At 69.6% G+C, this 56,659-nt stretch carries 57 protein-coding genes, 1 tRNA gene and 1 pseudogene (2 of these 59 only partly in view); 45 read left to right on the plus strand and 14 right to left on the minus strand.

The window, feature by feature from the left end; all coding sequences use genetic code 11:
* Both ACIGEP_RS01625 and ACIGEP_RS01630 read right to left on the minus strand, forming a co-directional pair.
* A protein-coding gene (locus tag ACIGEP_RS01625; protein ID WP_396659892.1) for a hypothetical protein crosses the window boundary here: on the minus strand, positions 1 to 274 show its 5' end (the start). 302 nt of this gene lie to the left of the window's left edge; only the first 274 of its 576 coding nucleotides appear in the window; its start codon is at positions 272 to 274; its stop codon lies beyond the left edge, outside the window.
* Between the two features lie 79 nt (positions 275 to 353).
* Positions 354 to 977: a hypothetical protein gene (locus tag ACIGEP_RS01630; protein WP_396659893.1), complete on the minus strand. Its 624-nt coding sequence runs from the start codon at positions 975 to 977 to the stop codon at positions 354 to 356.
* Positions 978 to 1,317: 340 nt separating this feature from the next.
* Here ACIGEP_RS01630 and ACIGEP_RS01635 point away from each other — a divergent pair, with 340 nt between their 5' ends.
* The 5 genes from ACIGEP_RS01635 (at position 1,318) to ACIGEP_RS01655 (ending at position 7,834) form a co-directional block, all read left to right on the plus strand.
* Entirely contained in the window at positions 1,318 to 2,961 is a 1,644-nt protein-coding gene (locus ACIGEP_RS01635; protein ID WP_396659894.1) for a LuxR C-terminal-related transcriptional regulator, read from the plus strand.
* A gap of 346 nt (positions 2,962 to 3,307) precedes the next feature.
* A complete protein-coding gene (locus ACIGEP_RS01640; RefSeq protein ID WP_396659895.1) occupies positions 3,308 to 4,825 on the plus strand; it encodes an ATP-binding protein in 1,518 nt (505 codons plus the stop codon).
* Between the two features lie 64 nt (positions 4,826 to 4,889).
* Complete coding sequence (locus ACIGEP_RS01645; RefSeq protein WP_396659896.1) at positions 4,890 to 5,354, plus strand: hypothetical protein; 465 nt, start codon at positions 4,890 to 4,892, stop codon at positions 5,352 to 5,354.
* A gap of 53 nt (positions 5,355 to 5,407) precedes the next feature.
* Complete coding sequence (locus ACIGEP_RS01650) at positions 5,408 to 5,950, plus strand: hypothetical protein (protein WP_396659897.1); 543 nt, start codon at positions 5,408 to 5,410, stop codon at positions 5,948 to 5,950.
* 108 nt (positions 5,951 to 6,058) lie between these two features.
* Entirely contained in the window at positions 6,059 to 7,834 is a 1,776-nt protein-coding gene (locus ACIGEP_RS01655) for a type IV secretory system conjugative DNA transfer family protein (RefSeq protein WP_396659898.1), read from the plus strand.
* 142 nt (positions 7,835 to 7,976) lie between these two features.
* Here the strand turns inward: ACIGEP_RS01655 and ACIGEP_RS01660 are convergent, their stop codons facing one another.
* Both ACIGEP_RS01660 and ACIGEP_RS01665 read right to left on the minus strand, forming a co-directional pair.
* Positions 7,977 to 8,243 carry a hypothetical protein gene (locus tag ACIGEP_RS01660; protein WP_396659899.1) on the minus strand — a complete coding sequence of 89 codons (267 nt, stop codon included), beginning with the start codon at positions 8,241 to 8,243 and terminating at the stop codon, positions 7,977 to 7,979.
* 246 nt (positions 8,244 to 8,489) lie between these two features.
* On the minus strand, positions 8,490 to 9,164 hold the full coding sequence (locus tag ACIGEP_RS01665) for a TetR/AcrR family transcriptional regulator (RefSeq protein WP_396659900.1): 675 nt from the start codon (positions 9,162 to 9,164) through the stop codon (positions 8,490 to 8,492).
* A 197-nt stretch (positions 9,165 to 9,361) separates the two neighbouring features.
* Between ACIGEP_RS01665 and ACIGEP_RS01670 the strand changes: the two genes are divergently transcribed.
* The 9 genes and pseudogenes from ACIGEP_RS01670 to ACIGEP_RS01710 all read left to right on the plus strand — a co-directional run.
* Entirely contained in the window at positions 9,362 to 10,720 is a 1,359-nt protein-coding gene (locus ACIGEP_RS01670; protein WP_396659901.1) for a glycosyltransferase, read from the plus strand.
* Positions 10,717 to 11,430 carry an LPXTG cell wall anchor domain-containing protein gene (locus tag ACIGEP_RS01675; RefSeq protein WP_396659902.1) on the plus strand — a complete coding sequence of 238 codons (714 nt, stop codon included), beginning with the start codon at positions 10,717 to 10,719 and terminating at the stop codon, positions 11,428 to 11,430. Before ACIGEP_RS01670 ends, ACIGEP_RS01675 begins: the two co-directional genes overlap by 4 nt.
* 102 nt (positions 11,431 to 11,532) lie before the next feature.
* Positions 11,533 to 12,096, plus strand: a complete 564-nt coding sequence (locus ACIGEP_RS01680) for a hypothetical protein (protein ID WP_396659903.1) — start codon at positions 11,533 to 11,535, stop codon at positions 12,094 to 12,096.
* 95 nt (positions 12,097 to 12,191) lie between these two features.
* Entirely contained in the window at positions 12,192 to 15,296 is a 3,105-nt protein-coding gene (locus tag ACIGEP_RS01685; RefSeq protein ID WP_396659904.1) for an RCC1 domain-containing protein, read from the plus strand.
* Between the two features lie 3 nt (positions 15,297 to 15,299).
* On the plus strand, positions 15,300 to 15,812 hold the full coding sequence (locus tag ACIGEP_RS01690; protein WP_396659905.1) for a signal peptidase I: 513 nt from the start codon (positions 15,300 to 15,302) through the stop codon (positions 15,810 to 15,812).
* 311 nt (positions 15,813 to 16,123) lie between these two features.
* Positions 16,124 to 16,645, plus strand: coding sequence for a single-stranded DNA-binding protein (locus ACIGEP_RS01695; RefSeq protein WP_396659906.1), 522 nt, complete (start codon positions 16,124 to 16,126; stop codon positions 16,643 to 16,645).
* A 126-nt stretch (positions 16,646 to 16,771) separates the two neighbouring features.
* A complete protein-coding gene (locus tag ACIGEP_RS01700; RefSeq protein WP_396659907.1) occupies positions 16,772 to 17,443 on the plus strand; it encodes a hypothetical protein in 672 nt (223 codons plus the stop codon).
* Complete coding sequence (locus tag ACIGEP_RS01705) at positions 17,443 to 17,646, plus strand: hypothetical protein (protein ID WP_396659908.1); 204 nt, start codon at positions 17,443 to 17,445, stop codon at positions 17,644 to 17,646. The genes ACIGEP_RS01700 and ACIGEP_RS01705 overlap by 1 nt, the downstream gene beginning before the upstream one ends.
* A 337-nt stretch (positions 17,647 to 17,983) precedes the next feature.
* Positions 17,984 to 18,985: pseudogene (locus tag ACIGEP_RS01710) on the plus strand (recombinase family protein); the annotation flags it as partial.
* On the opposite strand, the gene ACIGEP_RS01715 reads toward ACIGEP_RS01710, so the two are convergent.
* The 3 genes from ACIGEP_RS01715 to ACIGEP_RS01725 form a co-directional block, all read right to left on the minus strand.
* Positions 18,899 to 19,102, minus strand: coding sequence for a hypothetical protein (locus ACIGEP_RS01715; protein WP_396659909.1), 204 nt, complete (start codon positions 19,100 to 19,102; stop codon positions 18,899 to 18,901). The pseudogene ACIGEP_RS01710 and the gene ACIGEP_RS01715 overlap by 87 nt on opposite strands.
* A 24-nt stretch (positions 19,103 to 19,126) precedes the next feature.
* Positions 19,127 to 19,327: a hypothetical protein gene (locus tag ACIGEP_RS01720; RefSeq protein WP_396659910.1), complete on the minus strand. Its 201-nt coding sequence runs from the start codon at positions 19,325 to 19,327 to the stop codon at positions 19,127 to 19,129.
* A 279-nt stretch (positions 19,328 to 19,606) separates the two neighbouring features.
* A tRNA-Arg gene (locus ACIGEP_RS01725) sits at positions 19,607 to 19,682 on the minus strand.
* Positions 19,683 to 19,753: 71 nt separating this feature from the next.
* Here ACIGEP_RS01725 and ACIGEP_RS01730 point away from each other — a divergent pair.
* The gene (locus tag ACIGEP_RS01730) at positions 19,754 to 20,479 is read left to right on the plus strand and encodes an NUDIX hydrolase (protein ID WP_396659911.1); all 726 of its coding nucleotides are present in this window, start codon (positions 19,754 to 19,756) and stop codon (positions 20,477 to 20,479) included.
* Here the strand turns inward: ACIGEP_RS01730 and ACIGEP_RS01735 are convergent.
* Positions 20,467 to 21,531, minus strand: a complete 1,065-nt coding sequence (locus tag ACIGEP_RS01735) for a DUF2510 domain-containing protein (RefSeq protein WP_396659912.1) — start codon at positions 21,529 to 21,531, stop codon at positions 20,467 to 20,469. The genes ACIGEP_RS01730 and ACIGEP_RS01735 overlap by 13 nt on opposite strands.
* 126 nt (positions 21,532 to 21,657) lie before the next feature.
* On the opposite strand from ACIGEP_RS01735, the gene ACIGEP_RS01740 reads away from it, so the two are divergent.
* Entirely contained in the window at positions 21,658 to 22,302 is a 645-nt protein-coding gene (locus ACIGEP_RS01740) for an NAD(P)-dependent oxidoreductase (protein ID WP_396659913.1), read from the plus strand.
* Positions 22,303 to 22,305: 3 nt separating this feature from the next.
* On the opposite strand, the gene ACIGEP_RS01745 is transcribed toward ACIGEP_RS01740, so the two are convergent.
* Positions 22,306 to 23,100 carry an SGNH/GDSL hydrolase family protein gene (locus ACIGEP_RS01745; protein WP_396659914.1) on the minus strand — a complete coding sequence of 265 codons (795 nt, stop codon included), beginning with the start codon at positions 23,098 to 23,100 and terminating at the stop codon, positions 22,306 to 22,308.
* 66 nt (positions 23,101 to 23,166) lie between these two features.
* Here ACIGEP_RS01745 and ACIGEP_RS01750 point away from each other — a divergent pair, with 66 nt between their 5' ends.
* The 11 genes from ACIGEP_RS01750 to prfA all read left to right on the plus strand — a co-directional run bounded on the left by ACIGEP_RS01750 (position 23,167) and on the right by prfA (position 35,799).
* On the plus strand, positions 23,167 to 23,991 hold the full coding sequence (locus ACIGEP_RS01750) for a transglutaminase family protein (RefSeq protein WP_396659915.1): 825 nt from the start codon (positions 23,167 to 23,169) through the stop codon (positions 23,989 to 23,991).
* Between the two features lie 34 nt (positions 23,992 to 24,025).
* Positions 24,026 to 24,355 carry a hypothetical protein gene (locus tag ACIGEP_RS01755; RefSeq protein WP_396659916.1) on the plus strand — a complete coding sequence of 110 codons (330 nt, stop codon included), beginning with the start codon at positions 24,026 to 24,028 and terminating at the stop codon, positions 24,353 to 24,355.
* Positions 24,356 to 24,378: 23 nt separating this feature from the next.
* Entirely contained in the window at positions 24,379 to 25,197 is an 819-nt protein-coding gene (locus ACIGEP_RS01760; RefSeq protein ID WP_396659917.1) for an ATP-binding protein, read from the plus strand.
* A gap of 30 nt (positions 25,198 to 25,227) precedes the next feature.
* Entirely contained in the window at positions 25,228 to 26,895 is a 1,668-nt protein-coding gene (argS, locus tag ACIGEP_RS01765) for an arginine--tRNA ligase (protein ID WP_396659918.1), read from the plus strand.
* A 1-nt stretch (position 26,896) separates the two neighbouring features.
* Positions 26,897 to 27,673 (plus strand): DUF2993 domain-containing protein, encoded by a 777-nt coding sequence (locus ACIGEP_RS01770; protein ID WP_396659919.1) that lies wholly within the window; start codon positions 26,897 to 26,899, stop codon positions 27,671 to 27,673.
* 107 nt (positions 27,674 to 27,780) lie between these two features.
* Positions 27,781 to 29,208 (plus strand): diaminopimelate decarboxylase, encoded by a 1,428-nt coding sequence (gene lysA / locus ACIGEP_RS01775; protein WP_396659920.1) that lies wholly within the window; start codon positions 27,781 to 27,783, stop codon positions 29,206 to 29,208.
* Positions 29,205 to 30,542 (plus strand): homoserine dehydrogenase, encoded by a 1,338-nt coding sequence (locus tag ACIGEP_RS01780; protein WP_396659921.1) that lies wholly within the window; start codon positions 29,205 to 29,207, stop codon positions 30,540 to 30,542. Before lysA ends, ACIGEP_RS01780 begins: the two co-directional genes overlap by 4 nt.
* Position 30,543: 1 nt before the next feature.
* Positions 30,544 to 31,626 (plus strand): threonine synthase, encoded by a 1,083-nt coding sequence (gene thrC / locus ACIGEP_RS01785; RefSeq protein WP_396659922.1) that lies wholly within the window; start codon positions 30,544 to 30,546, stop codon positions 31,624 to 31,626.
* The gene (thrB, locus tag ACIGEP_RS01790; RefSeq protein ID WP_396659923.1) at positions 31,623 to 32,555 is read left to right on the plus strand and encodes a homoserine kinase; all 933 of its coding nucleotides are present in this window, start codon (positions 31,623 to 31,625) and stop codon (positions 32,553 to 32,555) included. The genes thrC and thrB overlap by 4 nt, the downstream gene beginning before the upstream one ends.
* Before the next feature lie 163 nt (positions 32,556 to 32,718).
* Positions 32,719 to 34,710 carry a transcription termination factor Rho gene (gene rho / locus ACIGEP_RS01795; protein ID WP_396659925.1) on the plus strand — a complete coding sequence of 664 codons (1,992 nt, stop codon included), beginning with the start codon at positions 32,719 to 32,721 and terminating at the stop codon, positions 34,708 to 34,710.
* A 9-nt stretch (positions 34,711 to 34,719) separates the two neighbouring features.
* Entirely contained in the window at positions 34,720 to 35,799 is a 1,080-nt protein-coding gene (gene prfA, locus ACIGEP_RS01800) for a peptide chain release factor 1 (RefSeq protein WP_396659926.1), read from the plus strand.
* Positions 35,800 to 35,803: 4 nt separating this feature from the next.
* On the opposite strand, the gene epsC is transcribed toward prfA, so the two are convergent.
* Both epsC and cysK read right to left on the minus strand, forming a co-directional pair.
* Entirely contained in the window at positions 35,804 to 36,409 is a 606-nt protein-coding gene (gene epsC, locus ACIGEP_RS01805; protein ID WP_396659927.1) for a serine O-acetyltransferase EpsC, read from the minus strand.
* A gap of 26 nt (positions 36,410 to 36,435) precedes the next feature.
* On the minus strand, positions 36,436 to 37,371 hold the full coding sequence (cysK, locus tag ACIGEP_RS01810) for a cysteine synthase A (RefSeq protein ID WP_396659928.1): 936 nt from the start codon (positions 37,369 to 37,371) through the stop codon (positions 36,436 to 36,438).
* 130 nt (positions 37,372 to 37,501) lie between these two features.
* Between cysK and prmC the strand changes: the two genes are divergently transcribed.
* The 13 genes from prmC (at position 37,502) to ACIGEP_RS01875 (ending at position 48,572) form a co-directional block, all read left to right on the plus strand.
* Positions 37,502 to 38,392, plus strand: coding sequence for a peptide chain release factor N(5)-glutamine methyltransferase (gene prmC, locus ACIGEP_RS01815; protein WP_396659929.1), 891 nt, complete (start codon positions 37,502 to 37,504; stop codon positions 38,390 to 38,392).
* 68 nt (positions 38,393 to 38,460) lie between these two features.
* Positions 38,461 to 39,156, plus strand: a complete 696-nt coding sequence (locus tag ACIGEP_RS01820) for an L-threonylcarbamoyladenylate synthase (protein WP_396659930.1) — start codon at positions 38,461 to 38,463, stop codon at positions 39,154 to 39,156.
* Entirely contained in the window at positions 39,153 to 40,313 is a 1,161-nt protein-coding gene (locus ACIGEP_RS01825) for an MraY family glycosyltransferase (protein ID WP_396659931.1), read from the plus strand. The genes ACIGEP_RS01820 and ACIGEP_RS01825 overlap by 4 nt, the downstream gene beginning before the upstream one ends.
* A complete protein-coding gene (locus ACIGEP_RS01830) occupies positions 40,310 to 40,804 on the plus strand; it encodes a hypothetical protein (RefSeq protein ID WP_396659932.1) in 495 nt (164 codons plus the stop codon). The genes ACIGEP_RS01825 and ACIGEP_RS01830 overlap by 4 nt, the downstream gene beginning before the upstream one ends.
* A gap of 129 nt (positions 40,805 to 40,933) precedes the next feature.
* Entirely contained in the window at positions 40,934 to 41,722 is a 789-nt protein-coding gene (gene atpB / locus ACIGEP_RS01835) for a F0F1 ATP synthase subunit A (protein ID WP_396660991.1), read from the plus strand.
* Between the two features lie 46 nt (positions 41,723 to 41,768).
* Entirely contained in the window at positions 41,769 to 42,002 is a 234-nt protein-coding gene (gene atpE, locus ACIGEP_RS01840; RefSeq protein ID WP_064001481.1) for an ATP synthase F0 subunit C, read from the plus strand.
* A gap of 28 nt (positions 42,003 to 42,030) precedes the next feature.
* The gene (locus tag ACIGEP_RS01845; RefSeq protein WP_396659933.1) at positions 42,031 to 42,585 is read left to right on the plus strand and encodes a F0F1 ATP synthase subunit B; all 555 of its coding nucleotides are present in this window, start codon (positions 42,031 to 42,033) and stop codon (positions 42,583 to 42,585) included.
* Entirely contained in the window at positions 42,585 to 43,373 is a 789-nt protein-coding gene (locus ACIGEP_RS01850; protein ID WP_217531175.1) for a F0F1 ATP synthase subunit delta, read from the plus strand. Before ACIGEP_RS01845 ends, ACIGEP_RS01850 begins: the two co-directional genes overlap by 1 nt.
* A gap of 74 nt (positions 43,374 to 43,447) precedes the next feature.
* The gene (gene atpA, locus ACIGEP_RS01855; RefSeq protein WP_217531176.1) at positions 43,448 to 45,088 is read left to right on the plus strand and encodes a F0F1 ATP synthase subunit alpha; all 1,641 of its coding nucleotides are present in this window, start codon (positions 43,448 to 43,450) and stop codon (positions 45,086 to 45,088) included.
* 23 nt (positions 45,089 to 45,111) lie between these two features.
* Positions 45,112 to 46,008 (plus strand): F0F1 ATP synthase subunit gamma, encoded by an 897-nt coding sequence (locus ACIGEP_RS01860; RefSeq protein WP_217531177.1) that lies wholly within the window; start codon positions 45,112 to 45,114, stop codon positions 46,006 to 46,008.
* A 22-nt stretch (positions 46,009 to 46,030) separates the two neighbouring features.
* On the plus strand, positions 46,031 to 47,479 hold the full coding sequence (gene atpD, locus ACIGEP_RS01865) for a F0F1 ATP synthase subunit beta (RefSeq protein WP_217531178.1): 1,449 nt from the start codon (positions 46,031 to 46,033) through the stop codon (positions 47,477 to 47,479).
* 1 nt (position 47,480) lies between these two features.
* Positions 47,481 to 47,741, plus strand: a complete 261-nt coding sequence (locus ACIGEP_RS01870; RefSeq protein ID WP_396659934.1) for a F0F1 ATP synthase subunit epsilon — start codon at positions 47,481 to 47,483, stop codon at positions 47,739 to 47,741.
* Positions 47,742 to 47,807: 66 nt separating this feature from the next.
* Positions 47,808 to 48,572 carry a YaaA family protein gene (locus tag ACIGEP_RS01875; RefSeq protein ID WP_396659935.1) on the plus strand — a complete coding sequence of 255 codons (765 nt, stop codon included), beginning with the start codon at positions 47,808 to 47,810 and terminating at the stop codon, positions 48,570 to 48,572.
* Here the strand turns inward: ACIGEP_RS01875 and ACIGEP_RS01880 are convergent.
* Complete coding sequence (locus ACIGEP_RS01880) at positions 48,562 to 49,083, minus strand: DUF4870 domain-containing protein (RefSeq protein WP_396659936.1); 522 nt, start codon at positions 49,081 to 49,083, stop codon at positions 48,562 to 48,564. The genes ACIGEP_RS01875 and ACIGEP_RS01880 overlap by 11 nt on opposite strands.
* A 178-nt stretch (positions 49,084 to 49,261) precedes the next feature.
* Here ACIGEP_RS01880 and ACIGEP_RS01885 point away from each other — a divergent pair, with 178 nt between their 5' ends.
* Positions 49,262 to 50,080: a PP2C family protein-serine/threonine phosphatase gene (locus ACIGEP_RS01885; RefSeq protein WP_396659937.1), complete on the plus strand. Its 819-nt coding sequence runs from the start codon at positions 49,262 to 49,264 to the stop codon at positions 50,078 to 50,080.
* 66 nt (positions 50,081 to 50,146) lie between these two features.
* Positions 50,147 to 52,870, plus strand: a complete 2,724-nt coding sequence (locus tag ACIGEP_RS01890; protein ID WP_396659938.1) for an FtsK/SpoIIIE domain-containing protein — start codon at positions 50,147 to 50,149, stop codon at positions 52,868 to 52,870.
* 8 nt (positions 52,871 to 52,878) lie between these two features.
* On the opposite strand, the gene ACIGEP_RS01895 is transcribed toward ACIGEP_RS01890, so the two are convergent.
* Positions 52,879 to 53,868: an asparaginase gene (locus ACIGEP_RS01895; RefSeq protein ID WP_396659939.1), complete on the minus strand. Its 990-nt coding sequence runs from the start codon at positions 53,866 to 53,868 to the stop codon at positions 52,879 to 52,881.
* Between the two features lie 61 nt (positions 53,869 to 53,929).
* Here ACIGEP_RS01895 and ACIGEP_RS01900 point away from each other — a divergent pair, with 61 nt between their 5' ends.
* Positions 53,930 to 54,424, plus strand: coding sequence for an OsmC family protein (locus tag ACIGEP_RS01900; protein ID WP_396659940.1), 495 nt, complete (start codon positions 53,930 to 53,932; stop codon positions 54,422 to 54,424).
* On the opposite strand, the gene ACIGEP_RS01905 is transcribed toward ACIGEP_RS01900, so the two are convergent.
* Complete coding sequence (locus ACIGEP_RS01905; RefSeq protein WP_396659941.1) at positions 54,393 to 55,172, minus strand: lysophospholipid acyltransferase family protein; 780 nt, start codon at positions 55,170 to 55,172, stop codon at positions 54,393 to 54,395. The two genes, ACIGEP_RS01900 and ACIGEP_RS01905, sit on opposite strands and share 32 nt — an antisense overlap.
* Before the next feature lie 145 nt (positions 55,173 to 55,317).
* On the opposite strand from ACIGEP_RS01905, the gene ACIGEP_RS01910 reads away from it, so the two are divergent.
* Positions 55,318 to 56,280: an FKBP-type peptidyl-prolyl cis-trans isomerase gene (locus tag ACIGEP_RS01910; RefSeq protein ID WP_396659942.1), complete on the plus strand. Its 963-nt coding sequence runs from the start codon at positions 55,318 to 55,320 to the stop codon at positions 56,278 to 56,280.
* A 42-nt stretch (positions 56,281 to 56,322) separates the two neighbouring features.
* Positions 56,323 to 56,659: the 5' portion of a 1-deoxy-D-xylulose-5-phosphate reductoisomerase gene (locus ACIGEP_RS01915; RefSeq protein WP_396659943.1), read on the plus strand. It continues 746 nt past the right edge of the window; the window shows 337 of its 1,083 coding nt (coding positions 1–337); it begins with the start codon at positions 56,323 to 56,325; the stop codon falls past the right edge of the window.

The raw sequence follows: 56,659 nt of genomic DNA on the forward strand, positions 1-56,659 counted from the left end.
CCTCGGCGGGGTCGGCGGTCTGCCCGGGAAGCATACCGGACACCGTGAGAGGTGTCTTAATGGTTTCGCCGATGGTGAGGGAGCCTGTGCTGACGCTGTTGCCGGTCACGGTCTCCTCGTCGGTGAAGAACGCTCCGGTCGCCCAGAACCCGCCTGCACCCAGGGTGAGGGCAGCGAGAACAGCGGCGGAGGCGAGGAGGGTTCGCTTGCCCGGTCGGCGACTCCGCGGTGCAGCGATGTCATCGAGGGGCGGTGGGGTGAGGGTGTCGGTCATGGTGTGGCCTTTCTGGTCGCCCGGTCGGGTCGCCGTCATGTGTGATGGAGCGGGAGGTGGTGCGTGGGGTGTTCACGTGTCACCGCTGGGTTGCGGTGACCGTGCTGTCGTAGGAAAGGGTCTGAGACTGGGCGGAGTTGTCGGCGGCGTCCGGGAGCGCGACGAGATAGTCCACGGTCAGCGAGTTGCCGGGTTCCAGAAGGATCGGGCCGCCGCCCGGCGAATCAGCGAACACGGATTTATCCGACTCCGTACCTTGAACGGTGACAGTGGCCTGAAGGGTGTTCTCGAGCGTTCCCCCACCATCGGGCAGGGTGGTGCCGATGACCACGTCGATGGGGAACGCGGCGATGTTGGTCACGTGATACCGCAACCCATCCGCGCTCTGGCCGGGCAGGAGCTCGGTTGGGTTTGAGGCTTGTACCGAGTCGATGTGGATGAGCGAACAGCCGGTGCCGGACTCCTGTGCTGCCGCGGGCGACGTTGGGCTCGTGGCGAACACCACAATCGCGATCAGCCCCGCAGCGGCGACGGTGCCTGCAACGGCACGGCGGCGGCATAGCAGGACGATGACCCCGGCGATCAACGAAGCTGCCGCGATGAATGCCAGCGACCCCAGAATGGAACCATCGACGCCGGTGGCGGCGAGCGGTCCGGCGCCGTCGCTGCCGATGGTGCTCGTGCATACATCCTCCACATTCATCAGGCGCCTGCTATCGATTGTTGCGCGGCGGCACTATGCCGGGACCGCGATCGCCGCGTCGGTCGTCGCAGAGGGCCGTCCGGCGTGCAGGTCACCCATGAGCCTTGAGAAGTAGACATGCAGATTGCCCCTAGTGGCGCGGCCCGGGTGGCCGCATGGAGACGCTAGCGACCGTTGCGCTGGACATGCATGGGTAGTTTGTACTCAACTTCCGGCCACCGACCGGACACCGGAACACGCTCCATCGCGATGCCGGCATGACCTCGGAGACCATTCCAACCGGTGCGGGTGGTGAGTGCGACGGTGGTGGGGGAAAATGGTGGGACGGAAGGGACAGTGAATGGGTGGGGCTGGTCACAGCGGAGATGTGATCCTGGAGCGTGCATTCGGGTCGGACCGGAGGGAGACAGCACGCGAGGCGATCGCGGCCGCCCTCGCCGCCGGAGACGGAAGGTTGCTGCTGCCGGCGATTGCGGCCGAGGCGACCTCCCTGGAGGTGTTTGACCCGAACGAGTCCGAGCTTGTCACCGCGATCGCTGACATCGAGACGCTCCCTGCGTCGGCGGAACGCTCCGCCGCGGTCAGCTTCGTCGGATTATGGACCGGCACGATCACGGAGAACGGCATCCGCACCGCGACCGGCGCGACGAGACAACTGCTCGCCACAGCTCCCGCCGTCGCCGCCGCACTTGCCACCTCGGCGGCACTGATTCTCCTCGACACAGCCCGGTGGGAGGCGGCGCACGAGTTCACGAACCTCGCCCTCGCGGGCCTCAACCTCAGCGCCGCTCATCCACCCGCCCCCAAAGCGCCAGACGAGGACGCTACTATCGCGTGGGCGTGGTACACGCTGATGGCGGTAAGAGTTTTGACGCAGTGGAACACCCACGCCGGGCACGACGCTTACGACGTCGTCGACCGCGCGCTCACGGCAATGCGGGAGCAGAATCAGTTGCGTGATCATCACGCCGCAGCACTGGTTGCTCTCGGGCACGTCCAAGCCGGACGCGGACAGTTTCTCGATGCCGCCGCCACGCTGCGGCGGGCCATCCCTCTCCTGCCCGCACACCCCGCGTCGCCGCGCATCGGTGGGCAATCCCTCCTCGCCCTCGTGCTGTTCCGGTCTGGGCAGTGGGACGAGGCCCGCGACGTCGTCGACGCCGTCGCTGCCGCCGCGCGCACCACGAACACCCTCTGGGCCACCGACACCGCACTCGCCCTCGACACGCTCCGCGCGACCGCCGATGGATCCCCCCGCCACCTCGACCTCATCAAGCGCACCAACGCGATCCAGCAACTGCGATGGACGCAACACATCGACGCGATCCTGCTGCACGCCAAACTCCTCTCCGCCCTCCAACGAAATGACGGCGTGACTCTGCGCACCGTCCTCCACAACACAGCCGACCCCGGCTACCGCCTCCTCTACACACCCACCGAATGGCACTGGTGGACCACCGTCGCGCACCACCTCGCCCCCGGCGCCACCACAAGCCGTCGCAAGGAACCAACGGCTGTCCTTGCGGGCAAGGACGAGCCAGGGAAGTCACTCAGCACAGCATGGGACGCGGATCTCGACGGCGATCCCCAAGGGGTTTGGGATGCTGTGTCGCAGCTGCTGACGTCCCTCGGCCCGCACGACCCGGTACTCGCCGCGTGGAGCACGATGGAAGCGGGCTCACTGCTGCAACGTAACGGGGACGCTGACCGTGCGTCCGATCTTCTCCAAGACGCGCACGAGAGGTTCACCGCTCTCGGCGCCCACGCCTTTACCAGACTCGCACCCCTGAAGGCACACCGCGGCGGCACCTACAGCCCCCTCCTCACGCCACAGGAAAACCGCATCGCGGCCCTCCTCGCCAACGGCGCCACCAGCACAGAGATCGCCACCACCCTGCACCTCTCCCGCCGCACCGTGGACAACCACGCCGCCACCATCCTCCGCAAACTCAACCTGACCCGCCGCCGCGAACTACGCCCATAACGCGGCAGCAGCCGTCCGCGAGTGCCGGACCGGCCAGCACCGGCAAGTTGCCATCGTGCACATGTCGGCCTCGAGTAGCAAACGAACGAGTCGGCTGCTCACCAGAGAAGGTGGGCCGCAGCGGCCTGCAACTGGTGGTGTCAAAGAGCTTACTGAGGACGAATTCGAAGCCGACGGCGCACGCCTCGGCGACTTCCTCTGGTGCGCGGCGGGCGGTGAGCCCGCGCGGAGAGTTGGCTCATCGACACTCGTGAGCACACCGACACCTCACACGTGGGTAGGAGCAATGGTCAGCAACACAAGGCAGACGTACCTCCCTGTATCGACGAAGGAGAGGGACGTCACCGTGGCTTCGAACCCCAAGAAGTTGTTCTCGACGGTGCTGGTCGAGGACGGCACTGAGAAACGCGCCCATAAAGCGCGTGAACGGGCCGCCCGTCAGGTCGTCGCCCGCGAGCATGCCGAACAGCGGCGACAGGCCCGGGAGCGGGCGGACGCGGAGCGTGCCGAGGCGCGCTCGACCCTCTACCTCCCGCCCGGCGGGGAGCCGGGGAGGGCGGCGTTGCGGTCGTACCGTCCGTTCCGGGTGCCGGCGCATCAGGACACGTCGGCGGCGCTGCGGGGCGCGTATCCGTTCCTCGCCGAAGGCGGCCTCGGCAGTCAGGGCGTGTTCGTCGGGCAGGACATGTACTCCGGCGGCAGTTTCGTCTACGACCCGTGGCGGCTGTACCAGCGGGGCATCATCACCGCCCCGAACCTGGTCCTCGCCGGTATCGTCGGCTCCGGGAAGTCATCGCTCGCCAAGTCGCTCTACACACGGTCGATCCCGTTCGGACGGCGCGTCTACGTCCCCGGCGACCCGAAAGGCGAGCACACACCCGTCGCGGAAGCCGTCGGCGGGAAGGCAATCGTCCTCGGCCACGGGCTCCGCAACCGCCTCAACCCGCTCGACGAGGGTTACCGGCCCGCCGGCCTCTCCGGCGCCGAATGGGCGTCGACCGTCGCCGCGCGCCGCCGCGACCTCATCGGGGCGCTTGCCGAGACAGTGCTGGAACGGGCGCTGTCGCCGTTGGAGCACACGGTCATCGACATCGCCCTGCAAGACGTCGTGTCAACAGCAACGGTGCCGATCCTGCCGATGGTCGTCGACCGCATCCTCAGCCCCGATCCCGGAGGGGACGAGCGGCTCGCGGAGGACGGACGCATGGTCGGGCATGCTCTCCGGCGGCTGGTCGCGGGAGATCTCGCCGGCCTGTTCGACGGGCCCAGCACGGTGTCGTTCGACCCGTCGCTGCCGATGATCACCCTCGATCTGTCCCGGGTGGTGGAGAACTCCACGCTCATCTCGGTGCTGATGACGTGCTCGTCCGCGTGGATGGAATCCGCTCTCCTGGACCCGAACGGTGGGCAACGGTGGGTTGTCTACGACGAGGCGTGGCGGCTCATGTCGCACCCCGCGTTGTTGAAGCGGATGGACGCGCATTGGCGGCTGGCCCGCCACTACGGGATCGCGAACCTGCTGATCTTCCATAAGCTCACCGACCTCGACAACGTCGGCGACTCCGGCTCCGCCATGCGCAGCCTCGCAGGCAGTCTGCTCGCGAATGCGGAGTCGCGGATCATCTACCGGCAGGAGTCGGATCAGATCGGGACGACCGCGAAGACGCTGGGCCTGACCGGCACCGAGCAGAAACTGTTGCCGACGCTGGGAACGGGGCAGGGGCTGTGGCGGATCAAGGAGTCCAGCTACGTCGTCCAACACCAACTGCACCCCGAGGAACTGCGGGCCTTCGACACGACCCAGCGCATGGGCCAGATCCCGCGGAAGCATGCCGTCATGGCCCCGGGAGGGGGTCTGTCATGAGGGTACGCCTCGTGCCCGTTCCGCACCAGAGATCTGGCCGGTTCTCGCCCGGGGAAGTCCGACCGTGGTGCTGAGCGAGGAGGAGCTGACGCGGAACATGATGGCGCTCGACGACGGGCTGCACCGCATCGAGAAGCAGTTCGAAGATCACGTGGTGTTCTTCTCCGAGGACCCGCTGACCTTCGGCGGCGAGCACTTCGTCCTATACCCGGTGGGAGGCTCCTCTCCCCGGTTCGCGATCGAGGAACACTACCCACCCGGGGTCGGCTGGTCTGACGAAGACCGGGTACCGGGATCGTGGACGTGGGTGGCCGAGGCGTACCTTCCACAACCGGACGGCTCCTACATGTGGGTGTCGCACGGCGAAGGCGAGATCGCATCACAGGACTATCGGGAGCTGCTGACGATCGCGGAAACATGGGCACGAGCCCTGCACGATGTGCTCGCGCGTGAAGCAGCCCTCACGCCGGATCCGCCCGTCGCGGAGCACACCGGGCGGGAAGATCCGGGACGTACCTGGCCGGCATGAGCCGCAGAACAACACCATCCCCGTCCGTCACGGATCTCCCGGGAGGCGACGCGGTGAGCGGGCAGCAGGGTCGTCCCCGGCGACCGCGCCGCGGAGGCGCCGGTCGGACCTCGCCGGGGCGGGTGGTGCCGGCGGTGCTGCCGCAGATCGTTCTCGAGGCGGTCAGCGCGGACACGCTGATCGCGACCGTGAACGGCGACACGGTTACCGCCGCCCCGATCAACCGGACCGAGGTGCACAAGACCGTCGCCGAGCTCGTCGCTCTTCTCGGGACCCCGACGCGGGTGGAGGTGAGGGAGATCGACGGCACCGTCCACGCCGACATCCTCACGCCACCCCCACCCGGTCCCGACGATCCGGCGACCGGCGAGCCCGGGAGGGCGCGGCCTGCGGCGTCGGAGCTGGTGGAGTTCGCCGGGGACGGGTACGTGCCCGGCGAGGATGTCGCGGTCGCGGTGATCCTCCGGCACACCTGCGCCGACCACACCGGTCACGCACGCGCCCTCCTCGACCGGACCGAGCTCCCGGACGTTCCTGGGGAGCTGATCTTGCTCGGCCGGATCTCCGAGACCTTCACGATCCACCGCACCGACTGAGCCCGGCGCTGGCTCACTCTGACAGTGGCTGACCGCGGGGGCGCGGTGTCGCACCTGTTCTCCTGCCCCGCACCATCTAGTCGGTGCGGGGCAGGAAGGTGTCCTGTCATGTCTGGTCCTGTGCAGGCGAAACCCGCCAATGACCTGTTCATCAACCTCGCCCTCGGCGCGATGATCGCCGCCGCCTGCTTCGCCGGCCTCCTGCGCGCGGCCGGGTCGGTGACGGCGCTCCTTACCGGGCTCCCGCAGCCCACCGGCGGGGTCAGTTCCGGTATCGCCGTCCTCGCCACGCCTCTCGACCCCGGGGCCGCGTTGGGGGCGGCGGGGCTGAACCCGTTCCTGTACTGGCTGGTCGTCGCTGTGTTCCTCGCCGCCGTGACGGCGGCGGGAGTCTTTATCGTCCGCGCGGCCTTGGTTCGCAGGGGCCGGGTCGATCCGCATCGGCTCGTCGGGACCGCCACCGGCGCTGAGGCCGCCGCGGTCGCGTCCCCGAAAGCATTGGTGAAGAAGGCTGCGACGCTGCGGCCGTCCCTCGCCGGCGAGAAGGCTGAGCCTGGAGACGTCGGGTATCTGCTGGGGACGTCGAAGGGCGGGCAGATATGGGCGACGGTCGAGGACTCGATCCTCCTGATCGGCCCGCCCCGCTCCGGCAAGGGGCTGCATGTGGTGATCAACACGATCTTGGATGCGCCGGGCGCGGTGATCACGACCTCCACCCGGCCCGACAACCTCACCGCGACACTCACAGCCCGGCAGGAGAAGGGGAAGGTGGCGGTGTTCGATCCGCAGCATCTCGCACCGGGGCTGCCGGCGGGGATGCGGTGGTCGCCGGTTCGGGGGTGCCAGGACCCGCTGACGGCGATGATCCGCGCGAAAGGACTGGCGACCGCGACCGGGTTCGGCGGGGTGCAGGACGCCGGGTTCTGGGAAGGCAAGACCACCGCCGCGATCCAAGCGCTCCTCCACGCCGCGGCCCTCGATGGTCGGGACGCGAAGACCCTCTACCAGTGGACGCTCAACCCGACGCTCGCCGCAGACGCCGTCCGGATCCTCTCCTCCCACCCCGACGCCGCCGAAGGCTGGGCAGACAGCCTGGACGCGATGGTGCAAGCCGACCCGCGCACCAGGGACTCGATCTGGCAGGGCGTCTCCCTCGCCTTCGCGGCGCTGGCCGATCCCCGCGTCCTCGACGCGGTCTCACCGGCAACGGGTGAGGAATTCGATCCGGAGATGTTCCTACGCGGAAATGGCACCCTCTACCTCCTCGCTACCGGTGCGGGGGCGGGAGCATCGTCGGCGTTGGTGGCGGCGTTCATCGAAGACCTCGTCGAGACCGCCCGGAAAATCGCCGCCCGCTCGCCTGGGGCGCGGATGGACCCGCCGCTGCTGCTCGCCCTAGACGAGATCGGCAACCTCGCACCCCTCCCGTCGCTTCCGACATTGATGGCCGAAGGCGGCGGCACCGGCATCACCCCGCTGCCCGTGCTGCAATCCCTCGCGCAGGCGCGGGAGAAGTGGGGTGAAAATCAGGCGAACGCGATCTGGGACGCCTCCATCGTGAAGATCATCCTCGGCGGCGCCTCCAACAGCCGCGACCTCCAGGACCTGTCCACCCTGATCGGGGATCGGGACGAGACCACCGACTCCGTCACCACCGACGCGCACGGGGCGCACTCGAGTCAGCGATCGATCAGGCGGGTGCCGATCCTCCCGCCCGACGTGCTGCGCACTCTTCCCTTCGGCACCGCTGTCGTCCTGCTGCGCACCACCCGGCCCATCATCACCCGACTCCGCCCCTGGCCATCGCGCCGCAACGCGGCCACGCTCCACGCGCAGCGCAAAGAAATCGAGTCACTCCTCCGACCCGACACCACATCGAACTAACCCGGCGTCACGCAGCGTTCGTGTCGCTGCGGCCGTGGTTTGGGTAGCGCCGACACAAGGAAAGAGAAACTCTCGCGGCGGTGCACGCCGGGTCGGGCGCGGGTGTCGAGAGGATGCCCGGCGGAATCGACCGGATTTCAGATCAGGGACCGGCGCCGTGGAGACCGTCGGGGGTACCGCCGGCGAGGATCGTCACTATCTGTTCGCATTGGCTGAGCGGGAGGCGGACCCCGTACACCTCGTTGAGAAGATCCTGGACGACGCCAGCCAGCTCGGCGTGTTCCGTGGCGTGCGGGAGCATATCGAAGAGTACCCGCGCCGCATCCAACGCCCGCGCGCTCACCCGGTCAGTTTCGTCGAGAGCGTCGAAGAAGGCTCGCGCGGACGGTGTCAGCCTCTGCTCCCTCACCCGGGCTCGCGCATCCCGTCGACGATGCGGCTCTGGCGCGACCACAACCCACCCTCCTTTCAACCGCCGCCCACACCCCGCTCATGATCCGCTCTGACGCTGAGAACCACCCCAGCATCGGCACGATTCGCATCCCCGCGCAGACGCCTCCGGCGGCCCCGCCCCGCCCAGGCGGTCGCTGCGAACATCCCGCCAGCGCGGCATCCATCAAGAAGTGGCGACGACAGGGTGACACCTCGCAGAGTGTCAGGGCGGGGTGAGTCGATCTAAGCGATCATCCCCGGTCAGCGCCACCGCACAGGCGTGACCGAGGTGGTGGAGTTCGCCGGTGAGCCAGGCGCCGTAACGGGCGGGTGACCACCCGCACGCGCCCGTGAAATGCAGATACGAATCGGCCCCGGTGACATGTCCGAGCAGGTCAGCCGCCACATCGATCTCGTCAGGGCTGATGCGGTCCCGGCTGGCGAACCATCCCGCGGCCAGGCGCATATCGCGGTGCCGGCGCTGCTCGAGGTCCTCGTAAGCAGTGCGGGCGGCAGGGTCACTGTCGGCGGCGGCCATCATCACGCGGGTGAGTGCGGCCGTGCGGGCGTTCGCGTCAACGAGGAACTCGACATACCGGTCGAGAGCGGTGTCGGTGTCAGGCTCGGCCATGATCTGGGCGACATGGGGACGTTCAGTGAGGGGATGCGTTCCCTCATCCCCGGCGAAACTGACCTCGAACGCCGCGATCAACAGAGCATGCTTGGGGCCTTGCAACTGCACCGTCGGCACGGACACACCCGCGTGGGCGGCGATGGCTCTGAAAGACGTGGCGCCATACCCATCGCGAACGAACAGGGACGCCGCGGCGGTGATGATCCTCGTCCGAGTGGAGGCGGCTTCCGCAGCCCGCAACGGGGAGTGATAGGTGCGCGGCATCCTCACACCGTAGCTTCCCCACCCGCAAGCCCCGACAGAACAGCTGTCACCGCATCCACATCCTCTGGTCGGCCCGCGCGGCTCTGCCCGATTGGGGCGCGATGGAGGCGAGGGACGTGAGCGGCAACGTGTATTCGTGTCGGTGAGGTCATCAGGTTGTCCATGTTCCTTCTTGCTTGCACGGTATATTATTGATTATGCTCGCGACCATGCCAAATAGTGGGGTGCCGTCACGACGGTCGGCGGTGTTGTGCGCGATGCCGGCGATCGGGCATGTGGAGCCGATGCTGGTGGTGGCCCGGGAGTTGCTGCGGCGGGGCTGGCGGGTGCGGATGCTCACCGGCGCCCGCTACGCGCACCGCGTCCGCGCCGCGGGGGTGGAGTTCATCGCGCTGCCCGCGGAGGCGGACACGCTGGACAGTGTGGGGGCGCAGTCGCGTAACCGTGGCCTGGACACCATCAACGCCGGTGTGGAGGAAGCATTCGTGCGCCCCGCAGCCCCCGCCGGCCGCGCCCTCCTGCAGGTGCTCGCAGACGCGCCCGCGGACGTGGTGTTCCACGACATGACCTTCCTCGGGGTGCAGGTGCTGTTCGCCCAGCCGGCGGAGAAGCGGCCGGTGACGGTGCTATGCGGGGTGAGCGCGGCGGGGTTCTCCAGCCGCGACACCGCCCCCTACGGCCTCGGCACCACCCCCGCCCGGTTTGTCCCGGTCGGGCGGGTACGGAACGCGGTGCTCGATCGGGTGTCCCGGTGGGTGCTGGCGCCCGCGCATCGCAGCGTCGATGCTCTGCTGGCGGAGTTGGGGGCGCCGGGGTTGTCGGGGGCGTTCTTCATGGACATCCTCTCCCGCAGCGACCTCCTCGCCCAGTTCACCGTCGAAGGCTTCGAATACCCCCGACCCGATGGCCCCGACCACCTGCGCTTCTACGGCCCCATGGCCGCCCCCGGAGGCGTCGACATCCCGCTGCCGCCGTGGTGGGATGAGCTGGATCCGGAGGTGCCGCTGGTGCATGTCACCCAGGGCACGGTCGCCAACACCGACTTCACCGAAGTCATCGGCCCCGCCCTCACTGCCCTCGAAAAGGAACGTGTGCAGGTGGTCGTCACCGGCGGCGGCCGCCCCGTTGGGGACTTGCCGTCTTTGCCGGACAATGCGTTCGCTGCGGACTACCTCCCCTACGATCAGCTGCTCCCGCGCACGAGCGTGTTTGTCACCAACGGCGGATACGGCGGGCTGCATCACGCGATGCGGTACGGGGTGCCGATTGTGGTCGCCGGCGACAGTGAGGACAAAGTTGAAACCTCCGCCCGGGTGCACTGGTCCGGCTCGGGGATCAGCCTGCGCACCGGCCACCCCACGCCCGCGAAGATCCGCCGCGCCGTGCGCCACATCCTCACCCACCCCACCTACGCGGACACCGCCGCACGCCTGGGCCGCGACATCACCGCCGCCCCCGGCGCCCCCGGCCTCGTCGACGACGTCGAAACACTCCTCCGTGCTCGCACCCAGCGCACCGCATCCGACAACTCAGTCCGACAAGGGGACGAGCAGTGAGCGTCCCGGCGTGCACCACCACCGTCACCAGCGACGGCGGCTACACCCTCCCCGCCACCGGGATTGATGCCAGCACCTGGGCGCCGGTGGCGGTGATCGCCGCGGTGCTCCTTGCCGCCGGGGTCACGGTGCTGATCGTCCGGGTGCGCCGTACCCGCACCCCCGCGCTCGTCGTGCTGCTGGCAGCCCTCATCCTGTCCGGCGCACTCCCCGCCCCCGCCGCGCACGCCACCGACCTCGCAGACACTGCGCCCGCGTGCGCGCTGATCCGAATCGGCGAGGTCACCGCTCAATCCACCGCCCCGCTGGTCCCCGGGCAGAACACGACCGGCCTGCGGTACACCGTCATCAACATCACTGACATGCCCCTCGACGTCACTGTCACCACCACCGTGACCTCCGACCCCGGCACCATCGCCGACGACCTCCACACCATCCTCACACTAGGCGGCGACCACACCTCCATCGGCACCCTCGACCACAGCCCCGCCCCCCCAAGCCTCCGGCTTCTCCCCGGCGCCACGGCGACCGTGGAGTACACCCTGACCCTGGCGGACACCGTCGACAACACCGGACAGGGCCGCACCGTCCACTACGACAGCACCCTCACCGCTACCCAGGCTCCCGGCGAACCTTCCGCTTCCGCGGAGGAATTGGAACCGGGACAGCTCATCCTGCACCCCGCCATCATCACCCCCGTCCGGCGCTAACCGCCCCGCCCCACCGGCACCTCAAACGGTGCCGCCCGTGATCCTGCACCACCCTCCGTCACCGTGCACCACCTCACCTCACCACACGAAAGGTCCACCCTCATGAACACCACCCTCACCGCCCCCGACGCCCCCGCGGCACCCGCCCGACGTAAGCCAACCCGGGCTCTCGTCGCCGTCTCCGCCGGTGCTACCGCGATCGCCCTCGGCGTCGGCGGGTTCCTCGCCACCACTGCCGCGTTCACCGACCAGAAAACCGTCACCGGTAACACCGTCAGCACCGCCGAACTCACCATCGGCGACACCGCCTCCGTGCCTGTCCCGGTCAACGCCACCAACCTCATCCCCGGCGGATTTCTCCCCGTCGAGGACGTCCTGGTGTTCACCAACGCCGGCACCGTGGATTTCCAGTACACCATCAGCCTCTCCAACATCACCGGTGACACCGCCCTCCAAGGCTGGACAGACATCGCGATCACCGCCGATGGGAAAACGGCCACCGGTACGCTCGCCGACCCGCCCCACCTCAAGGTGAGCTCGCTCACCCCCACGGACCCCGCCGTCGAGGTAGACGTCACCGTCGGGCTGAGCACCGATGCGGACAACACCGTCAAAGACAAGACGGCAACCTTCGATCTCGTCGTCAACGCCACCCAGAACCCCTAACAACGCCGGGGTGGGCGGTTCCAGTCGTTCAGACCCGCCACCGCCCACTCCACCCTTCACCCCGCCGCTACACCACTGTCCTGGAGCCCGTCCGCATGCGCCTCACCCGCTTCGTCCTCACCGGCCTCACCTTCACGGTCGTAGCCATCCTGGGCGTGCTCCCCACCACCACCGCAGCCTTCACCGATGCGACCACCGTCACCGAGAACACTGTGCGCACCGGGAACCTCGCCGCCGCCACCTTCACCACCACCACCCAGACCTCTCCCACCAGCACCACGCTCGAGTGGACGCCCACGGACACCACCGCGTCCTCCCTCCAACCCGCCTACATCGTGCAACGCTCCACCACCCCCGACGGAGCGAACCCGATCAACGTCTACACGGGTACAGATACAACGGTCGTGGACATCGGCAACGTCGCTCCCCAACGCCCTGCCACTCCCATCACAGCCATCACTAGCGGCCAAGACCACTCGCTTAGCGTCTCGGAGGATGGGAGCGTGTATGCCTGGGGTAGCAACGGAAGCGGGCAACTCGGCGACGGGACCACTGCGCGGTCGCTGGTCCCGGTGCATCTAGCGGCCCAGCTCTTCGGAGGACAGAAGGTCACCGCCGTCGCCTCTGGCGATCATCACTCCGTCGCGTTGGCAGAGAACGGGAGGGTCTTCACCTGGGGCAACAACAACTTCGGGCAGCTCGGCAACGGCACCACCGTCGCCTCTCGGGTACCGGTCGAGATCGATGCGAACCGATTCGGCGGGCGGAGGATATCCGCCGTCGCCGCTGGCGACTACTTCACCGTGGTGGTGGCGGACGATGGCTCGGTGTTCAGCTGGGGGTCCAATGGGGCAGGGCAGCTCGGCAACGGTAAGACGGGCTCGGCGCCGTACCCGGTTCTCGTCGGCGCGCAACATTTCGGCGGGCAGAAGGTCGCGGCCCTCTCCGCGGGCAGCGACCATACGGTAGCGGTCACCACCGACGGCTCCGTCTACGCGTGGGGGTCCAACGGCTCCGGGCAACTCGGCATCGGCGCAGCCCCGCGTTCCCACACACCAGCGCAGGTTGGCAGGGAGCGCTTCGGAGGGCAAGGGGTCAAGACGATCGTCGCGGGGGACTACCACACCGCGGCGATCGCAACCGACGGGTCGGTCTACACGTGGGGATGGAACGGATCCGGACAGCTCGGAGACGGCACACTCAACACCTCGTCGACCCCTGTGCATCTCTCCTCGGAGCAGTTCGGCGGGCGGGCGATCACGTCCATCGCCGCTGGATTCGCCCAAACGGCAGCAGTCGCGGAAGATGGGTCCGTCTACGACTGGGGATTCAACTCGCGAGGCCAGCTCGGGAATGGGACGACCGTCCGCTCGCTGGCGCCGGTGCATCTCGAATCGAATTCGTTCGGAGCGCAGAAAATCCGCGCCGTCACCGCTAAAGACCAGCACACCCTCGCGATCGCTGACGATGGCACCCTTTACGCCTGGGGCAACAACGAGAACGGACAGCTCGGTAACCAGAGCACGTCCACCATAAACAGCGCACCGATCCACGTGACAATCTCCGGCGCAGCGGCGTGCGTCCCCGACGCGGAGTCTATCGATGACGGCTCCTGCTCACTCTCCGCGGAAACGACCTACTACTACCGACTCAGCTACACCCTTGGCCGGTGGGACGCGCCGCCGTCCGCCTGGACACCCGTGACCACGGCACTCAGCCCCCTCACCCCCACCATCGGGAAGGACTCGACCGCATCATCAGTGAACGTCACCTGGCCCGCCGCGAAAATGCCATCGACGTACACGCTCGAGCGCTCGACGACCCTGGACGGTGGTGACCCGGTCACGGTGTACACCGGCAGCGACTTGAACACGGTCGATGCCGGTGGCATCGCACCACAACTGCGCGACGTGTCTTTCAGCGCCACCAGCGCCGGCAGCGACCACGTGATCGCCCTCACGACGGACGGAGCGGTCTACGCCTGGGGTGCTAATAGGTACGGGCAGCTCGGTAACAACAGCCCGAGGGAACAGCCGACGCCGGTGCGGTTGGCGGCGGACGTATTTGGTGGGCAGAAGATTGTCGGCGTTTCCGCCGGAGGGGACCACTCAGCGGCCCTTGCAGCCGATGGCAGCGTTTACATGTGGGGAAACGGTGGGAACGGGCAGCTGGGTAATAACAAGCAGACAGTGTCGTCGACGCCGGTGCGGTTGGGCGCGGAAGTGTTTGGCGGTCAAAGTATCGTCAGCATCTCCGCCGGCGAGACTCACACAGCGGCCGTCGCCGCCGACGGCAGCGTCTACACCTGGGGGTTGAACCTCTCCGGTCAGCTCGGCAACAACAGCACGGCGATAAGGTCGCTCACGCCGGTGCGGTTGGGGACGGACGTGTTCGGCGGGCAGAGGATCGTCAACGTCTCCGCCGGCGCGCACCACACGGCAGCCCTCGCAGCCGACGGCAGCGTTTACGCGTGGGGGTTGAACGGATACGGGCAGCTCGGTAACAACAGCACGACGGGACGGTCGCTGACGCCAGTGCGGTTGGGGAGGGAGGTGTTCGGGGGTCGAGAGATTGTGAGCATCTCCGCTGGCGGGAATCACACCGCAGCCCTCGCAGCCGATGGCAGCGCCTACATGTGGGGCTACAACATGTACGGGCAGCTCGGCAACAACAGCACGACAAACTCGGGGACGCCGGTCCGCGTGGAGCGAGAGCTTTTCGGCGGGCAGAATATCACGAGCATCTCCGCCGGGTACAACATCACAGTCGCCGTCGCGGCAGACGGCGTCGCATACGCGTGGGGAGACAACCGATACGGGCAAATCGGTAACAACACCACGAACAACTCATCCACGCCGGTGCGCCTGGCGCCGGAGCTCTTCGGCGGGCAGAAAGTTGGGAGCATGTCGGCCGGCTTCAACGTCACTGTCGCGGTCGCAGCAGATGGCACGATCCGAGTCTGGGGGTACAACGGGTCTGGTCAGCTCGGAACGGGTGCGGCCACACCGTCATCCAGTCCCGCCCCGACACGCGTGCCCATTCAAAACGTCGCTTGCGCGCCCGGAGCTGCCACATCGAGCGACGGCCTCTGTTCACTCTCATCTGACACGACGTACTACTACCGATTGTCGTACACCTTGAAAGACGGCCGCGAGGGGCCGGCGTCCGCGTGGACGGCGCTGCGCACTCCCGGATTCTGATTCGTGCGTCTTCTATCGATTGGACGCTGGCTCCTGATCGCGGTACTGGCCGCCGTGCTCGCCGCGCCTGTCCTTCTCACAGCCCTGACGGCGCAGCACACCCTCGAAGTCACGGGAGGATCGATGGCCCCCACCTATCAGCGCGGAGACCTCGTCATCATCGATCCTGCAAGGATCGCCGAGATAGGCGCGGGGGATGTGGTCACGGTGCGCCGCACGGACGGAGTGCTGTACACCCACCGGGTGACCAGCATTAGTCCTAACGGCGTGATCACCACCCGCGGCGACGCGAACCCCGTCGCCGACACTCCTACCGTGACCCGCGCGGACATCGCCGGTGTCGTCACCATCCATGTACCCCAGCCCTGGGCGGGAATGGTGACCGCGTCACAGTCGCTTCCGGGCCGGATCAGTCTTGCCCTCGTGCTGTCTGGTCTCATCTTTCTCCCCACGGCGCAGCGCACATGGACGCAACAGACCTCGCCTACGTCGAGGAAAGGCGTTCGACACACCTGATGGTTGCGCCCGCTGCGGACGGCGCGGCGAGACGTCCGCCCAGGAGAAGCGGCACGTGGACGAGGCACCCCAGCTACCCCGTTCGCATTCGGATGCAGCGGAGGACGCACCCCTCAAACGGGCCCTCGGGCGCCCCCGCGACCCATTGAGCTGGGCGGGCACGGGTCGGGTTCGTGTCTGACCATCTGATCCTTGACGAGTCGCGTGCGAACAGGCACCCGCAAGCATCGCGTCGGGGGCGGTAGGGCGCGCGTACCTGTCGGTCAGCCCCGCCCATCCGAGCGGGCGTGACTGACGAGGGAGAGCAGTTCATGGTGATCCGCACGAAAGAGTCCCTGTCCGGGTTCGTTGCTTCCGACCCGGAGTTGACGTTCACCGGTAAGGGCGATGCCCGCCTGTATCTGCGGGTCGGGCAGCCGCAGGTGAAACTTCAGGAGGACGGCACGTTCACGCAGCTGGACCCGACGTTCACGGACCTGGTGATGTTCCGTAAGTCGGCCGAGCGCGCGCACGACCAGTTCCGTAAGGGCGACAACTTCATCGCCGAGGGCGAGACCCGCACCTACACTGGGCAGGACGGGACCGAGCGGGAGCAGTTCGTTGCCTCCCGTATCGGGCACGACAAAAATCTCACCCGCTACACCGTGGACCGCACCCCGCCCCAGCGCGACGCCGCCAAACGGGAGACCCCAGCCCGGAAGGAGACCTCCCGCGAGCCGGCCTCCTGGGAGACGGCGCAGCAGGCGGTCGCGGCGCGTGAGGCGGCGCTGGAGCCCGACCCGGAGCCTTTCGCGAGCACGACCAGCGTGCAGCGAGACGCCGTCACCCGATAAGCCGCGGGTGCGGCGATCAGTCTCACCAGCCGTCTCCACCTGGCCACCGCACCCGCACCCCCCCTCACCGCGCCGAGCTCCGCACGGGGCGCGGCACCCGTCGTCTTTGACCCCAGGGAGCTTCTGATGAGCGACACCCCGATACCATCGTCCGCCGATGATGAGCCGCCAGCCCCGCGTCCAGGCACGATGCGCCCGGATGACCTGCCGCCGAAGATCGTCGCCGAAGCGAGGCGGATTGCGAAGGAGCAGTTCACGACGGAGATGACCCAGGTCCTCTCCGCCACGCCGCGGCCGATCAACTGGCGCACCCTGCCCCCGGGCGATCTCGAACGGGAACTACTCGAGCTGAACCAGTGGGTCGACTGGGTCCGGCACACCTACGGGCTTCCCGCGCAGGTAGTTCCGCCGATGTGGCACCGGCACCCGGAGTTGCTGTGGGAGCTGTCCGCGCTGCGGCAGCACTGGCTGTTCTGCTTCGATCCCGCAGCCAAAGGCAACCAGGCCCTCGCCTGGCATCACGACTTCGCCGTCGCCCGCGAACGCCTCCGCGACTGGGTCACGATCTCCGGCGCTCGCCTGGACCGCGACCGGCCCACCCGCATCACCGCCTGGCCCGGCGGAGAGCCCGAGGGATGGGAGCCGCCGGATGTGTCCGAGCGGCCGGTGGCGAAGCGGAGCGAGGACTTCGTCGTGTTTGTCGCCGAGCAGGTCGCGGCGCGCAAGGCGGAGCAGGATGCCGTCATCCGGCAAGTCGTCAACGGTGAGCGGCCCGCCGGAGAGCTGGGTGGGCGCTGATGGGCCGCCGTCGCCCGTATCAGCGGCGTACCGGGTACGTGCCGTACGAGGACCGCCGGTTCTTCGTCGATGCCGTGCACCGTCCGGAGCCGGATCTCGGGATCCTCACGGAACTGTTCATCCGCCTCGCCCTCGAACGCGTCGCCGACGCCCGCCAGCACCGCGAAGCCCAGGCGGCGCCACCGACCTTGAAGCCCCGGTAGCACCCGTAACCACGGCGTTTCAGAGGTAGCATCAGAACGAGCAGACGCCCTTCCTGCCGCTTGGCGGCGGGCCGGGGCGCGCAGCAACCACACGCCGAACCGCCCATCTCTCGGGCGGGGACGCAGACGCCAACCCAGAGGGGTGGGCAGCCACCACACTCGACGCGCGACCCCAGGAACGGGCGACCTGCTTTTCGCCTGTTCGGATCGAGTGAAAGGTGGCGCCCCGCATGCGCACCCACCGCAACCCCACACCCACCGCGCCAGCCGTCCCCGTCGTTCCGGTGGTGGCGTCATGACGCTCCTCGCCTCCAGCCCGGCACTGGACACCTCCCGGATGCTGTCGGGTGAGGCGTTCGCCGTGTCGTACCTGCGGGTGTCCACGAAGGAGCAGGCCGAGAAGGGCGGCACGGACGAAGGATTCTCCATCCCCGCCCAGCGCGACGCGAACCAACGCAAGGCCGAAGCGCTCGGCGCGGTTGTCGTCGAGGAGTTCGTCGACGCCGGCGAGTCCGCCAAGAGCGCGAACCGCCCCGACCTGCAGCGGATGCTCCGCTACATCACCACCCGCAAGGTCGCGTACTGCATCGTCCACAAGGTCGACCGGCTCGCCCGCAACCGCGCCGACGACGTCGCCATCCACATCGCCCTCCAAGAAGCCGGCGTCATGCTCGTCTCGGCGACGGAGAACATCGACGAGACCCCGTCCGGGATGCTGCTACACGGGATCATGTCGACGATCGCGGAGTTCTACTCCCGCAATCTCGCCACCGAGGTCGTCAAAGGCATGACCCAGAAGGCCATGACCGGCGGCACCCCGTCGAAAGCGCCGATCGGATACCTCAACACGCTCGACCGCGACCATCTCGGCCGCGAGGTGCGCTCCATCGCCCTCGACCCCGACCGCGCCCCGATCGTGAAATGGGCGTTCGAGGCCTACGCGTCCGGGAACTACTCCCTAGCCCAGCTGCGCCGCGAGCTCGCGGGGCGGGGCCTGACGACCGTGCCGACGCCGCGACGTCCGTCACGCCCGCTCGCATTGTCGTCGGTGCACCGGATGCTGACCAACCCCTACTACAAGGGCGACGTCGTCTACCGCGGCGTCCGCTACGACGGCGCCCACGAACGCCTCATCGAACCCGAGGTCTGGTACCAAGTGCAATCCGTCCTCACCTCCCACGCCACCTCCGGCGATCGCACCCAGAAACACGACCACTACCTCAAAGGCTCCGTGTTCTGCGACCAGTGCGGATCACGGCTGATGATCAACAACACCAGTGCCCGCAACGGCAACATCTACCCGTACTTCGTCTGTCTCGGCCGGCACCAGAAACGCACCGACTGTACCCAGGCCGCGATCCTCGTCGCCGACGTCGAAGACCTCATCGTCGACTACTACCAGCGGATCCAAATCACCCCGGCGATGCGCGACGCACTCCGCGGCATGCTCCACCATGAACTCGACCGCCTCACCGAAGCCTCAGGGGCTGAGGCCGCGGAGCTCACCAAGCGGCGGGCGGCGAACATCGACGAGCAGGACCGGCTCCTCGACGCTCACTTGAAGGACACGATCAGCCTCGAGCAGTTCTCCAAGTTCCAGGACCGGCTCCGCGCCGAGCAAGCAGCGATCGACGAGCGCCTCGCCGAGCACCACAACGACTACGCCGAAGCCCGCGCCCACATCGACGATTGCCTCGCCCTCGCCTCCGACATCGGGCGGATCTACGCCGGCTGCAACGACCAGAACCGGCGCCTGGCCAACCAGGCGTTCTTCACCAAGATCCGCATTCGCGAGCGCAAGCAGATCGACGCCACCACGGCCAAGCCGTTCAACATCATCCTCGACCCCGACGTCCAGCGCGAAGCCGTCATCCCCGCCGAGCAGCCCGATAGCGAGCAGGCCGGAACGAACGAAACTCCGACACGAATCAACATGTCGGAGTTTCGAACATCCACTGGTTGGTGCCCCCGGAGGGATTCGAACCCCCGACTTCTGGTACCGGAAACCAACGCTCTATCCCCTGAGCTACGGAGGCGTACCGATCGAGACTATCACCGGTGCGGTGGCTCCTGCGCCCACGTCCACCCCGTCACTTAGCCTGAATCCATGACCTCGTCCGCTCCCACCCAGACGGCGCGAGAGCAGCTCGTCCGTCTCGTCGAGTCCGTGGCGGCCGGCGCCGCGCAACCGGGCTTCGAGGTCCTCCGCTCGATCCCCGAGGTGCCGGGCGCCCGCCCGGCGGCCGTCCTGATCCTCTTCGGCGTCCTGGACGACGTGCCCGCGGAACGAGACGCCGCGGATCGGGCTGTCTCGCGCGATCTGGACGTCCTCCTGTTGTCGCGCGCCGAGACGCTGCGGGCGCATCCGGGCCAGGTCGCCTTCCCTGGCGGGCGGGTCGATCCCGGGGATGAGGATGCGGTCGCGGCATCCCTCCGCGAGGCGTGGGAGGAGACGGGGCTCGACACCGGCGGCGTCGACGTGCTCGGCACGCTCGAGCCGATCCCGCTCGAGTATTCGCGGCACCTCGTGACCCCGGTGATCGCCTGGTGGCGGCGGCCGTCGCCCGTGCGCGTCGTGGACGAGGCCGAATCAGCCGACGTGTTCCGGGCGCCCGTCGCCGACCTCCTCGACCCCGCCCACCGCGGCACCACCGTCGTGCACAGCGAGCGGGGCGAGTTCCGCGGTCCGGCGTTCCTCATCCCGACCCTGCGCGGCGAGCGTCTGGTCTGGGGGTTCACCGCGATGATCCTCGCGGGCCTGTTCACCCGACTCGGCTGGGATGAGCCGTGGGACGCGGGACGCATCATCCCGCTGCCGGGTCAGAACGAGTAGAAGTTCGCGTAATCCGACAGCAGCAGGTCGGTGGCGTCCTCCGGGACGAGGTAGGCCACGAGGCCCTCGACCGTCTCACCCTCGGCCACCGTGCCCGCGTCGCTCAACATCGTCGAGTCCTCGGGCGCCACGACGAATGCGCTCGGGTAGATCTTCCCGTCGGGGGTGGCGAGCGAGAGGTCGTACGACGCGTACGCGGCTTCCGTGCCCTCGGGATCGAGGCCCGTCACCGTCATCTCGACCAGGACGTACCGCATCCCCTGCGCGGTCAGGCCGTTGTACTCGTTCCAGGCCAGGACCTCGTCCGTCGCATCCTCATCGACCAACCGGACCTCGGCGCGATAGTCGTCGCCCGCGGAGGAGCCGGCCACGTAGGGCAGCGGCAGCGGGTCATCGACCGAGCCCGGGCCGGACTCCGGGGCGAAGGAGTCGAATCCCTCTCCGGGGGAGGGCGAGGCATCGGGAGCCGGTGCCGCGCCGACGTCGGGATCCTCGTAGGACGGCGTCGGCGCCCAGATGATCGACGAGAGCGAGATCGTCACGATGAGCGCCCACGCGAGGCCGAGCCCCGAGAGTACGGTGCCCGTCACCGCGAGAGCCTTACGCTGACGCCGGACGAGGGCGAGCACACCGATGATCGCACCCACCAGGGCGATGATCAGCCCGAGGAACGGGATCCACGCCGAGAGGAAGGCCGCGATCCCGAGCACCAGGGCCGCGACGGCGAGCCCCTGCGGCGGACCCGGGACGATGGCACCGCCGTAGGGCGGGTAGCCCGTCGAGGGAGCTCCGTACGCAGCGGGCGGCATGCCCTGCGCGGCGTACGGCGGCGCGGCCGCGTACGCGGGCGGCGCCGCAGCGTAGGGCGGCACCTGTCCGTACGGCTGCGGTACCGGCGGAACGCCCGGGGCGTTCGCGGACGGTCCGGCCGGTGTGCCGGCGCCGGCCGGCAGGAACGGGGGAGCGGCGTGCCACGTCGAGCCGTCCCAGTAGCGGAGCTCATTGCCGGCGTGCGGAGCCGGATACCACCCGGCAGGCGTCGTGTCGGTCACGTCCGTGTCCCCCTCGTCGATGCATCGGGAGCGCGCGGGCCCCCTTCCATGTCGAGCGTACAAGCGCAAGGGGCGGAACCCGGGGGACTGTCCACCGTAGCGTCGAGGCGGTAGAGAGGAGCCTTCATGGCACGCATCACGATCATCGGCGGACACGGGAAGGTGGCGCTGCTGCTCGCACCCCTCCTCGTCGAGGCGGGGCACGAGGTCACCTCGATCATCCGCAACCCGGACCACGAGCAGGATGTCGCCCGCACGGGTGCCACCGCGGTCGTCGCCGACGTCGCGGCATCCGATATCGATGCGATCACCGAACTGCTCGCCGACAGTGACGCGGTCGTGTGGTCGGCCGGCGCCGGAGGCGGGTCACCCGAGCGCACCTACGCCGTCGACCGGGATGCCGCGATCCGCTCGATCGACGCGGCCGTCGCCGCCGAGGCCCGCCGCTACGTCATGGTGTCGTATTTCGGTGCGGGTCCCGATCACGGGGTGGACCCGTCGGACGGTTTCTACGCGTACGCCGAGGCCAAGGCGGCCGCCGACGCGCACCTGCGCGACGCGGACCTCGACTGGACGATCCTCGCCCCGTCTGCGCTCACCCTCGACGAACCGACCGGCCGTATCGACGTGCACGCGCAGGAGGGCGCGTCCGTCTCGCGAGCGGACGTCGCCGCGGTCATCGCCGCCGCTCTGGCGGAGCCCGCGACCATCGGGCGGACGGTCTCCTTCAACAGCGGAGACGTCCCGATCACCGACGCGCTGCGCGGCTGACGGTCAGCGGTCGGCGGGTGCCGACTCGTCCTCGATCGGAACGCCGCCCGCGTCGGTGCTGGCGCTGCGTTCCTGCAGGGCCTCGAGCAACTTCTCGGCGAGGTACGCGTGACCCTCGTCGGAGGGATGCCGCTTGCCGGCGCCCACGTCGATCACGTCGAGGTAGTTCGCGGGCGTGATCCACTGCTCCTGCAGCGACGAGATGTACCACCAGTGTCGGTCGGCGGCCGCCTTCTGCAGGTCGCGGTCGATGCGCGCCGTGCCCTCGTCGATCGGGAACTGGTGCGGGGTCGGGCCGAAGATGACGATCTGCGCGCGCGGGTAGAGCCCGGCGAAGACGTTCCAGGTCGCATCGACGGCCTCGCGGTAGCCGCGCTCGCCCTGCAGACGGTCGTTGATGGAGCCCTGGATGATGATGAGGTCGTAGTCGGCGGCGGGATCCAGCCACGTGGCGCGGGTCCGGAAGTCGGGACCGTCGAATCCGGGCTTCATGTAGCCCGAACCGCGCACGCCGTCGACTGTGACGTCCCACCCCGTCAGTCGACCCAGCTGATACGCGTATCCGTCCGTGGGCACCGTGGCGGCCGCCCCGTAGGTCCACGAATCGCCGAACACGAGCACATCCGCGTCGGCGGGGATGGACAGCAGTTCGACGGCGGGGATGCCGGAGGTCGAGGTCGCGGCATCCACCGTCGGCGCCGTGCGCCACGGCTGCCACGCAGCAAGCGCGACGATGGCAGCGACCCCGGCGGCGATGACCCCCAGCCCCCACCCCCGAGCGCGTCGTTCAGAGGTCATGCGACGAGGGTAAGCGATGATCGCCCGACTCGCCGACTCCGATCTTCCGCGTGCGAGGATTGCCCGGTGCAGCGTGTCGTCAGGGCGGAACTCGACCTCGAGCTCGAGGGGGAACTCGATCTGATCCTCTCCGTCGCCGTCGCCGCCGGCACGCCCGTCGCGCACGAGCGTCTGCAGCTCTTCCGGGACGGTGAGGAGCTGAGCCCGCTGACGGTGACGGATGCCGAGGGCACGCGACTGCACCGCCTCCGGGCTGCGGCGGGGCCGCTGCAGGTGCGCTACGACGCTCGCATCGACGGGCCGCTCACCGTCGCGCCCGCCTCCCCGCTCGACACCGCGGTCTATCTCCGACCGAGTCGCTACGCCCCGTCCGACTCCGTCTTCGCGCAGGCGCGCCGCCAGTTCGGCGGACTCCGCGGGACCGATCTGCTCGCGGCCGTCGAGTCCTTCGTCGCCGAGACGGTCACCTATTCGCCGGGGCTCTCGCTCGGAACCGACTCCGCGGTCACGACGCTCGCAACGGGGCAGGGCGTGTGCCGCGACTACGCGCACCTCGTGATCGCGCTCCTGCGGGCGATGGACGTTCCGGCGCGCTACGTCGCCTGCTACGCCCCCGGGCTCGTGCCGATGGACTTCCACGCCGTCGCCGAGGCTTGGATCGACGGTCGCTGGCTCGTCGTCGACGCCACCCGACTCTCGAACCGCCACGGCCTGGTGCGCATCGCCACGGGACGGGATGCCGCGGACTGCGCCTTCCTCAGCTACTACGGCGCCAACCTCGCGCTGCAGCGGCTCGTCGTGGACGCGCGGATCGACGGCGACGGCGACGTCGTCGCCGCAGCATCCGACCCGCTCCGCGACGATCGGGCGGCCCTGGTCTCCCTCGGGTGATTAGGGTAATCGGTAGGACACGGGGGAGGTGCGGGTGAAAACCGCGGACGACGTGATTCGCCGAGCCATCATCGAGGGCTACGGCGTCCTCGGCGAGGCTCCGGAAGCCGACCTGCAGGGGCTGGTCCGGCTGGCCGCGACCGTGTGCGGCGTGCCGACCGCGGTCATCAACCTGATCGACGACCGCTTCCAGCACCAGATCGCCGCGGTCGGCATCGAACCGGCGGTCTGCAGCCGCGAGGACTCGATGTGCGCGGTGGTGTTCCGCAAGCCCGGCCACACCGTCGTCACCGACGCGAGCCTCGATGAGCGATTCGCCGGCAACCCCTTCGTCACCGGCGAGGTCGCGAACGTCAAGTTCTAACCTCCAGCCCCCTCATCACCCCGATGGGCGTGCCGATCGGGACGATCTGCATCTTCGACGAGGTGCCGCGCGATCTCCCCGAGGACGAGAGCGAGGCGCTCGCCCTCATCGCGCGGCAGATCGTCGACGTGCTGGAGCTCCGGCGCATCACGCGGGAGCTCGGTGAGTCCAACGAGCAGCTCGAGAACTTCGCCGCTCAGGTCGCGCACGACCTGCGGAACCCCCTCACCGCCCTCACCGGGTACATCGAGCTCGCGGCGGACGTCCCCGAGGTCGCGGGCCTGCCGGCGGCGTCACGGGCACTGGCACGCGCCGAGTCCGTGGCCGACCGCATGTCGGGGATGATCGCGCGACTGCTCGACTATGCGCGCGTCGGCGGCGCGCCGATCCGCCGTACGGCCATCGAGGTCGAACCGCTCGTCGCCTCGGCCATGGAGGATCTGCGCAGCGCGGGCGAGGACAACGGCGCGGAAGTGACCGTCGAGGCATCCGTCCCCGTGAACGCGGATCCGACCCTGCTCGGGGTGCTCCTGCAGAACCTCGTCGGGAATGCCGTGAAATTCTCCGGTATCGGCGGTCGCCTGCCGGAGGTCGTCGTCTCGGTCGGGACGGTCGCTGCCGGGGTGCGGATCGTGGTCGACGACAACGGTCCCGGGGTTCCGCCCGCGGAGCGGGAGCTCGTGCTCGAACCCTTGGAGCGGGGCTCCAACGCCGACGCCCCCGGGTTCGGCATCGGCCTCGCGACCTGCCGCCGCATCGTCGAGTCCCACGGCGGCCGGCTCGGCATCGACGATTCGCCCCTGGGCGGGGCGCGCGTCTGGGTGGTGCTGCCGTCGGCGTGAGGAGCGCCCGAAACGTAGACTTGTCGGGTTATGACTCCCGAAGCCCTCTCCGCCGCCCTCCTCGCCGTCGTCACCCCGCTCGTGGAGGCGCGACGACCCGGCTCCGGTGAGGCGCTCACGGTCGCCGACTTCCCGGTGGAGCGCCCGAAGAACCGCGACCATGGGGATTGGGCCTCGAACGCCGCCCTCAAGCTCGCGAAGCAGGTGGGTGCGAACCCGCGCGAGTTCGCCGCCGAGGTTGCCGACGCGCTCGCCGCGATCGACGGCATCGCCTCGGTCGAGGTCGCCGGTCCCGGATTCATCAACATCAGATTGGATGCCGCCGCTGCCGGCGCGCTCGCGAAGACCATCGTCGAGGCCGGCGCGGCTTTCGGGCATGGGCGTTCGCAGGAGGGCAACACGATCAACCTCGAGTTCGTCAGCGCGAACCCGACCGGCCCGATGCACATCGGCCACACCCGTTGGGCGGCCCTGGGCGACGCCATCGCACGCCTGTTGCTCGCCAGTGGTGCGACGCTCGTCCGCGAGTTCTACATCAACGACGCCGGCGCACAGATGGACCGGTTCGGTCGATCCGTGCTGGCGCGGATGAAGGGGGAGCCAGCGCCCGAGGACGGCTACGCCGGGGCCTACATCGACGACCTCGCGACCCGTGTCGCAGAGATCGAGCCCGCCATCAGCGACCTGCCCCAGGACAAGCAGGTCGCCGTCGCGCGCGATCGCGCCTATGCGCTGCAGCTCGCCGAGCTCCAGGCATCCCTCGAGAAGTTCAACGTCCACTTCGACGTCTTCTTCAGCGAGCGCACGCTGCACGCCGCCGGCGAGGACGGCGGTCCGAGCCTGGTCGACCAGGCCGTCGATCGCCTGCGTGCACAGGGTCACGTGTTCGACGCCGACGGTGCGGTGTGGGTGCGTACGACCGACTTCGGCGACGACAAGGACCGCGTCATCCGTCGTTCGAACGGCGAGTACACCTACTTCGCCGCCGACGCCGCGTACTACCTGAACAAGGGCGACCGCGGGTTCGCACACAAGATCTACCTGCTCGGCGCCGACCACCACGGCTATGTCCATCGTCTGAAGGCGCTCGCCGGCGCGGCGGGCGACGACCCCGAGAAGGACATCGAGGTGCTCATCGGACAGCTCGTGTCGATCAACGGCGCCCGGCTGTCCAAGCGCGCCGGCAACATCATCGAGCTCGACGACCTGCGGGAGTGGCTCGGGACCGACGCGCTGCGGTACTCGCTGGCGCGCTACCCGGCGGATTCACCGCTCACGCTCGACCCCGAGATCCTGCAGAAGCGCACGAACGACAATCCGGTGTTCTACGTGCAGTACGCCCACGCGCGAACGCACAACGTCGCCCGCAACGCCGCCGACTCGGGCGTCGCGCGCGACGCGTTCGCCCCCGAGCTGCTGACGCACGAGACGGAGTCCGCCCTGCTGGGCGCCCTGCAGGAGTTCCCCCGTCTCGTGGCGTTCGCGGCGGAGCTGCGGGAGCCCCACCGCATCGCGCGGTACCTCGAGGAGCTCGCGAGCCTCTACCACCGCTGGTACGACTCCTGCCGCGTGACGCCCCTCGGCGACGAGGAGGTCACCGACCTGCACCGCACCCGCCTGTGGCTGAACGACGCGACCGGCCAGGTGCTGCGCAACGGCCTCGACCTGCTCGGCGTCAGCGCGCCCGAGCGGATGTGACGTGACCACCGTCACGGCGCCCCGCCGACACCGACGCGGCTGGGTCGTCGTGATCGTCGTCGTCGCGGTCGTCGCCGCGCTGGTGGTCGCCGCCGAGTTCGCGGCACGCGCGATCGTTCCGCAGGTCATCAGGTCGCAGCTCGTCTCGAACCTCGGCCTGCCCGAGGATCAGGCGATCGACGTCGACATCCCCGGACTGCTCCTGCCCCAGCTGGTGGTCGGCAACATCCCTTCGATGAGCCTGTCCGCGGATGACGTGGAGGTCGACGGCATCTCGGGCGACGTCGAGGTGACCATCGCGGATGCCCCGGTTCGCCAGGGCGGCGACTGGAGCAGCGCGCGGGCCGTCGTCGTGATGGACGAGGAGCAGGTCCGCGCGATTCTCTCCCGGGTGGACGGGTTCCCCGTCGACGCCTTCCGTCTCGCCCCGCCCGACGTCGCGCTCGACACCGAGCTCAACGTGTTCGGGGCCGCCGTCCCGCTCGGTGTGCGCCTGTCGGCCGTGGCAGAGGACGGCGAACTCGTCCTGTCGCCGACCACGTTCCGCCTCGGCGAGGTGGACGTCTCGGCCGAGGCGCTGCGGCAGCAGCTGGGCCCGCTCGTCGGGTCCTTCGCGCAGAACTGGCCGGTGTGCCTCGCGGACTACCTGCCGCGCGCGCTTACGCTCACCGACGTCACCGTGGCCGAGCGCGGGGTCGTCGCCTCCTTCGACATCGACAGCGCGATCCTCCGCGACACGACCGCGCAGCGGCCCGGTTCCTGCGCCGACGCCTCGTAGCGTCACGGGGCCGGGGGCCGCGACCGGGGTGCCCTAGACTGTGGGCACCGTCGGGGCGTGGCCACACCGCCCGACGATCCCGTTCCCACCCCGATTGGTGCCCCTGCGTGTCCACCGCCTCCGACCGTCCCGCCGTGCCCGAGTGGCTCACGAAGCCGGATGACGCGAATGCGCTCGTCGAGGCCGTCTGGCCGGACGGCACCGCGCGGGACGACGCCGGCACGCTCGCATTCGGCGGCATCCCGGCCACCGAGCTCGCGGAGAGGTTCGGCACACCGGTCTACGTCGTCGACGAGGACCTGATCCGGGCCCGCGCCCGCGAGGTGCTGGCCGCGTTCTACGACGCCGCGGCCCGTCACGGCGGCACGGCGCGGGTGTACTACGCCGGCAAGGCGCTGCTGACCACCGACGTCGTCCGCTGGGTCACCGCCGAGGGCCTCGGTGTCGACGTGGCCAGTGGCGGCGAACTCGCCGTCGCCCTCGCCGCGGGAGCGGACGCGGCGCGCCTCGGCTTGCACGGCAACAACAAGCTCCCCGTCGAGATCGGCCGCGCCGTCCGCGTGGGCGTCGGCTCGATCGTGATCGACTCGCTGATCGAGATCGAGCGCGTCGCCGCAGAGGCCGCGGCGCAGGGCGTCGTGCAGACCGTCCTCCTCCGGGTCAACAGCGGTGTGCACGCCGAGACGCACGACTTCCTCGCGACGGCCCACGAGGACCAGAAGTTCGGCTTCGCCCTGACGGATGCCGAGACTGCGGTCGCCCGCATCCGTGAGCTCCCGTCGCTCCGCTTCGCCGGGCTCCACTGCCACATCGGCTCGCAGATCTTCGGCACGGCCGGGTTCGCGGAGTCCGCCGCCCGCGTCGTCGAGCTCCACGCGCGTCTGCGCGAGGGCGGTGAGGTGCCCCTGCTGAACCTCGGCGGCGGCTTCGGCATCGCCTACACCTCGAAGGACGACCCGACCCCGATCGCCGAGCTCGCCGAGGGGATCGTCGCGGCCGTCGCACGGGAGTGCGCGAGCCGCGGCATCCCGCTTCCCGAGCTCGCCTTCGAACCCGGACGCAGCATCGTCGGCCGCGCGGGCGTGACGCTGTACCGCGTCGGGACCGTCAAGCCCGTGCGCGTTTCGGACGAGCTCGAGCGGCTGTATGTCAGCGTCGACGGCGGCATGAGCGACAACGCGCGGACGGCTCTCTACGGGGCCGACTACAGCGCCCGCCTCGCGAACCGCCGGAGCGAAGCCGACGCCGCGCTGACGCGTGTGGTGGGCCGCCACTGCGAGGCCGGCGACATCGTCGTCTCGGCCGAGTACCTCCCCGGCGACGTCGAGCCGGGCGACCTGCTCGCCGTCGCCGCCACGGGCGCCTACTGCTTCTCGCTCGCGAGCAACTACAACTACCTGACCCGTCCTCCCGTGGTCGCCGTCGGCGGCGGCGCCGCACGGCTGATCGTCCGCGGCGAGACGGAGGACGACCTGCTGGCGCGCGACCTCGGCGTCGCACCGGCCGCATCCCGCACCACCGAGGAGTCCGCATGATCGAACCCCGTCGCCTCCGCGTCGCGCTCCTGGGAGCCGGTGCCGTCGGATCGCAGGTCGCCCGCCTCCTGCTGACGCACGCCGACGAGCTCGCCGACCGCGCCGGTGCCCCGCTCGACCTCGTGGGGATCGCCGTCCGCGATGTCGACGCCCCCCGTGAGGCCGACCTGCCGCGGGGCCTCTTCACGACCGACGCCGACACGCTCATCGCCGGTGCGGACATCGTCATCGAGGTCACCGGCGGGCTCGAGCCCGCCCGCACCCGCATCCTCCACGCACTGTCCTCCGGCGCCGACGTCGTCACGGCCAACAAGGCGCTCCTGGCCACCCATGGCAGCGAGATCTTCGACGCCGCCGACCAGGTCGGTGCCACCGTCGCCTACGAGGCCGCCGTCGCCGGCGCCATCCCGATCATCCGGCCCCTGCGCGACTCTCTCGCGGGCGATCGCGTGCGCAGGATCATGGGCATCGTCAACGGCACGACCAACTACATCCTCGACCGCATGGACCGAGAGGGTCTCGGGTTCGACGAGGTGCTCGGCGAGGCGCAGCGGCTTGGCTATGCCGAGGCCGACCCGACGGCGGATGTCGAGGGCTACGACGCCGCGCAGAAGGCCGCCATCCTGGCGAGCCTCGCCTTCCACACGACCGTCCCCCTCGATGCGGTGCATCGCGAGGGCATCACGTCGGTGGATGCGGGTGTCATCGAGGCCGCACGCAAGGCCGGCTACGTCGTGAAGCTGCTCGCCGTCTGCGAGCGTCTCGTCGACCAGCCCGACGCGGCGCCCACCGGCGAGGCGATCTCGGTGAGGGTCTATCCGGCGCTCGTTCCGCGCGAGCACCCCCTCGCCTCGGTGCACGGCGCGAACAACGCCGTCTTCGTCGAGGCCGAGGCCGCCGGCGATCTCATGTTCTACGGCGCGGGCGCCGGGGGAGTGCAGACCGCCTCCGCCGTTCTCGGCGACGTCGTGTCGGCTGCGCGGCGCCACGTCGCCGGAGGCCCGGGCGTCGGGGAGTCGACCCGGGCGGGCCTGCCGATCGTGCCGATCGGCCGCATCCGCACCAGCTGCCAGATCACGCTCGAGGTCGACGACCGACCGGGTGTCCTGGCGACCGTCGCCGGCATCCTCAGCGACGGGGACGTGTCCATCGCGACCGTCGAGCAGACCACCTCGGGCGACGCCGTCGCCCAGGGCAACGGGGATGCCGTCGCGCACCTCGTCATCGGAACCCACACGGCCCGGGAGCAGGACCTGGCCGACACCGTCGAGCGGCTCGCTGCCACCAGCGCCGTCCGCCGCGTGATCTCGGTCCTGCGCGTAGAAGGAGACTGACATGGCACACGTCTGGCGCGGAGTCCTCCGCGAGTACGCCGATCGACTGGGCGTCACCGACGCCTCGACCGTCGTGACGCTCGGCGAGGGCGGCACGCCCCTGATCCCCGCCGCCTCGCTGTCGCGCATCACCGGCGCCGACGTCTACATCAAGTTCGAGGGCATGAACCCGACGGGCTCGTTCAAGGACCGCGGCATGACGGTCGCGCTGTCGCGCGCGGTCGAGCACGGTGCCGAGGCGGTCATCTGCGCCTCGACCGGCAACACCTCGGCCTCCGCTGCGGCGTATGCCGCGCATGCCGGCATCACGGCGGCCGTCCTCGTCCCCGAGGGCAAGATCGCGATGGGCAAGCTCAGCCAGGCGGTCGCCCACAACGGCAAGCTCATCCAGCTCCGCGGCAACTTCGACGACTGCCTCGAGATCGCGCGCGAGCTCGCCGGCGGGTACAAGGTGCACCTCGTCAACTCGGTCAACCCCGACCGCATCGAGGGGCAGAAGACCGCCGCCTACGAGGTCGTCAGCCAGCTCGGCGACGCCCCCGACTTCCACTTCATCCCCGTCGGCAACGCCGGCAACTACACCGCTTACTCGCGGGGATACCGCGAAGAGGCCGAGCGAGGCGTCGCGACGCGCGTGCCCCGCATGTTCGGCTTCCAGGCCGAGGGGTCGGCGCCGCTCGTGCGCGGCGAGGTTGTGAAGAATCCCGAGACCATCGCATCCGCCATCCGCATCGGCAACCCCGCCTCGTGGGACCTCGCCCTCGAGGCGCGCACGGCCACGGACGGGTGGTTCGGGGCGATCGACGACGAGCGCATCCTCGCCGCGCAGAAGCTCCTCGCCGGCACCGTCGGCGTGTTCGTCGAGCCGGCCTCCGCGATCAGCGTCGCGGGCCTGCTCGACCGCGCCAAGGCCGGGGTCATCCCGAACGGCGCCAAGGTCGTGCTGACGGTCACCGGACACGGCCTGAAGGACCCGCAGTGGGCGCTGCGCAACGCGGACGGCTCGCAGGTCGAGCCCCTCGTCGTGGACGCTGCGACCAGCGAGGTGGCGTCCGCGCTCGACCTCACCCGCGTGGCGGGATGACGCTCGCCGGGCGCTCCGTCGCCGTCCGGGTCCCGGCGACGAGCGCCAACCTGGGGCCGGGGTTCGACACGCTCGGACTCGCCCTGAGCGTGCACGACGAGCTCGTCGTCACCGCTCTCGACGGCCCCGGGCTGGAGATCGAGGTCACGGGCGAGGGGTCCGCGGATGTGCCGACGGATGCCTCGCACCTCGTCGTGCGCTCCATGGCGTACGCCTTCGAGGCGGTCGGCCGGCCGATGCCCGGCATCCGTCTGCGCGCTCACAACGTGATCCCGCACGGCCGCGGGATGGGCTCGTCGGGAGCGGCGGTCGTCGCCGGTCTGCTCGCGGCGCAGGGCCTGCTCGAGGGGGACGTGACGCTCGGACCCGAGACCCTGCTGCGCCTCGCCACCGAGCTCGAAGGACACCCCGACAATGTCGCGCCCGCGCTGTTCGGCGGCCTCACGATCGCCTGGATGGATCAGGACGGCCCGCAGCACAAGAAGCTCGCCGTCCACCGGGGCGTCTCCCCGCTCGTGTTCGTGCCGGACTTCACGATGTCGACGTCGGTGGCTCGCGGCCTCGCCCCGCTCCACGTCACCCGCGAGGACGCCGTCTTCAACGTCTCTCGATCCGCTCTTCTGATCGCCGCGCTGACGCAGAGTCCGGAACTGCTCATGGCCGCCACCGAGGACAAGCTGCACCAGTCCTACCGGGCGCAGGCGATGCCGGCAACCGACGCACTCGTGCAGTCCTTGCGATCGGCGGGCTTCGCCGCCGTCGTGTCGGGTGCCGGTCCGAGTGTGCTCGTCCTGGCCGACGGACCCGGACGCCGCCTCGAGGCGGTCGAGTTCGCGGCCCGGTCGACGGACACGCCATGGAAACCGCTGCTGCTGGCCGTCGATGTCCGGGGTGGTACAGTGAGGGACCATACGGAGGATGCCACGTAATCACGTGAATCTGCCCTCCATCGCAATCTGCGAACCACCGCACACCCCTTCTGACGGGCCTGCGCAACGTCTGTGCCTGCGCGAACACCCCGCTGAGGATTCGGATCCGTCGTGGACGGAACCATCTGCGGTTATGACTTTCCACATCTGAAAGGGAGAACTCGTGGAGTCCATCTCCGAGATCCAGACCGGCGACGACGTCGCCACCGGCGGCGCCGCTGCCGACGAGACCACCACGGACGTTGCCGCCCCGTCGGCTGTGCCAGCGACCGAAGACACCGCCGTCGAGGAGGCCCCCGCTGAGGAGGCTCCCGCGGACGAGGCCTCCGCTGAGGAGGCCCCCGCTGCGGCCGTCGCCGATGACGAGGTCGCCGCCGCCGCGCCGGCCGTCGACGAAGCCCCGGCTGAGGACAATTCCGCCGAGAAGCCGGCGAAGGCGCCGCGCAAGCGCGCTCCGCGTCGTGCCAAGAGCACCGACGTGCCTGCTGCCGAGACCGCGCCCGCCGCCGACGAGGCGCCCGCCGCCGACGCTCCGACTGTGGACGCATCCGCCGAGACCGCGGCCGCCGAGACGCCGGCCGCGGAGACTCCGGCCGCGGAGACTCCGGCCGCCGACGCCGCCGTCGAGGCTCCTGCAGCCGACGACGCCCAGGGCGACGCCGCCGCGGAGGCTGTCACCGGCGACGCCGCGGCACCGACGGCATCCGCTGAGGATGGCGACAACACCGGCGAGGGGTCCGGCCGCAGCCGCAGCCGTTCGCGCAGCCGCAGCCGCAACCGCAACAAGGGCGACAACGCCCAGGCCGGCGGAGCCCAGAACGGGAACGGCCAGAACGGCAACGGCCAGAACGCACCCGCCGACAAGCCCGCCGTCGAGGAGAAGACCGACGACGAGCAGGGGCAGGGACGTGGTCGTCAGCGCAACAAGCGCCGCGGTCAGAACACGAACGACGAGTTCGACACCGAGATCGGCGAGGACGACGTCCTCATCCCGATCGCGGGCATCCTCGACGTCCTCGACAACTACGCCTTCGTCCGCACGACGGGCTACCTCCCCGGTCAGAGCGACGTCTACGTCTCGCTCGGTCAGGTCAAGAAGTACAACCTGCGCAAGGGCGACGCCGTCGTCGGTGCGATCAAGCAGCCCCGCGAGGGCGAGCAGTCGAGCCGTCAGAAGTACAACGCCCTCGTCAAGGTCGACGCCGTCAACGGCCTGTCGGTCGAGGACGCCGCGACTCGCGTCGAGTTCGGCAAGCTGACGCCGCTCTACCCGCAGGAGCGCCTGCGCCTCGAGACGGCTCCCGAGAAGCTGACGCAGCGCATCATCGACCTTGTCGCCCCGATCGGAAAGGGTCAGCGCGGACTGATCGTCGCACCGCCCAAGGCCGGTAAGACGATCGTCCTGCAGCAGATCGCGAACGCCATCGCGACGAACAACCCCGAGGTCCACCTCATGGTCGTTCTCGTCGACGAGCGCCCCGAAGAGGTCACCGACATGCAGCGGACCGTCAAGGGCGAGGTCATCGCCTCGACGTTCGACCGCCCCGCAGAGGACCACACGACCGTCGCCGAGCTCGCCATCGAGCGCGCGAAGCGTCTCGTCGAGCTCGGCCGCGACGTCGTCGTGCTCCTCGACTCGATCACCCGCCTCGGTCGTGCGTACAACATCTCGGCACCGACCTCGGGTCGCGTGCTCACGGGCGGCGTCGACGCCTCCGCGCTCTACCCGCCCAAGCGCTTCTTCGGCGCCGCGCGCAACATCGAGAACGGCGGATCGCTCACGATCCTCGCCACGGCGCTCGTCGAGACCGGCTCCAAGATGGACGACGTCATCTTCGAGGAGTTCAAGGGCACCGGCAACAGCGAGCTGCGCCTCTCGCGCCAGCTGGCCGACAAGCGCATCTTCCCCGCCGTCGACGTGAACGCCTCGAGCACGCGTCGCGAGGAGATGCTGCTCTCGGCCGACGAGGTCAAGATCACGTGGAAGCTGCGTCGCGCCCTCGCGGGCCTCGACCCGCACCAGGCCCTCGAGGTCGTCCTCGGCAAGCTGAAGGAGACGACGTCGAACGTCGAGTTCCTCGTGCAGATGCAGAAGTCGATCCCGGCACCCGCCGCGGGCGGCCACGGACACGGGCACGAGAACAGCATCCGCTGACGCCGAGTCGTGTTCGAGTCCGTCCAGACGCTGATCGACGAGCACCGCGCGGTCCAGGAGGAACTCTCGGACCCCGCGGTGCACGCCGATGCGGCGCGCGCGAAACGCGTCAACCGGCGGTACGCCGAGCTGTCGCGCATCGTCGCGGCCTACGACGCCTGGCGCGCGGCCGAGGATGATCTCGCTGCGGCGCGGGAGCTCGCCAAGGAGGATGCCGCCTTCGCCGACGAGGTCCCCGCGCTCGAGCAGCGACTCGCCGAGGCGCAGGAGAAGCTCCGCCGGCTGCTGATCCCGCGCGACCCCGACGACGCCCGTGACGTGATCCTCGAGATCAAGGCGGGGGAGGGCGGCGCCGAGTCGGCGCTGTTCGCCGCCGACTTGCTGCGCATGTACCTGCAGTACGCCGCGTCGCAGGGCTGGAAGACGGAACTCCTCGAGCGCAACGAATCGGACCTCGGCGGCTACAAGGACGTCCAGGTCGCGATCAAGGGTTCCTCGAGCGACCCGGCGCAGGGCGTCTGGGCGCACCTGAAGTACGAGGGCGGTGTCCACCGCGTGCAGCGGGTGCCCGCGACCGAGTCGCAGGGCCGCATCCACACCTCGACGACCGGCGTGCTGGTCTTCCCCGAGGTCGACGAGCCCGAAGAGGTGCAGATCGACCCGAACGACCTCAAGATCGACGTCTTCCGCTCCTCGGGGCCGGGAGGGCAGTCGGTCAACACCACCGACTCCGCCGTCCGCATCACGCACGTGCCGACCGGCATCGTGGTGTCGATGCAGAACGAGAAGAGTCAGCTGCAGAACCGCGAAGCCGGCATGCGCGTACTCCGCGCGCGGCTGCTCGCCAAGCAGCAGGAGGAGCGGGATGCCGCGGCATCCGACGCCCGCAGGTCGCAGATCCGGGGAATGGACCGCTCCGAGCGCATCCGCACGTACAACTTCCCCGAGAACCGGATCGCCGACCACCGCACCGGGTACAAGGCCTACAACCTCGACCAGGTGATGGACGGCGCCCTCGCCCCGCTCATCGAGTCCGCCATTGCGGCCGATGAGGAGGCGCGGCTGGCGGCGGTGGGCTCGGAGGCCTGACCGTTCAGATGTGGTACTCGGGCGCCGTGAGGATCGCCCGGGTGTCCTCGCCGACCGCCCGGCGCCGCGCACGCGCCGGCACCCCGACGAGCACGGAGTCGGCGGGCGCGTCCTTCGTGACGACGGCGTTCGCACCGATCACCGAGTGGGCGCCGATGACGACGGGGCCGAGGATCTTCGCCCCCGCGCCGACGGCGACACCGTCCTCGAGGGTGGGATGCCGCTTGCCGCCGTCGCGGGTCCGTCCGCCCAGCGTCACCCCGTGGTACAGCATGACGTCGTCGCCGACCTCGGCCGTCTCACCGATGACGACGCCCATGCCGTGGTCGATGAAGAACCGTCGTCCGATGCGCGCCCCGGGGTGGATCTCGATGCCGGTGAGCCAGCGGGTCACCTGCGAGAGCGCGCGGGCGGGGAATCGCCATCCGCGTCGCCAGAGCGCGTGCGCGACCCGGTGGCTCCACACGGCGTGGAGCCCCGGGTACAGCAGCGCGATCTCGGCACCGCCGCGTGCTGCGGGGTCGCGCAGCTTCGCGGCGGCGACGTCCTCGCGGACGGCGCGGACCGCGGCGACGAGGCTGCGACGGACGGAGGTGGCGATGCCGGGCACGACGAACCTTTCGAGAGGGGACCGGGTCAGTCGCGGAACTCCTCGAAGAGCGCCGTCGACAGGTACCGCTCGCCGAAGGACGGGATGATCACGACGATGTTCTTCCCCTCCGCCTCGGGTCGGGCCGCGACCTGGAGGGCTGCCCAGATGGCCGCGCCCGAGGAGATGCCGACGAGGATGCCCTCACTGGTGGCGACCTTCTTCGCGGTCTCGATCGCGTCGTCGAAGGTGACGTCCTGCACCTCGTCGATGACGCCCTGGTCGAGGATCGGGGGGATGAAGTTCGGGCCGATGCCCTGGATCTTGTGGGGGCCGGGCTTGCCCTCGGTCAGCAGCGGGGAGTCCTTCGGCTCGACCGCGACGACCTTCGCGGCGGGTACGCGCTCCTTGAGGACCTGGCCGACACCCGTGATGGTGCCGCCCGTGCCGATGCCGGCGACGAAGTAGTCGACCGCGCCGTCGGTGTCGCGCAGGATCTCCTCGGCGGTGGTCTTGCGGTGGATCTCGACGTTGGCCTGGTTGGCGAACTGCTTCGCGAGCACGGCGCCGGGGGTCTCGGCGGCGATGCGCTCGGCCTCGCCGACGGCGCCCTTCATGCCGAGCGACGGGTCGGTCAGCACGAGCTCGGCGCCGTAGGCGCGCAGCAGCATCCGCCGCTCGACCGACATAGACGACGGCATCGTCAGGATCACCTTGTAGCCGCGGGCGGCTCCGACCATGGCGAGGGCGATGCCGGTGTTGCCGCTCGTCCCCTCGACGATCGTGCCGCCGGGCTTCAGCTCTCCGGACGCCTCGGCGGCGTCGACGATGGCGATGCCCAGGCGGTCCTTGACCGAGGATGCCGGGTTGTAGAACTCGAGCTTGGCGAGGATGGTCCCCGGCAGCCCCTCCGACACGCGGTTCAGTCGGACGAGGGGGGTGTTGCCGAATGCGCTCGTGATGTCGGAGTGGATGCCGGTCATGGGATGCCTTCCGTGCGGGTGGGGTCGAAGGGTGCGGCTCAGGTGACCGCGATGCGCCCCCCAGCCTACGGTCCCGGTGGCACCCGCAGCCCTCTGTGACGCTGCGGTGCGCGGTATCCTGAGACTTCCCATGTCGACTTCACGGACTTCCGACGCGCCCGCGGGCAGCGACCTCGCCCCCCTCGTGCGTCTCGCCGCCGAGCGGCTCACCGCCGCCGGCGTCCCGTCGTCCGGCGTCGACGCCGAGCTCCTCGCCGCTCACGTCCTCGGGGTGGGCCGGGGCGAGCTCGCCGCCGCGATGATGCGCGGTGATCGGATGCCGGAGCACGCCGCGACCCGCTTCGCCGAGCTCGTGGAGCGCCGCGCCGCGCGGGAGCCGCTTCAGCATCTGACCGGAACGGCTCCGTTCCGCCACCTCGAACTCCGTGTCGGTCCCGGAGTCTTCGTGCCGCGTCCCGAGACCGAGATGGTCGCCCAGCTCGCGATCGATGCGCTGCGCGCGGCGCCGGGTCCCGAGCCGATCGCCGTCGATCTCGGCACCGGCAGCGGGGCGCTCGCGCTGTCGCTCGCGACCGAGGTGCCGCACGCGCAGGTACATGCGGCGGAGAACTCCGTCGACGCGTTCATCTGGGCGAAGGAGAACTTCGCCCAGCACGCGCCGCACGCCCGGCTCGCGTTCATCGACCTCGCCGATGCGTTCCCCGAGCTCGACGGTCGCGTGTCGGTCGTGGTCTCGAACCCGCCCTACGTGCCCGCCGACGCGATTCCGCGCGATCCCGAGGTGCGGTTCTGGGATCCGCCGGCGGCGCTGTACGGCGGTCCCGACGGGTTGGACGTCGTCCGCGTCCTCTCGGGCGTCGCGCTGCGGCTGCTCCACCCCGGCGGCACGCTGGTGATCGAACACGGCGAATGGCAGGGTCCCGGCATCCGCGACCTGTTGACGGTCGATGGATGGCGCGGCGCCGCCACCCACCGCGACCTCACCACCCGCGACCGCGCGACGACCGCCCTGCGTCCCTGAATCCGGGCGACCGGTCCCCGGGGGTTCGCAGGCGGTCCCGAGCCCGGTCCTCGTAGAATGCTGCGGATATGTCTCCCGTCCTCGACTGCCGTGCCGCCGACCAGTTGCTCCCCGCTCTGCGCCAGGCGCGCCAGGCCATCGGCCGCGGCGAACTGATCGTGATGCCGACCGACACCGTCTACGGCGTGGCCGCCGACGCGTTCAACGCCTCCGCCGTCGCGCGCCTGCTCGCCGCCAAGGGCCGCGGCCGGCAGTCTCCTCCGCCGGTGCTGGTCTCCGGACCCGACACGATGCGCGCCCTCGTCGCGGAGGTGCCCGAACCCGTCGACCGTCTGGTCGAGCGGTTCTGGCCGGGCGGACTCACGATCGTGCTGCCCGCGCAGCCCTCACTGCAGTGGGATCTCGGCGAGACGCGCGGCACCGTCGCGGTGCGCATGCCGGACGACGCGTTCGCCCTGGAATTGCTGCAGGAGACCGGGCCGCTGGCGGTCTCGAGCGCGAACCTCACGGGCAAGCCCGCCGCTCTCGAGATCGAGTCGGCGATCGAGATGCTCCGCGACAGCATCTCGGTGTACCTCGACGGAGGGCTCGTCGACACCGGTGTCGCCTCGACCATCATCGACGCCACGGGTCTCGTCGGTCGCGACCGCCGACCCGTCGCCGTCCTGCGCGACGGCGCGGTCTCGCGCGCCGAGCTGCGCGAGGTGCTCGGCGACCTGCTCGAGCCGGATCCGGTCGCGCCCGACGAATCCGACGCCGCGTGAGGGACTACCTGCTCGCGTTCGTCATCACCGGCGCCCTGACCTTCGTCTTCTCGTGGGTCGTCTGGCGTGTGGCGATGAAGTTCGGGCTCCACCCGGCGATCCGCGAGCGGGACGTGCACAAGACCCCGACGCCGCGGCTCGGGGGAGTGGCGATGTTCATCGGCATGCTCGGGTTCTTCGTCCTGTCGTCGCAGCTGCCCGCCTTCGCCATCGTCTGGCAGGAGCCGTCCATGGTGTGGTCGCTCCTGGGTGCGGCGGCCCTGATGGTCGTGGTCGGCGTGGCAGACGACCTGTGGGACCTCGACTGGATGATCAAGCTCGGGGCGCAGTTCGTCGCCGCCTGGATCGTCGTGTCGCCGGGCGGCATCCAGATCTTCTATCTCCCCGTCGGGCAGCAGGTCGTCGTCTCGAGCTGGGTCAGCATCAGCCTGTCGATCCTGCTCATCGTGATCGTCATGAACGCCGTCAATTTCATCGACGGCCTCGACGGCCTGGTCGCCGGGGTCTGCCTCATCGCCAACGCGGTGTTCTTCGCCTACTCGGCGATGCTCGTGCGCGACTTCGACAACAGTGAACAGAGCAACACCGGCGTGTTCATCGCGATCGTGCTGCTCGGGATGTGCGCCGGATTCCTGCCGTTCAACTGGAACCCGGCACGGATGTTCATGGGGGATGCCGGTGCCCTCCTCCTCGGCCTCATGATGGCGTCGTCGGCCATCGTCGTCACCGGCAACCTGCCGCCGAACCTGCTCAGCGACAACGACCTGTTCGGCCGGTCGCAGCTGCTCGGTGCGTTCATCCCCGTCATCCTGCCCGTCGTCATCGTGCTGCTGCCGCTCGTCGACTTCGGTCTCGCAGTCGTGCGTCGCATGGCGCAGGGGAAATCGCCGTTCTCGCCCGACCGCAAGCACCTCCACCACCGGATGCTCGACATGGGACACACCGACCGGAACGCGGTCTTCGTGTTCTACGCGTGGACCGCGGTCGTCTCGCTGTCGGTCCTGCTCATGTACATCGGCACGACCAAGGGGTGGCCCGGCCGCTATTGGCCCGGTGTCGCCTTCCTCGTCATCGGATGCATCGCCTGCGTCCTCGTCACACTGCCCCCCGCGCGACGTGCCCGAGCGGTCGCGCCCGAACAGAAGGTCCGCTCGTGAGCACCCTTTCGTCCACGTCCATGCTGCGCACCGCACTCGTGTGGTCCGGGATCGTCACCCTCGTCCTCCTCCTCGCCGGGGGAGCGGTCGGACTGCTCGTCGCCGGCACCTCGGGGCTGTGGAGCGCCCTCGTCGCCGTCCTCATGGCGGCGGTCTTCCTCGCCTTCACGATCGTGTCGATCCTCATCGCCAATCGGTTCTACGGCGACCCGCTGTTCGTCCCGATCTTCTTCGGCTCGGTCATGGGCGGATGGATCCTCAAGTTCGTGGTGTTCCTCGTCGTCCTCTTCGTCCTGCGCGACCAGCCGTGGCTGACGCCCCTGGTCTTCCTCGTCTCCCTCGTCGTCAGCATCGTCGCCTCCCTGGTCGTGGACGTCGTCGTGATGCTCCGGATGCGGACCTCCGCCGTCAGCGACACGACGCTGCCCACCGCCGCGGAGGTGGAAGCCGGTGAACGCCGGCCCGGGGACTCGGCCACGTCTCAGGACTGATAGGCTGTTCTCCGAGCCCGCCTGATCCCGACGGGAACGTCTGCGGAGTCAGCTCACCGACCATCGTCGCCCGATCCTTAGATCGACGCCCCGAAGCTGGAGCCAGCGCTGTTTACTCAAGCTGCGACCCTGATCGCTACTGCCGCCGAAGACGCCCCTGAATTCCATGGGCCGTCGATCTCGGAATTCTTCCCCGACGCGGTCTTCCAGATCGGTGCCCTCGAGATCAACCGGATCCACCTGATCCAGATCCTCGCGACGATCGCCATCGTCCTCATCTTCTGGCTCGGCACCCGCCGCATGACGGTCGTGCCGGGACGTTTCCAGAGCGTCGTCGAGATGGGCCTGGACTTCGTCCGCGTCAACATCGCCGAGGACCTGCTGGGCAAGAAGGACGGCCGGCGCTTCCTGCCGATCCTCACCACGATCTTCTTCATGGTGCTGTTCATGAACATCACGGGTGTCATCCCGTTCCTGAACATCGCCGGTTCCTCGATCGTCGCGGTTCCCCTGCTGCTGGCCCTCGTCGCATACGTGACCTTCATCTACGCCGGCATCAAGCACAACGCGGGTGCGTTCTTCAAGAACTCGCTCATGCCGTCGGGCGTGCCGTGGCCGCTCTACATCATCATCATCCCGCTCGAGTTCCTCTCGACCTTCATCATCCGACCCGTCACGCTGACGCTGCGTCTCCTGATGAACATGATCGTCGGGCACCTCATGCTGGTCCTGTTCTTCGCAGCGACCCAGTTCTTCCTCCTCGACGTCGGCGGCTGGTTCTCCGCCCTGGCTGCGGGCACGCTCGCGTTCGGGTTCGCCTTCACGCTGTTCGAGATCTTCGTCGCCTTCCTCCAGGCCTACGTCTTCGCCATCCTCACCGCGGTCTACATCCAGCTCGCGGTGGCAGAAGAGCACTAAGCGGTCCGGCGCACGCCGAACCATCCAACCGAAAGGAAACACCTCCGTGGACGCAACTACGGTTCTCGCCGCCCTCGAGGGCAACGTCGCGACGATGGGCTACGGCCTCGCCGCCATCGGTCCCGCCATCGGCGTGGGCATCGTCGTGGGCAAGACGATCGAGGGCGTCGCCCGTCAGCCCGAGCTGGCCGGTCGCCTCCAGGTCCTGATGTTCATCGGTATCGCCTTCACCGAGGCGCTCGCCTTCATCGGCATCGCGACCTACTTCATCTTCGTCTGATCCCCGAACAGATTCCTAAGGAGACAGGATGCTGAACGCTCTTGTCGCGTACGCCGCAGAAGAGGGCGAGGCGCACAACCCGCTCATCCCCGCGTGGTACGACATCATCTGGTCGGGCGTCTGCTTCGTCGTGATCCTGTTCGTCTTCTGGCGGGTCGCCCTGCCGAAGATGCAGGCTCTGCTCGACCAGCGCGCTGCTGCCATCGAAGGCAACATCGCGAAGGCCGACGAGGCGCAGCGCAAGGCGGAAGCCGCTCTCGAGGAGTACACGGCCCAGCTGGCCGAGGCTCGCAAAGAGGCCGGTGAGATCCGTGAGGCCGCTCGTGAGGACGGCAAGAAGATCGTCACCGAGGCCAAGGACACCGCCGCCGCCGAGGCTGCGCGCCTGACCGCCGCGGCGCACTCCCAGATCGAGGCCGAGCGCCAGAGCGCGCTCGTCTCGCTCCGCAGCGAGGTGGGCACCCTCGCCCTCGACCTCGCCGGTGGCGTGATCGGTGAGACCCTGTCGGACGACGCCAAGGCCCAGGCCGTGGTCGACCGCTTCCTCGCCGACCTCGAGGCATCCGAGAAGGCGGCCAAGTAATGGGCAGCGCGACCACTCAGGCCCTTGCGGCGACGACGTCGGCCCTGCAGGCCGCGCCGGGCGTCGACCTCGACGTCGCCCGCGAGCTCTTCGCCGCGGTCCGCGTCCTGGCCGGCTCGTCGCAGCTGAGCGGCGCGCTCTCCGACGCGTCGGCGCCCGTGGAGGGACGCCGGAAGGTCGTCGCGAGCGTGTTCGGCACGTTCGCGCCGGCCACGGTCGCCGTCCTCGACGCGGCTGTCCGCGAGCGGTGGTCTTCGGCCGCCGATCTGCTGACCGGCATCGAGGAGGCTGGCATCCGCGCCGCCGCCATCGCCGCACCGCAGGCCGACATCGAGGCCGAGCTGTTCTCGGTGGCCCGGACGATCGCTGCCAACCCCGAGCTCGAACTCGCGCTCGGCAGCCGTCTGGGTGAGGCATCCGCCAAGGGCGCCCTCATCGAGACGCTGCTCGCCGGTCGTGCCGCCGAGCCGACGGTGATCATCGTCGCCTCGCTGGCGCAGCTCCCACGGGAGCGGCGCTTCCGCTCCATGCTCGGCTGGGCGCTGCGCGTCGTCGCCGACCAGCGCGGGCGGGTGGTGGCGACAGTGTTCGCGGCCTCCGAACTCACGCAGGCGCAGACCGAGCGTCTGCAGCAGACCCTCGCTGCGCGCTACGGCACCGAGGTCTCGCTCAACGTCGTCATCGACCCCGAGGTCGTCGGCGGCGTGCGCATCGAGATCGGCGACGACGTGATCGACGCCACCGTCTCGTCCCGACTGGGCGAGCTCCGCCAGCGTCTGGCGGGCTGACTCTTCCCGCTCCACCGAGGAGCGGACCCGGCAGGCCAGGTGCCCGCCACAAGACCTCACTAAGAAGGAAGACCATGGCAGAACTGTCCATCAGCCCCGACGTCATCCGTGACGCGCTGAAAGACTTCGTCGCCGCCTACGAGCCCACCGGGGCTGCGGCGACCGAGGTCGGCACCGTCGTCGACGCCGCGGACGGCATCGCCCACGTCGAGGGCCTGCCCGGCGTGATGGCGAACGAGCTCGTCCGCTTCGGCAACGGCGTCGAGGGTCTCGCGCAGAACCTCGACGAGCACGAGATCGGTGTCGTCGTCCTCGGCGACTTCGCCGGCATCGAGGCCGGCCAGAAGGTCACCCGCACCGGCGAGGTCCTCTCGGTCGGTGTCGGCGAGGGCTACCTCGGCCGCGTCGTCGACCCGCTCGGCAACCCGATCGACGGCCTCGGCGAGATCGCCACGACCGGCCGCCGTGCGCTCGAGCTCCAGGCTCCGGGCGTCATGCAGCGCAAGTCGGTACACGAGCCCATGCAGACCGGCATCAAGGCCATCGACGCCATGATCCCCGTCGGCCGCGGCCAGCGTCAGCTGATCATCGGCGACCGCCAGACCGGCAAGACCGCGATCGCGATCGACACGATCATCAACCAGAAGGCCAACTGGGAGTCGGGTGACGTCAGCAAGCAGGTCCGCTGCATCTACGTCGCGATCGGCCAGAAGGGCTCGACCATCGCCTCGGTGAAGGGCGCGCTCGAGGACGCCGGTGCCATGGAGTACACGACGATCGTCGCGGCCCCGGCATCCGACCCCGCCGGCTTCAAGTACCTCGCTCCCTACACCGGCTCGGCCATCGGCCAGCACTGGATGTACGAGGGCAAGCACGTCCTCATCATCTTCGACGACCTGTCGAAGCAGGCCGAGGCCTACCGCGCCGTGTCGCTGCTGCTGCGCCGTCCGCCGGGCCGTGAGGCCTACCCGGGCGACGTCTTCTACCTGCACTCGCGTCTGCTCGAGCGTTGCGCCAAGCTCTCCGACGAGCTGGGCGCCGGCTCGATGACGGGTCTCCCGATCATCGAGACGAAGGCCAACGACGTCTCGGCGTACATCCCGACCAACGTGATCTCGATCACCGACGGCCAGATCTTCCTGCAGTCCGACCTGTTCAACGCCAACCAGCGTCCCGCGGTCGACGTGGGTATCTCGGTCTCGCGCGTCGGCGGTGACGCTCAGGTCAAGTCGATCAAGAAGGTCTCGGGAACGCTCAAGCTCGAGCTCGCCCAGTACCGCTCGCTCGAGGCGTTCGCGATGTTCGCCTCCGACCTCGACGCCGCATCGCGTCGTCAGCTCGCCCGTGGTGCGCGCCTGACCGAGCTGCTCAAGCAGCCGCAGTACTCGCCGTACCCCGTCGAGGAGCAGGTCGTCTCGATCTGGGCCGGCACCAACGGCAAGCTCGACACGATCGAGGTGGAGGACGTCCTCCGCTTCGAGCGTGAGCTGCTCGATCACCTCAAGCGGAACACGTCGATCCTCGACACGCTGCGCGAGACGAACGTCCTCGGTGACGACACCGTCGCGGAGCTCGACAAGGCGGTCGACGCCTTCGTCCTCGAGTTCCAGGGCGGCAAGGGTCAGGCACTCGGCGCGCCGGGTCACGAAGAGGTCGCCGCTGCGGACGCCGACGACGTGAACCAGGAGAAGATCGTCAAGGGCCGCCGCGGCTGACGCCGACGGGAGACTCATAACCAATGGGCGCACAACTCAGGGTCTACAAGCAGAAGATCTCTTCTGCTCAGACGACCAAGAAGATCACGAAGGCGATGGAACTCATCGCGGCTTCGCGCATCCAGAAGGCGATGGCACGCGTCCGCGCGTCCAACCCCTTCGCGCGAGCCGTGACGCGTGCCGTCTCCGCCGTGGCGACGCACTCGAACGTGCAGCACCCGCTGACCACCGAACGCGAGGACATCCGGCGCTCCGCCGTCGTCGTCTTCGGCTCGGACCGCGGTCTCGCCGGCGCGTTCAACTCGCAGGTGATCCGCGAGGCGCTGCAGCTCGGTGAGCTGCTGCGCAGCGAGGGTCGCGAGCCGGTGTTCTACCTCATCGGTCGCAAGCCCGTCGGGTTCTTCCAGTTCCGTCGCATCGCGACGGCGGGGGAGTGGATCGGTGACACCGACACCCCCGCCTTCTCGACGGCGGAGGAGATCGCGGCCGCGCTGATCGAGGCGTACGAGAAGGGCGGCGCGGACGGCGGCGTGGACGAGATCAACCTCGTCTACAACCGGTTCGTCAGCATGATGACGCAGACGCCCGAGACCGTCCGCCTGCTCCCGCTCGAGGTCGTCGAGGCGGAGGACGAGGCTTCCAGCCAGGTCTACCCGCTCTACGAGTTCGAACCGGATGCCGAGACGGTGCTCGACGCGCTGCTGCCGGTGTACGTGCAGAGCCGCGTGTTCAACGCGCTTCTGCAGTCGTCCGCCGCCAAGCAGGCCGCCACGCAGAAGGCGATGAAGTCCGCCAGCGACAACGCCGACAAGCTCATCACCGACTACACCCGCCTGCGCAACAACGCGCGTCAGGCGGAGATCACGCAGCAGATCGCCGAGATCGTCGGCGGCGCCGACGCGCTGGCGTCGGGCAAATAGACCACACGAAAGAAGAGAAGCCATGAGCCTCACCGCTGAGAAGACGGAGACCCCCGTCGTCGGTCGCGTCGCGCGCGTCACCGGCCCGGTCGTCGACATCGAGTTCCCGCACGACTCGATCCCCGAGGTCTACAACGCCCTCAAGACCACCATCACGATCGACGGCGAGTCGACCGAGATCACGCTCGAGGTCGCGCAGCACCTCGGCGACGACCTCGTCCGTGCCATCTCGCTGAAGCCCACCGACGGCATGGTCCGCGGCCAGGAGGTCCGCGACACCGGCGGCCCCATCACGGTCCCCGTCGGCGACGTCACCAAGGGCAAGGTCTTCAACGTCACGGGCGACGTCCTCAACGCCGCTCCGGGCGAGACCATCGAGGTCACCGAGCGCTGGGGCATCCACCGCTCGGCACCGAACTTCGACCAGCTCGAGTCCAAGACCGAGATGTTCGAGACCGGCATCAAGAGCATCGACCTGCTCACCCCGTACGTCCAGGGTGGAAAGATCGGTCTCTTCGGCGGTGCCGGCGTCGGCAAGACCGTCCTCATCCAGGAGATGATCCAGCGCGTCGCGCAGGACCACGGTGGTGTGTCGGTGTTCGCCGGTGTCGGTGAGCGCACCCGTGAGGGCAACGACCTCATCGGTGAGATGGAGGAGGCGGGCGTCTTCGACAAGACCGCCCTCGTCTTCGGCCAGATGGACGAGCCGCCGGGGACGCGTCTGCGTGTCGCCCTGTCGGCGCTGACGATGGCGGAGTACTTCCGCGACGTGCAGAAGCAGGACGTGCTCCTGTTCATCGACAACATCTTCCGCTTCACGCAGGCCGGTTCCGAGGTCTCCACGCTGCTGGGCCGCATGCCCTCCGCCGTGGGTTACCAGCCGAACCTCGCCGACGAGATGGGTGTCCTCCAGGAGCGCATCACCTCGACCCGCGGTCACTCGATCACCTCGCTGCAGGCGATCTACGTCCCCGCCGACGACTACACCGACCCGGCTCCGGCGACGACCTTCGCGCACCTCGACGCGACGACCGAGCTCTCGCGTGAGATCGCCTCGAAGGGTCTGTACCCGGCGATCGACCCGCTCACCTCGACGAGCCGCATCCTCGACCCGCGCTACATCGGTGAGGACCACTACCGCGTCGCCACCGCCGTGAAGCAGATCCTGCAGAAGAACAAGGAACTGCAGGAGATCATCGCGATCCTCGGTGTCGACGAGCTCTCCGAAGAGGACAAGATCGTCGTGTCGCGTGCACGCCGCATCCAGCAGTTCCTCTCGCAGAACACCTACATGGCGAAGAAGTTCACCGGTGTCGAGGGCTCCACGGTCCCGATCAAGGAGACCATCGAGTCGTTCGACGCGATCGTCAAGGGCGACTTCGACCACGTGGCCGAGCAGGCCTTCTTCAACGTCGGTGGCATCTCCGACGTCGAAGAGAAGTGGGCGCAGATCCAGAAGGAGAACGGCTGACATGGCGCTGACCGTCACCCTCGTCTCCGCTGAGGCGGAGGTCTGGCACGGCGAGGCGAGCCTCGTCGTGGCCAAGACGGTCGAGGGCGAGATCGGCTTCATGACCGGTCACGAGCCCGTCCTCGCCATCCTCGCGGAGGGCGAAGTCCGGATCACGCAGTCGAACGGCGAGAAGATCGTCGCGACGGCGGAGGACGGCTTCCTCTCGATGGAGAACGACGAGCTCACCATCGTGGCCGGGAACGCAGCCCTGCAGTCCTGACACCCCTTTCGCGCAGCGCCGTCCGGTTCACCGGGCGGCGCTGCGCTTTTCCCGGAGGTCCCGTTCGTGCTGATCCTGCTTCCCCCGTCCGAGACGAAACGCGCCGGTGGCGACGGCGCGTCGTGGCGCCCCGGCGCACTCGCGTACCCGCAGCTGTCCGCCGTACGCGAGCAGGTGATCGACGCACTCGTGGCGCTCAGCGGGGACGAGGACACCGCGGCGCGTGTGCTCAGGCTTTCGGCCCGTCAGCGGGGCGAGGTCGCGGTCAACGCCGCGCTGCGAGATTCGCCGACTATGCCGGCGGTGGACCGCTACACGGGGGTGCTCTTCGACGCACTCGACGCCGCGAGCCTCGACGCTTCGGCGCGCGCATGGGTGGGGGAGCACGTCGCGATCCACTCGGCCCCGTTCGGGCTGGTCGGGGCGATGGATCCGATCCCGGCGTACCGGCTGGGTGCCGGCATCCGTATTCCCGGACTCCCGCCGATGCGGGCCGTGTGGGCGGATGCCGTCGGTGCCGCGATCGCGGCATCCGCACCGTCCTTCGTGCTCGATCTGCGGTCGGAGGCGTACGCGGCACTCGGGCCGATTCCCGCCGACGTACCGCAGGCCTATGTGCGGGTCGTCTCGGAGGGGCCGGACGGCGCCGTCCGCGCCCTCAACCACTTCAACAAACACGCCAAGGGCGCGCTCGTGCGGCGGCTCGCGGCATCCCGTCCGGATGTCGCCGGACCCGACGCGCTCATGCGATGGGCGCAGGACGAGGGGATCGTCCTGCGCCCAACGGCGGCCGGCGAGCTGGAACTCGTCGTGGCGCCCGTTACGAGATGAAGCGGAAGGTGACCGGGTAGCGGTAGCTGCCGCCGGCGTTCACGCGCACCGCGCCGAGGATCGAGAAGATGATGTTCGCGACCCAGACGGCGAACGGGAGCAGCCCGCCGATGAAGCCGAGGAACGGGATGAAGGCCAGGATGGCGGCCACGATGTAGGCGGCGATCATGGCGATCGTGAAGGTGATCTGCCAGTTCAGCGCCTCCTTGCCCTCGACGTTCGTGCGGGGACCGCGGTCCTTGAACACGAGCCAGATGATGAGCGCCGGCAGGAAGCCCACGATGCCGCCGAGGTGGGCGAACATCGCCCACTGCTTGTCCTGGTCGGGGGTGAGCGGGGCGCCCGCTTGCGGCTGCCCGTATCCCGGCTGCCCGTACGGCTGCTGCTGCGCGTACGGCTGCTGGGGCGGGGGTGCGTAGCCACCGGGGTTCTGTCCCGGCGGAGGGGTCGGCGCGCCTGCGGGAGGCGGAGACGCGGGGCCGTCCTGCGGCGGCGTGTTCGGGTCTGTCATCGGTATGCCCTTCTGTCGGCGTCGCCGCGTGGCGCGGCTTCCAGCGCGCGTGCGCTGCCACACACGAAAGGTAGTGCCGCGGACAGGTCCGTGGCAACGCCCCGCGCCGCGTGATGACGGGGAAGGTCGTCCACTAGAGTGTGAGAACGCTGCACCGATCAGGAAGAAGGGTGGGAGCGTGCCCGAAGCCGTCACCTCGTCCCGCGTCGTCCCCTCCGGCGCAGGCCGCATCGAGGTGCGCTGGGCCGGGGTCACCCACCAGGGCCGCCGTCGCGAGAACAACCAGGATGCGGTGCTGTCGGCGTTCCCGCTCTTCGTCGTCGCCGACGGTATGGGCGGCCACATCGGCGGCGAGATCGCCAGCTCCCGCACGGTCGAGCGGCTGTCCGCCGCAGTGGATCGCGGAACCGTCTCGCCCGAGGCCATCGAGGACGCGCTGGAGCGGGCGGTGGCCGACATCGCGTCGCACGCCGAGACGACCGACGACGGCACCGGCACCACGGTGACCGGCGTCTACCTCGACCTCACCGGTGACGAGCCGACCTGGGTGACGCTCAACATCGGCGACTCCCGGGTGTACCTCCTGCGCGACGGCGCGCTCGCGCAGGTGACGACGGACCATTCCGTCGTCCAGGAGCTCATCGCCGCGGGCAGGCTCAGTCCCGAGGAGGCGGAGAACCACCCGTACGGCAACGTCATCACCCGAGCCGTGGGCCCGAGCGACGGGGTCGTCCCCGATTACGTCCGTCTCGAAGTGATCGACGGAGATCGGTTCGTCGTGTGCAGTGACGGGCTCACCAAGGAGCTCACCGATTACGGCATCCTGCACTTCCTCCTGCAGAACGAGGACCCGGCGGCCGCCGTCGAGGCGATGCTCGAGGCGGCACTCGAGAACGGCGGGCGCGACAACGTGTCGATCATCGTCGTGAGTGCGCGCCACGTCTCGGCCGATGACGACACCGCGACCGTCGAGATCTCCTCCCCGGTCGCATCCTGAGTCGCCTCGTCCACAGGACGCTCCGCCGCCCGCGCGCCTCCCGGTGACGCCGCGCAGTGTGGAGCCGTGTCCACCTTCGCCCCCGACGACCCGCTGACCCTCCCGCGCCGCACCGATCCGGCGCCCCGTCCGCCACTGCCACTGCTGACGGTCGTGGTCCCCGTCATCGGCGCGGGGGTGCTGTGGGCGGTGACGGGCTCCGCGTACGCCCTTCTGTTCGCCGCCCTCGGTCCTCTCATCGCGATCGCCTCCGTCGCCGACGCCGCGCGCACGTCCCGACGCACCGCGAAGAAGGATGCCGCGCGCCGGCGAGGCGCGCTGAGGCGCGCCGAGGCGGAGCTGACCCGGCGTCACGACGTTGAGCGCACGCAGCGTTGGGCGACGCATCCCGACGTCCCGCGGTACCTCGCGCGCCCGGACTCGATCTGGCGTCTCGTACCCGACCGCGAAGCCGTGCTGGTCATCGGGACCGGTGAGGACGCGAGCGCACTGCGCACCGCCGGCGGCGACGGGGACGACGCCGCCGCGGAGCTCCGCCGGCGGGCGGCCCGGATCGACGGGGTTCCCGTCCTCGTTCCGTTGGCCACCGGAGTGGCTGTCCTCGGCCCGCCCGCCCTCGCGGCCGCGGCGGCTCGCGCGCTGGCCGTGCAGGTGCTCCTGTGCCTCCCTCCGGGGCGCGTGCGCCTGGGCGACGACGCGCCGCCGTGGGCGGATGCCGCACCCCACCGTGCCGCCGCCGTGGGGCCTCTCCTGCAGGTGCTCGAGGACGGCGGGCTCGTCGGCGGTGACGTCGACATCCCGATCGTCGTGGTGCCCGACGGGGCACCGCCGCCCCCGCGGTGCGGCGCGGTCCTGCGTCTGACCGATCCCGCGCATGCCCGGCTCGATCTCGACGGTCGATCCCGCGACGTGACCGTCGATCTGCTGTCGACCGCCCAGGCGCGACACCTCGCGGGACTGCTCGCCGACCGCGCGGAGCGCGCGCTCGGCCACACCGGGGGCGAGGTTCTGACACTGCGGCAGACGCTGCGCGACGCCCCGGCGGCACGCAGCGGCGCGTTGCCTGCGGCGTTCGCAAGCGCCGCAGGAGCAGCGGCGCCCATCGACCTCGTCGCCGACGGCCCGCACGCGGTCGTCATCGGGATGACCGGCGCCGGCAAGAGCGAACTGTTGACGTCGTGGGTCGTCTCCCTGTGCGCCGCGCACACGCCGGCGCAGCTGGGGCTGCTGCTGATCGATTTCAAGGGCGGGCGCACCTTCGACCACCTCGCGCCGCTTCCTCACGTCACCGGCGTGGTGACCGACCTCGACGAGGCGACCGCCCTGCGGGCCATCGAGAGCCTCCGGGCCGAGGTCCGTTTCCGGGAGCGGACCCTGGCCGCCGCGGGGGCGCGTGACGTCGACGAAGCAGGGGAGGCCCTCGGCCGGCTCGTCATCGTCGTGGACGAATACGCGGCGCTCGTGGCGGCGCACCCTGCGCTGCACGACCTGTTCGGCGACCTCGCCGCGCGCGGTCGTGCTCTCGGCATCCACCTCCTCCTCGCTGCGCAGCGGGCGAACGGCGTGTTCCGCGACGCCGTCGTCGCCAACGCCCCGCTGCGGATCGCGCTGCGTGTCGCCGATGCGACCGACTCACGCGCGGTGTTGGGCGTCGACGACGCCGTCCGGCTGTCTGGACGCGCGGACGCCCGGGGCGCGGCGCTCGTCCGTCGCTCCGGCGACACGGCACCCCAACCGATGCGTGTGGCGCTGTGCGATGCGAGCGTGATCGCCGAGACCGCAGCGCGCCACCGCGGCGAGCGGGCGCGGCGCCCGTGGGTGCCGGCGCTGCCGGAACGGATCCCGCTCGACTCGGTACGGCGGAGCGGTGTCATCGTGCTCGGGACAGCCGACGAGCCCGATCAGCAGCGGCAGTCCGCGGTGATATGGACCGACTCGGCTCTGGCCGTCGTGGGCGGGCCGGCGAGCGGACGGACGGGGGCGCTCCGTGCGATCGCCGCGCAGACCCGCGCGGTCGTTGTGCCGACGGACCCCGAGGGTGCCTGGGACGCGCTGACCTCGCTCGAACGGATCCCCGTCGGCACGACCGTGCTGCTCGATGACCTCGACGTGCTGCTCGCCGGTCTGCCGGGCGAGTACGGCGCCGCCGCCGCGGAGACGCTCGAGCGCGCCGTCCGGAGCGCCCGAACCCGCGGCATCCGCATCGCACTGACGACCCACCGCGTCGGCGGCGGAGTCGGGAGACTGCTCGAGCTCGTGCCCCGTCGGATCATCCTCGGCACCGGCTCCCGCGCCGATCACGTCGCTGCGGGCGGCGAATCGAGCGACTACCGCCCCGATCTGCCGCCCGGTCGTGGGCGGATGGGGCGCACTCTGGTGCAGCTCGCCGATGCGGGCGGCACAGCCTTCGCCTCTGCGGGCGACCCGCCGTCGACGTGGCTTCCGGGGCGCCGCGCCGCAGCGGTCGTGATTCCGGCCGGATCACGCCTGCGTCGCGTGATGTCGCAGTGGGAACGGTGGGGGATCCCGGTGACTCCCGTGGGCGCGGATGCGGCGCTCAGCCGGGGCGGGGTCGTGGTCGGACCGCCCGACGCCTGGCTCGCGCAGTGGCGACTGCTCGCCGCCGCCCGCGCCGATGCGGACCTGGTCATCGACGCGGCCTGCACCGCCGAGTACCGCGCACTCACCGGATCCCGGGACCTGCCTCCGTTCGCCGTCCCGGGCGCGGGGCGCGCCTGGCTGCACGCGCCCGACCGGCCGGTGCGGCGTGTCCTGCTCGAGGACGCGTGACGGTCCGTTCAGACGGTGGGGCGGATGACGCCCACATCGCGTCCGCCGCCGGTCACCGTGAGCGGCAGGTCGGCGAGGGTCCGGGCGACGTCCGCCGCCTTCAGGGCCCCGGCGCGGACCAGGAGGGTCAGGGCGGTGACGGCACCTGCGCGAGTGCTGCCGTCCAGCATCTTGAGGGCGACCGTAGTGCCGTTCGGGGCGATCATCGCCATGACGCCCTCGGCGCCGTGCTTGGCGAACACGCCCAGTCGTTCGGTCACGATCGAGTCGGGCTGGCCCGGACCCTGGATCACCCACGGGTTCTCGCGTACTGCACGGACCAGGGCCCCCGCGCTCCGGTGCAGGGCGAACGGCGAGGTCTCGGACGACGCGCCGATGCGGTGAAGGGCGCGGGCCAGCGCGGTGAGGGTCATCGCGTGGACCGGCGCGCCGCATCCGTCCGTCGCCGTCGCCGTGATCTTCGTCCCGGTGAGGCGTTCGATGACCTCGCGCGTGTGGACCTGCAGCGGATGCTGCGGGTCGAGGTAGGTGGCGATGTCCCAGCCGCTCGCTTGACAGGCGAGCAGCATCGCGGCGTGCTTGCCCGAGCAGTTCATCCGCACCCGCTGCGGGCCGATGAGCTCCCGGGTCATCTCGTCCCGCGTCACGGGATCGCCCGGCCACGACGGCGGGCACTGCAGCGCGTCCTCGGCGAGGCCGGCGGCGTTGAGGATGTCGGTCACGAGCGCCACGTGACGATCGGTGCCGGAGTGGCTCGCCGTCGCGACGGCGAGGTGCGGGCCCTCCAGGGTCGCCCCCGCCGAAACGCTCGCAAGGGCCTGCATGGGCTTGAGGGTCGAGCGGGGGAGGATCGGCGAGTCGACGGCACCCAGGGCCGAGAGGACACCGCCGTCGGGGTCGAGCACGATCGCCGACCCGGCGTGACGGGACTCGATGAAACCGCTGCGTTCGACGACGGCGAGTTCGACGGCATCCGTCACAGCGAAGGTCTCAGGCACACGTCCAGCCTACCCAGCACCCTCCCGCGCCCACCGCGGTCGCACGTGCGAGACTGGCGACGTGCACGACGAACACCACTACCGCGTGAAGTCCCGTTGGACCGGCGACCGCGGCACCGGCTCGAGCGGCTACCGCGACTACGACCGGGCCGTCACGGTCCAGGTCGAGGGCAAGCCCGAACTGCTCGCCTCGGCCGACAAGCCGTTCCGCGGCGACCCCACGCGGTGGAACCCCGAGGACCTCCTGCTCGCGGCACTCTCGGAATGCCACCTGCTGTCCTACTTGCACGCCTGCGTGACGGCCGGGGTCGTGGTCACGTCCTACGAGGACGACGCCACGGGCACGATGGTGCTCGACGGCAAGGGCGGCGGAGCGTTCCGCGAGGTCACGCTGCGCCCCCGTGTCACGGTCGCGGACGCCGGCATGATCGCCGCGGCCGAGGCCGCGCACCGCCAGGCACGCGAGTGGTGCTTCATCGCCAACTCCGTCAACTTCCCCGTCCATCACGAGGCCGTCGTGACGGTCAGCGACGCTCGTGCGGAAGGACCTGCTTGAGGCGCTCGACGGGATTCTGCGCGGGCACCTCGTTGTAGGTACCGGCGAGCTCCTGGCCCGAGAGGGCGTGGATGGCGGACATGATGTCATCGGTCGCCTGCCGTCGTGCCCGGCCCGACGAGGCCGGACCGTGGTGCGAGAGGTCGATCGCCTCGCCGTAGCGGATCGTCACCCGCGGCGACATCCGTGGCCACTTGGCACCCACCGGCATCGCGTCGTTCGTTCCGACGATCCCCACCGGGACGACTTTCGCGCCGGTCTCGAGAGCCAGGAAGGCGACACCCGTGCGGCCCTTGTAGAGGCGCCCGTCGAGCGAGCGCGTGCCTTCGGGATAGAGCGCGATCGCTTTGCCGGACTGCAGTATGCGGCGCTGCTGGTCGAGCGCATCCAGTGCGGCCTGCCCTGCACCGCGCTGGACCGGCGTGGCGCCGAGAGCGCGGAAGAAGCGATTGCTGAACCACCCCTTGATCCCCGATCCGTCGAAGTAGCTCGACTTCGCGAGGAAGTAGACCGGCCGCGGCGCGAACAGAGGGAGCACGAACGAGTCGATGAAGCTCAGGTGGTTGCTCGCCAGGATGATGGGGCCTGTCCGCGGGATGTGCGCGACACCCTCGATCCGGGGACGATAGATCAGGCGCGCCAGCGGGCCGAAGCCCCAGCGCACCAGGTAATAGAGGGCCCCGGCGCGCGCGAGCTCGTCGTCGGGTGACCCGGCGGAGTTCTCGGGGGGAATCGGCGCTTCGGTCACCAGATGAGGGTACTGCCAAACCCATGCGGGCCAAGACATGGCCGATCGGAGCTGTGAGTTGCGGCGATTGTCTCGACTCACACCCCGGACAAAAGAAGGTGGGGGAGGATGGGGGCACCCCCTTTTCTTCTGTGAGGTCTTCTCCGTGCGTCTTCGTCCCTTCGCCGCCCTGTCCGCCGTCGCCATGGCCGCGCTCCTGCTGGCCGGGTGCGGGTCCGCCGACAACGCGGCCCCCGCTCCCACCGGTTCGGCAGCCGCCGATCTGTGCAGTGCCGCCGCGAAGCCCGGCGAGGCATCCGACTCGGTCAAGGTCGATGGCGCCGCCGGAACCCCCTCGACGGCGACGTTCTCCACCCCGCTGGAACCGAAAGACCTGCAGGTCACGGTTCTCGACGAGGGCGACGGGCCCGCCGTCAAGGCGGGTGAGTTCGTCTCCTACGCCATGACGGCCTACAACGCGACGGACGGCAAGGAACTCGCCACCATCGGGTACGAGCCGGGCCAGTTCCTTCCCTCGCAGCTGTCGCCCGACACCGTCCTCGGTCAGGTGTTCGGATGCGGCAACGTCGGCAAGCGCGTCGTCGCCACCTTCCCTGCGAGCGAGACGGCGCAGGCGGAGGTGTACGTCCTGGACCTGCTCGGCACGGTTCCCACCGCCGCGTGGGGCGAGCAGCAGGACGCGCCCGCCGGGTTCCCGACGGTGACCCTCGCCGACGACGGTGCGCCGAAGATCACGATCCCGCAGGGCGAGGAGCCCCCGACCGAGACCGAGGTCGCCACCCTCAAGAAGGGCGACGGCTACACGGTCCAGAAGGGCGATTACGCCCTCATCCAGTACACCGGCGTTCGGTGGTCGAACGGTGAGACCTTCGACTCCACGTGGGAGAACGGGTCGCCGATCGCCTACCCGACCACCAATTACGTCCAGGGCTTCCAGAAGGCGCTCGAAGGCCAGACCGTCGGGTCGCAGGTGCTCGTCGTGATCCCGCCCGCCGAAGGCTACGGCGAGGGTGAGATCAACGAGGCGGACCTGAAGGGCGAGACGATCGTGTTCGTCGTCGACATCCTCGGTGCGCAGTCGGCGACGTCCGGAGCCGCCACCGAGTGACCCCTCCGGGCCGAGCCCGAGCCCGCGGGTAGGGTGAAGCGCATGCGACGCATCCTGATCCTCGGTTCGACGGGCTCGATCGGGACGCAGGCGCTCGACGTCATCCGGGCCAACCGGGACCGTTTCGAGGTCGTCGGTCTCGCCGCAGGGCGGGATGCCGAGGGGCTGCGCGCGCAGGCGGAGGAATTCGGCGTCGCCGACACCGCACTCGGGGCCGACGACGCCGAGCGCCTTGTGCGCAGCGTCGAGGCGGACGTCGTCGTCAACGGGATCACCGGGTCCGTGGGGCTCGGCCCCACGCTGGCCGCTCTGGAATCCGGGCGGGTGCTGGCGCTCGCCAACAAGGAGTCCCTCATCGTCGGCGGCGAGCTGGTGACCC

This window comes from Microbacterium sp. NPDC077663, from assembly GCF_044542795.1.
Lineage (GTDB): Bacteria > Actinomycetota > Actinomycetes > Actinomycetales > Microbacteriaceae > Microbacterium.

Excerpts from the sequence above, each read along its gene's own strand:
- ACIGEP_RS01760 (WP_396659917.1), top strand. The coding sequence starts at position 24,379 with ATGGGCGTGCCGATCGGGACGATCTGCATCTTCGACGAGGTGCCGCGC.
- ACIGEP_RS01845 (WP_396659933.1), top strand. The coding sequence starts at position 42,031 with ATGCTGAACGCTCTTGTCGCGTACGCCGCAGAAGAGGGCGAGGCGCAC.
- cysK (WP_396659928.1), bottom strand. The coding sequence starts at position 37,371 with ATGACCGGCATCCACTCCGACATCACGAGCGCATTCGGCAACACCCCC.
- atpD (WP_217531178.1), top strand. The coding sequence starts at position 46,031 with ATGAGCCTCACCGCTGAGAAGACGGAGACCCCCGTCGTCGGTCGCGTC.
- thrC (WP_396659922.1), top strand. The coding sequence starts at position 30,544 with ATGGCACACGTCTGGCGCGGAGTCCTCCGCGAGTACGCCGATCGACTG.
- ACIGEP_RS01740 (WP_396659913.1), top strand. The coding sequence starts at position 21,658 with ATGGCACGCATCACGATCATCGGCGGACACGGGAAGGTGGCGCTGCTG.
- ACIGEP_RS01870 (WP_396659934.1), top strand. The coding sequence starts at position 47,481 with ATGGCGCTGACCGTCACCCTCGTCTCCGCTGAGGCGGAGGTCTGGCAC.
- prmC (WP_396659929.1), top strand. The coding sequence starts at position 37,502 with ATGTCGACTTCACGGACTTCCGACGCGCCCGCGGGCAGCGACCTCGCC.
- ACIGEP_RS01745 (WP_396659914.1), bottom strand. The coding sequence starts at position 23,100 with ATGACCTCTGAACGACGCGCTCGGGGGTGGGGGCTGGGGGTCATCGCC.
- atpA (WP_217531176.1), top strand. The coding sequence starts at position 43,448 with ATGGCAGAACTGTCCATCAGCCCCGACGTCATCCGTGACGCGCTGAAA.
- ACIGEP_RS01700 (WP_396659907.1), top strand. The coding sequence starts at position 16,772 with ATGAGCGACACCCCGATACCATCGTCCGCCGATGATGAGCCGCCAGCC.
- ACIGEP_RS01670 (WP_396659901.1), top strand. The coding sequence starts at position 9,362 with ATGCTCGCGACCATGCCAAATAGTGGGGTGCCGTCACGACGGTCGGCG.
- ACIGEP_RS01880 (WP_396659936.1), bottom strand. The coding sequence starts at position 49,083 with ATGACAGACCCGAACACGCCGCCGCAGGACGGCCCCGCGTCTCCGCCT.
- argS (WP_396659918.1), top strand. The coding sequence starts at position 25,228 with ATGACTCCCGAAGCCCTCTCCGCCGCCCTCCTCGCCGTCGTCACCCCG.
- ACIGEP_RS01630 (WP_396659893.1), bottom strand. The coding sequence starts at position 977 with ATGAATGTGGAGGATGTATGCACGAGCACCATCGGCAGCGACGGCGCC.
- ACIGEP_RS01850 (WP_217531175.1), top strand. The coding sequence starts at position 42,585 with ATGGGCAGCGCGACCACTCAGGCCCTTGCGGCGACGACGTCGGCCCTG.
- ACIGEP_RS01705 (WP_396659908.1), top strand. The coding sequence starts at position 17,443 with ATGGGCCGCCGTCGCCCGTATCAGCGGCGTACCGGGTACGTGCCGTAC.
- ACIGEP_RS01730 (WP_396659911.1), top strand. The coding sequence starts at position 19,754 with ATGACCTCGTCCGCTCCCACCCAGACGGCGCGAGAGCAGCTCGTCCGT.
- ACIGEP_RS01695 (WP_396659906.1), top strand. The coding sequence starts at position 16,124 with ATGGTGATCCGCACGAAAGAGTCCCTGTCCGGGTTCGTTGCTTCCGAC.
- ACIGEP_RS01820 (WP_396659930.1), top strand. The coding sequence starts at position 38,461 with ATGTCTCCCGTCCTCGACTGCCGTGCCGCCGACCAGTTGCTCCCCGCT.
- ACIGEP_RS01635 (WP_396659894.1), top strand. The coding sequence starts at position 1,318 with ATGGGTGGGGCTGGTCACAGCGGAGATGTGATCCTGGAGCGTGCATTC.
- thrB (WP_396659923.1), top strand. The coding sequence starts at position 31,623 with ATGACGCTCGCCGGGCGCTCCGTCGCCGTCCGGGTCCCGGCGACGAGC.
- ACIGEP_RS01655 (WP_396659898.1), top strand. The coding sequence starts at position 6,059 with ATGTCTGGTCCTGTGCAGGCGAAACCCGCCAATGACCTGTTCATCAAC.
- ACIGEP_RS01860 (WP_217531177.1), top strand. The coding sequence starts at position 45,112 with ATGGGCGCACAACTCAGGGTCTACAAGCAGAAGATCTCTTCTGCTCAG.
- ACIGEP_RS01665 (WP_396659900.1), bottom strand. The coding sequence starts at position 9,164 with ATGCCGCGCACCTATCACTCCCCGTTGCGGGCTGCGGAAGCCGCCTCC.
- ACIGEP_RS01780 (WP_396659921.1), top strand. The coding sequence starts at position 29,205 with ATGATCGAACCCCGTCGCCTCCGCGTCGCGCTCCTGGGAGCCGGTGCC.
- ACIGEP_RS01715 (WP_396659909.1), bottom strand. The coding sequence starts at position 19,102 with ATGGTGGAGCATGCCGCGGAGTGCGTCGCGCATCGCCGGGGTGATTTG.
- ACIGEP_RS01680 (WP_396659903.1), top strand. The coding sequence starts at position 11,533 with ATGAACACCACCCTCACCGCCCCCGACGCCCCCGCGGCACCCGCCCGA.
- ACIGEP_RS01685 (WP_396659904.1), top strand. The coding sequence starts at position 12,192 with ATGCGCCTCACCCGCTTCGTCCTCACCGGCCTCACCTTCACGGTCGTA.